The organism is Nostoc sp., from assembly GCF_036917675.1.
Classification (GTDB): Bacteria; Cyanobacteriota; Cyanobacteriia; order Cyanobacteriales; family Nostocaceae; genus Nostoc.
Genome location: NZ_JBALCT010000014.1, coordinates 170,435 through 228,105 on the forward strand (window position 1 = coordinate 170,435; position 57,671 = coordinate 228,105).

A 57,671-nucleotide genomic window follows, 5' to 3' on the forward strand; every position below is an offset into this window, starting at 1 on the left:
GGTAATTTTTTTGTAGATTACAGCTATCACATCGCACCGATAGCTAGCCAGCATATCGACGAAATACCTCTATTATTTGAAGAACATGGTATATCTTCGTTTAAAATCTTCATGTTTTATGGCGGCTATGGGTTGCATGGTTTGTCAGACCAGCAAAACCTCTTTTTGATGATTAATAAAGAGGAACGGTATGATTTCGCCCATTTTGAATTTATTATGCGTGGTCTAACTCGCTTGATGGAAAAACATCCAGAAGCGCGAGATACTATTAGCTTGAGTTTGCACTGCGAAGTTGCAGAAATTCTCAACGCTTATACCAAAATAGTTGAAAACGATTCTAGTCTTAGTGGACTGCACGCTTACAGTGCAGCGCGTCCACCTCATTCCGAAGGGTTAGCAATTTGCATTGCTTCTTATTTGGCACATGAGACTAACTGTGCAAATATCAATTTATTGCACCTGAGTTCGCGTAAAGCAATGGAAGCAGCTTTGACTATGCAAACTGCTTTTCCCCATATCAATTTTCGGCGAGAAGTTACTGTCGGACATTTGTTATTAGATGTCGATACTCCCAATACAATTTGGGCAAAAGTCAACCCTCCTATTCGTCCCCGTGCCGATGTGGAATACTTATGGCAAGCAGTACTCAACAATCAGGTAGATTGGATAGTTAGTGACCACGCTTGCTGTTCTGCTGAACAAAAAAGAAGTGCTAAAGACCCGAATAATATTTGGTTAGCAAAGTCTGGTTTTGGCGGTACAGAATATTTGCTTTCTGGTGTATTTAGTGAAGGTAGCAAGCGGGGGATGTCTTACAACCAGATGGCTAAATTACTATCTTGGAACCCATCGCGGCGCTTTGGTTTGTTAGAAAAAGGTGATATTGCTGTTGGCTATGATGCTGATTTGGTGTTAGTAGACCCCAATGAAAGTTTTGTGGTACGTGCGGCTGAGTCGGAGTCACAACAAGGTTATACACCCTTTGAAGGAGTAGAGTTAACTGGGCGGGTGAAGAGTACTTTTTTGCGCGGAAATCTGATTTACAACAATGGACAGATTTTGGGTTCTCCTACTGGGCGCTATTTAAAAAGATGTTTAAAGTAGTCTCCACGGAAATATTGTTATTTAAAATCCCTATTCATTAATATGTCCATATGAACAAACTGTTCCAAGCTGGGATACATCCCTATCAACTCTCACAAAAAATAACCCTCCATCAACAGTTCTGTGTCTGGGAAAAGTATCATAGCTGGGACAATAGCCTAAGTGATATTTTGCAAAACGGTAATTTCCGATATCACAATAGCCAGCTAAAGCATATGCTTCTTCATTATAGGATTGAATCATTCCATAGTGAGCGTCATAATGTGGCAAGATGGCAAGCAGCCATGTTCCACCGCCGTTGTTATGTTTCCTTAAAAACTTCTTTTTTGCTACTTCAAATTGAACTGTCTGTGTCTGACCCCAAGGCAACAATTTGCTATCCAATACAGGTATAAATTCACTCAATCTAGCATCAGAAAAGCCATTTCGTGTATTAATATACTTTAATGGAACTGGGCCATTTTCCATCCACAGGATTTCCGCTTGTTCTTCACCTAAAACTTTCCAAGATTCTACTTTTACCCCTGCGGGAATAAAGGAGTAAGAATGTTTATCTAGTCGCCATTCACCGATTTGAATTTCACCAGCAAGAATAAAAATTTCCAAATCAGCTGTAAAAATACCAGATGGCGCTTCAAATCCGGGCGGTAGCATTACTCTGGAAGTAGATGCGCCACAGTCATGCCAAGTTAGCAATCTTCGTCTTCCTGCTAGTACTTCGTCTGGCATTCCACTGATTCGCCATCCTTGTTCTTCACACACAGCATTTGTGTTGAAAAATTGATACTGGCGAGGCAAGTATTCTTTGGATATTGCCGTGCGTCTTCCCGATAGGTTCAAGCGTCCTCTACCATCTCCGCCCCAATCTTCTTTTAAAGGCGCTACATACAAAAAATCATCAGCTTGGTCTTCTGCTGCGGAATTAAAATTTTTATTCTCTTCGCCCACAATCTCTAATTCTCCTGCTTCTATCCTTCTTCTTACGCAGCCAATCATAATATTATATTTACTGAATTTTGTCTAGAAATTCAATTGCTACCTTTGATATTTCTTCAGGTATCTGGTTCATCATGCATATTGTTCCGCCTTCGATATCAATCATCTTTGCATGAGGAATTGCTGTTAAAATAAACTCTCTATTGTCTGCGTTAGCAAAACCTAGTCTTTCTAATTGTCTTACGTCCTCTGTACCAGACAATATTAGAGTTGGAGACTGAATTAAACGAAATCTTGCTTCCATTCTTTGGCAGTAGTCCATAACAGCCAAAGGTGCATACCAAGGATAGCCAAAACCTTTTAAATCGTCCAAAACCCAACGGTGATTTAATTCAGGAGAACCTATATAGCTTGCTCTCGCTGACCATCTTTGCATCAGATGGGAGCCGTCTACTTGGATATTAAGATTTTCAAATTTATTGGATAAAGCTGCTTTTCCCTCTTCGTTAAAGTTATCTATGTTGCATAATATAATTTTTTCAACTCGTTGAGAATAAGCTGCTGCTACTTCTGCTGCTACACAAGCGCCTGTATGGTTCCCAAGAATACTTGTGGTTTTTATTCCTAATTCGTCTAGCAGTAAAATAACAGTTTTTGCATAATCTTCAATTGAATACATTCTTGGTGGTTTATCAGAATCTCCTAATCCCAAAAAGTCCATAGCAATAACTAGTCTTTTCTGAGCAAATATTGGGATCAACTCACGAAATTCGTCACCACTTCTGAAGTTTTGATGAAGTAAAACAAGAGGTTTTCCCTCGCCACCAATACGGTAAAGAATCTGCCCATCTTCAGTATCTAAAAATGCTCGTTTGATTGGTTTATTCATATCATACCGATCAAGTTTAGCGGTTCTTAATTGGTTGTAATACAGGCTGTTCGTAAGGGTACGACAATGTTCATTGGTGTCAACTTAACGTTAAAAGGGCGGTTAGAAACCGCGTCTACACGAAACTTTACCCACCGACCTGGGTTCCAGACAAGGGGCTTAAGTTGACACGGATGAACAATGTTATGCCTCTACTGCGTATTGCTATTTGATCTTTTTTATTTTTGATTACGGCAACAAAGAGTTATGAGTAATTTTTTACTTTTTACCTTTTTTGTGCTATGGTTTGTAACCATTCAATCAGGGGTCTTAAGGTTCCTGGCAATGCTGCCTCGCTGACAGTCACCGTATGCTGTCTACCGTTATCTTCTACTGTTAACTTATACTGAAAGCGATCGCTCTCTTGATTTGGCGAAGTAATTAGTTCAGGTAGCCTAAATAAATCAGCAACTTCCACCAGTCGGGGAAGTGTCGCAGCTTCATTTGGCGGGAGAGTGTCTGTATCAACGGTAGTCTTCTTGCTGATTCCGGCAAAGCCGCCCGTGCGTTCAAATGATACCCGCATTTTTTTGCTCTCCGTTGTGTTATTTAGTTGGGATAAATACAAAGACTGGGAGATGATAGTTTTCACCTCCCAGTTTAGCAATAACAAACAATACATCTAAAAAGTTATAAGTTAAGAAAAAACAGACGCGATTAATCCGTCTCTCCTGTACAGACGCGATTAATCGCGTCTCTAAATAACTCCTACCTTTTGCCAAGCATTCTGCACAGCTTTCTGCTCATTACTGCCATTACCGTAGAGTTCGCCAGCAATTTGAATAGTGACGCTGGCAGCTTGTTTAAAATCTGCTTTGGCACGCAAGCGATCGCGTAAAGCTATATACCAGATTTTACCAGTTTTTTCCCAGGCATAGCCTCCAATCTCAACAGCCGCCAGATAAAAGGCATAGTTAGGAATTCCTGAGTTGATATGCACCCCGCCGTTATCATCAGTACCAGTGTATTTATCTTTTACATGGGCTGGTTGAGGATCTTTGCCCAATACTGGATCATCGTATGCTGTTCCCGGTGCTTTCATGGAACGGAGGGCAACACCTTTGACAGTCGGTACCAAAAGACCTTCGCCAATCAGCCAGTCTGCCTCTTGTGCAGTCTGATTTTTGAACTTTTGTTTCACCAAGGAACCGAAAACATCAGAAAACGATTCATTCAGTGCCCCTGGTTCGCCAAAATACTGTAAACCAGCTTGATACTGGGTTACACCATGAGTTAGCTCATGCCCAATCACATCAATTGACTTCGTGAAGCGTTGAAACAGTTCTCCGTCGCCATCACCATAAACCATCTGGTCGCCGTTCCAAAAGGCATTGTCATATTTAGCGCCATAATGCACGGTGGAATCTAAACGTAGTCCTTTGTCGTCAATCGAATTGCGATCGAATATCTCATGAAACAAGTCATAAGTAGCACCAGCAGCATCGTAGGCTTCATTAACTGCTACATCACTGCTGGCAGGATCTCCCTCAGCACGCACCAGCGTACCAGGGAGTTGCTGCCCATTTTTGGCATCGTATATGGTGCGGCGCTTTTCACCAGGAGAAGGCGCAAACGAGATATTACCTACGACGTTTCTCCGTCCCAGAAATTGTGCTGAAATATTTAATGTATGAAAAGCCCAAGTACGCTGCTGCGGATTGCCATTCACCACAACATTTTTTAGCATATGGGGCGGGATAATACAACAAATAGGGCATCTAGAGTCAAGTAGATGCTCATACTTGAATCGGGCTGATTTCTTTTTATTTCGAGTCATCCAAGATATTCTCCTTTTGAAACTAAGTGATGGCAAACAAAGGAGCAGAAAAACGAATCGAAATCGTGTGTCCCTGGTTTGTTTTCTGAAGGAAATTTTCTACTCTGTATTTTCGGATAGGTCTGTGGAGGATGCATAGTACCCTCATGGGGTACTTTTGATGTGGAAATATTACCTAAAAACACAAGGAGAGCTTAATTACCGCAAGTCTGGGCCAAAATTCTTGCGTGAGTTAGCAAGACCTCTTTTACAGACCTAATGCGTTTATATTTTAGTTCTTATCAAGGAAAATAATGTTATTTATTGCTGTTTTGTAACTATCAAGCTGTTAATGCTATAAATACCCATTGGAGGGAAGCATCTCAGTTTTGTTTTGTAAATATACCAGATAAGAAACAAGATTCTTGCTCCCTCTACTTACCAAGGAGAGGGTTGGGGTGAGGTTTGACAAGGCTTTTTACGAAAGTGAGATACTCCCCATAAGAGACAGGTAAATCCTAAATCTAGGCATCCAAAACCTAAAATTTTCACAGACAGCCACCAAACACCGCCAGACTATAATATTTCCAAGGTACTGCAACTGTCTTAAATCCAGCTTTGCTCAACATTTGTAAATGAGCATCTAAGCTAGCTAGCTGGTCTTGACTGGAGTAACCTTGGGTACTGCTCGCGCCACGTTTAGCGCTATTCATCAAGCTGATGACACAACTGTTATACAGCATTTTACCCTTGAAGATGGGGCAGTGATGCTTGATCCTGATGTATGTGAGTATTTTCCTAATGCAGAAGCTGTTAATCAGGCTTTACGCAGATTGATTAGTCTGTTTCCGAAAAATAGCGAATCGATTACACCTGAATCTGTTGAATAATCTGCATCGTCTCTACACTAACTGTGCAGACTCTTTGTAGTAAATCTATTACCTGTTCTTTGTAATCTGCAAATCGATATGTATTGAATTTTTCAGCAATTGTCGGGTCTTTAGGTTTCTTTTCTTTGTATTGATCTAAAATCCATTCTAAAGCACAACGATTACCAAGGCGATATTCCCAAGCAATTTTGGGGACACCTTCTAAAGTTGTGACATCATCTAAAATAATGGTTCCATTAGCTATATTAGCTTTCAGTTTTGCTTTTGGTATTCTGTTATTATCTTTAGCCAAAGGTAAATCAATTCGTTTTAAAGGATAGGGTTGGACAGTTTCATAATTGATGTGTAAATCCATCAACTGTTTACCCCAGCTAACCCATTGCTGAAAGTCTTCGTAGAAGGGTATTCGGGGAAATTCTCGTTTCAGATTGAGTTCGTATTTGGTGCGATAGGCGGGATTATGTAAGACGGCGTAAGTGTAGTGGAAAATATCTAATTTGGTAATTATCGAGTCGTTGTAATGATTTTGGAATTGGGATAATCCCCAGTCGGTGATATTGTCGATGCAGTTCCCGTCTTTGTCGTAGCGATAGATGGGAAGACATTGCACCATATCTAATGAATATATTGCATAGTCAGGCAAGATTTTTGAAGCAATAGCTGCAAAATCTAATCTACTTCCAGCAGTAAACAAAATTGCTTTATTATCAACATTTTGACCGAATATTTGGCTCTGCTGATATTGTATTTCATTTAAATTCTTATTAAAATAAAGTTTCCTTTTTACAAATGGTCTGTATAAAGCATCTATAAAACAACTTTCTTTAAAGCTATATTTTTCACCTTTTATCAAATCTTTCTTAACTGCTCTGCTCCACTTAATACTGGAATCCAGAGCTACTGTTGTATACTGATTTAGTTTCCCATAATATTTATCAACATCTTGATTATAAACCTGAATTAAATATTGTATTTTTTTCTCCAGATTTTCAAAGGAATCGTCATAAACCCACTCATCTCTTGCAGTAACAACACCCAACGAAAATAACTTAAAAACTGTATGCTCATCTTTCTTGCTTTTACCAAGTTTAGTTTCCTTATTAGCTAATGATAGCAAGCTATCAAAATCATTATCAGTAAGGTTTATCCAGTTGTTACTTTTATCTGGTGTAATGTGTTCAAAATTAATTTGAGATAATTTACTTTCTGCCAGAAACCTTAGCTTATCCTCTGCTGTTTCAAATTCTGATCTATGACTGAAAAAAATTTTACACGAGCCGCTACTGTTCTCCTTTTTTTTCACCATAAAGCTAACAGCAACCCCAGTTTGAATACCAAAAACATTATGCTTAGTTCCTGAAATTTTAGGATTAGCTCTTATATCTCCACCCAAATCTATGATATAAATCTCACTAAAATCGTCACTAACAGCTTTTATAAAACCGTCAAATGTTCTCGCATTGATAAAAGATGAGTTGGTAATAAAAGCTAAAATACCGTTGTCATTTAACTTGTTTGTTGCCCAACGAAAGAAACGGAAATACATATCATAAACTTTAGTTTTCTGGGCAATACTATATTTAACGTAACTATCTTTAATTAACTTGTCTATTTCTGGATATAGGCGGTTTTTATTATTATCATTCTCATTTGCTTGATTTGCATTGTAAGGTGGATTACCAATAATTACTGATATTTTACTTTCATTCTGTCGTTTAATTCTCTCTGTATTTTCTACACTCAGCGAAAGCAAATTCATTTGTTTACCTTCAAAAGATGTATGCTCCAGCGTATCGACAAAACAGATATTTTTAAACTCCTCATACACACCCATTTTTTGTTTATAGGTGTATTCAATATTCAAGTTAGCTATGTAATAAGGCAAAATGGCCACTTCATTACAATGAATCTCATGCTTATACTTATATTCCAGACTATTCTTAGGTAAATAATCAATTAATTCAGTAATAAAAGTGCCTGTTCCCCTAGCCGGATCTAAAATTTCGACATCTTTATCAGCTAGCAGCTTACCAAAATTTTTATGAACTAAATAATCCACACTTTCAATCATGAAGCGGACAATTTCATTCGGCGTATATACGATTCCTAGCCTGTCCGCCGCTTTCGGATTATATGCTTTGTAGAAATTCTCATAAAGCACTTTTAAAAACTTCTGCTTTTCATGATGATTGTAAATATTCGCAGCAGTTCTTCTAATGACACCATAATAACGCTCAATAGTTCCAAGAGTATTTTTTTTAGTGCTACCTGTAAAAAATGTATCGATGATAGTTTTTAATTCACGAGCAATATTATTTTCTCGATGAAACTGAGATTCATTGAAGATGCTGATAAAGATATCTTCAGTTAAAATATGCTGAATCATCATTTCTCTAATATCTAGCAAAGTGATTTCAGGATTAATTGATTCTTTGCAGATACCCCAAAATTTAGCCCTCGCTGTTTGAAAAGCTGCGTTTGTTTCGATTTGACTATCAATTAAGTCACGCAAAGCATTTAAAACACTCGGTAAGTCTTCCTTAAAAGTTTCAATCGCCTCACGAAAATCTTTAACTTCTGGGCGAACATAGTTAATAAAAGATGTAATTATTCCATCCAGCGCGTCAGCATCTTTCATCAGGACGCGCCTAGTTTCATGTCCACCCTGAATTAAAACGGCTTTTTTCGAGTCTTCAAACAGAATGTTACTATCTGGGTAGCCTTTTATCAGCTTTTTTTCAATTTATTGGTCTAAATTGTCATATTCATCTTTACTTTCCCAATAGCCCCAATCCAAACGCAAAGCATCTTTAACAGTGCCATCTGGATAAACAAGTTTGCCGCTAGCTGTTTTATAATCTAGTTCGGGAATAAGTCTAAATTCTCTAGGTTTACAATATTCATTGACTAAGTTTTGAAATGCAACCCGAATCGATGTTTCTTTACGTGAACCGCCATACTGGATAATTCTTTCTACTTCTGTGTGATATTGACTAACCAGAAGTTTGGACATACTTTATCAAACTTTTATACTTTTAAAGTATGTCCAAACTAGCTTTAGTTATTACTAACTAACACCAGTGATATCCACAGCTAAAATATGAAGATTAAATAAACCTTCAAGTTAAATGTTAGGTAAAAAGAGGTGAATTTCCAAATAACATCACGTCTGAACAGAGGTTATGACAGACGAAGCCTAGTAAAGATGTAAAATATACTGCCGTTGATTTTGAATTATCGAATATAATACAATTATTTAAGTAAAAACACGGGATACTGATCTCCTCTTCTCTTGCTGCGTCTAGAACGGTTGTTCCAAGAATAAGTCGGACATCGCGTTATTTAGTTGTTAGTCATTAGTATTAGACAAAGGACAAATATGATCAAAATCCTCCACCTCTCCGACATCCACATGGGAAGCGGCTTCTCCCACGGGCGAATTAATCCTGCAACTGGATTAAATACACGGCTAGAAGATTTTGTCAATACACTATCTAAATGTATTGACCGAGCGCTGACAGATGCTGTTGATATGGTGATATTTGGTGGCGATGCTTTCCCGGATGCTACACCACCACCTTATGTACAACAAGCTTTTGCTAGCCAGTTTCGCCGTCTCATGGATGCCAATATTCCCACAGTGCTGTTGGTAGGAAACCACGACCAACACTCCCAAGGACAGGGAGGAGCAAGTTTAAATATTTACCGCACCTTGGGAGTACCAGGATTTGTTGTCGGTGATACATTAACTACTCACTGCATCGAAACCCGTAATGGTAAAGTGCAAGTAATCACCCTCCCTTGGCTGACCCGTTCTACCCTGATGACTCGCCAAGAGACTGAAGGTTTGTCTTTGGCGGAAGTCAACCAATTGTTAACGGAACGTCTGCGAGTTGTTTTAGAAGGGGAAATTCGTCGTCTTGACCCCGATGTACCAACTGTCCTTCTAGCTCACTTGATGTCTGACAATGCTACCTTGGGCGCAGAACGCTTTTTGGCAGTAGGTAAAGGCTTTACTCTACCCCTATCTTTGCTGACGCGACCTTGTTTTGATTATGTAGCGTTGGGACACGTCCACCGCCACCAAAATCTGAATAAATCTAACAACCCGCCGGTGATTTATCCAGGGAGTATTGAGCGGGTAGATTTTAGCGAAGAAAAAGAAGACAAAGGCTATGTAATGCTGGAACTTGAGCGGGGGAGCGCTGAATGGGAATTTTGTCCCTTAACAGTTCGGACTTTCCGCACCATTGAAGTGGATGTCTCGAAAGCAGATGATCCGCAAGCGGTATTAATGAAAGCGATCGCCAAGTATGATATTGAAGATGCTGTAGTGCGGCTAATTTACAAACTCCGCTCCGAACAGATGGATTTAATTGACAGTTCCTCTCTACATACTGCTTTAAGTCCCGCTCATACCTACACCATTCAAGCAGAATTAGTCAGTCAATTGGCTCGACCCCGCATTCCTGAATTGAGTGCAAGTAGCAGCATCGACCCAATGGAAGCCTTGAAAACTTACTTGAACAATCGTGAAGACCTCAAAGATATCGCAGCATCAATGCTGGATGCTGCACAGAAGTTGCTAGCAGATGATGTCCAAGTCTGGCTGGAAGCAGCAACTAGTGAGTAAGATAGATGCCAATTATTTTCAGACAAGCTGCCAGAACCCTTTGATGCATTGTCCAATACAGGTTAGGATAATCCATCAATTAGCGGAAAAACTTCAAGCACGCTTAATCGCGCTGTAACATGACAATCACCCAAATTTGTATTTGGGCAGATTTTTGAGGAGTTTGCTACTCTACTATCAATTATGCTTTTCTTCTACCCAGAGGAAATTTTGAATTCAGTAAATTAAGTTATCGAGCCTTGAATAAGCTACTCTTGACAGGTAAATATTTTCGTTTTATGGCTTTTTTCCTACCGCTAATCATTTGGTGGGGATATAAAGAAGTACAAAACCAATTTGTACAGCCAGAAGCAGTTGTAGTGTTGGGTGGTTCAACCAGACGTTTAGAGCGAGAGAAGTTTACGGCTGAATTTGTCACCCAGCATCCAAATATACCAATTTGGATTAGTGGGGGTAGTCCACCTAGATCCACCCAACGAGTGTTTATTAAAGCTGGTGTTGATCCCAAACGTTTACACTTGGATTATGAAGCCGTAGATACAGTTACTAATTTTACTACGTTGGTGGATGATTTGCAAGCTCGCGGCATCAAAAGCGTTTATTTGATTACTTCAGATTTCCACATGCGTCGAGCTTGTGTCATTGGCGAAATTATTTTGGGTAGTCGAGGTATTTATTTAAAACCAGTGCCAGTTCCTTCAGGAAAACCACCGGAATCTATCGAAAAATCTATCCGTGATGGAGCTAGAGCGATACTTTGGTTAGCGACTGGTTACACGGGTGTGGATGTAGCTAAAAATAAATAATAAATCAAACCAATTTTAGATTTTGAAATTGAAAATATTCAGATTCAGAGGCTTTATCAATTTGAAACAAAAGAAACTATTCTAAAAGGATGTTTGAAAAGTCGTAAAGTATACCAAAAACCCCGCTTCCATTCCCCTCCCCGAAGCGGAGAGAGGCTTTGAAACCCCCATTCCCTTGTAGGGAAGGGGGCTAGGGGGTTAGGTTACTGATACTTTGATGTTACAAAAAATAGTTTTTAAACATTCTCTAAGTTGGGATCATTTATGGTAATTTGCATGATATTAACCTAAGTCAATACAGGCAAATCAAGAGAATTAATAGCAATAATCCTGACATTAACTAAGTAAGAACAGACACATGAAACTACAATTATCGAAAAGCTAGCGCCACGCCAACTTTCAAATAACACAATATAAAAACAAATTAACAATTTTTGCTCATTTGGTTGCTTGGTGAATACTTTGCGTCTATCAAAGTTTCGAGCAATGGCTTGGGTAACTCGAATTTATCTATGTAGTTTCGGGAAAAAAACGTCCCAATCCCCTCCACAATTTGATACCCTAGCTTAAACAGATTTGAGAAAAATTAAAGCGTGGAAATTCAACTTGGGCGGGGGAAAACAGCTCGCAGAGCTTACGGAATAGATGAAATTGCTCTAGTCCCCGGTAACAGAACACTAGACCCCAGTTTGGCAGAGACTAAGTGGCGGATTGGCAATATTGAGCGAGAAATCCCGATAATTGCCAGTGCGATGGATGGCGTTGTAGATGTTCGGATGGCTGTACGTTTGTCACAGTTAGGAGCATTAGGTGTCCTCAATTTAGAGGGAATTCAAACTCGCTATGCTGACCCAGAGCCAATATTAGATCGGATTACTTCTGTGGGTAAAGATGAATTTGTTGCCCTGATGCAAGAACTCTATGCCGAACCAATAAAGCCGGAATTAATTGAACTACGTATTCAGCAAATTAAACAACAAGGTGGCATTGCGGCGGTGAGTGCAACTCCAGCCGGTGCAAGTAAATATGGTGAGGCGGTGGCAAAAGCTGGGGCAGATTTATTTTTTATCCAGGCTACGGTAGTTTCTACTGCACATCTGTCACCAGAGTCTTTAATACCACTTGATTTAGCAGAATTTTGCCGTTCCATGCCCATACCCGTGGTGTTGGGTAATTGCGTGACTTACGAAGTTACTTTGAATTTGTTGAAAGCTGGGGCGGCTGGGGTACTGGTGGGAATTGGTCCTGGTGCGGCTTGTACTTCTCGTGGGGTGTTGGGTGTGGGTGTGCCACAGGCGACTGCGATCGCAGATTGTGCTGCGGCACGAGATGATTACTACAAGGAAACTGGTAACTATATCCCGATTATTGCTGATGGCGGTTTAATCACCGGTGGCGATATTTGTAAATGCATCGCCTGCGGTGCCGATGGTGTGATGATTGGTTCCCCCTTTGCCAGAGCCGCCGAAGCCCCAGGACGAGGTTATCATTGGGGTATGGCGACTCCCAGCCCAGTTTTGCCTCGTGGCACCCGGATTCGCGTTGGTACCACTGGTAGCCTAGAGCAAATCCTCATTGGCCCAGCAGGACTAGATGACGGCACTCACAATCTTTTAGGAGCCTTAAAGACGAGCATGGGCACCTTGGGAGTTAAAAATATTAAAGAAATGCAGCAAGTGGAAGTTGTAATTGCGCCTTCCTTATTAACCGAGGGTAAAGTTTACCAAAAAGCTCAACAATTGGGTATGGGGAAATAGAGGGAGTAGGGAGTAGGGAGTAGGGAATAGGGAAGGATGAGGGAGATAGCAAAGATGCCGGAGAAATAATTAATGCCCACTCCCCAATCCCCATTACCCCTTATCCCCAGAGGAAACCCCACCTTCCCCACTCCCCAATTCTGAAATAAATTTTTCCAGCCCCCTAAACAATTGCTGGAAAAATTCGATATGTCGCCTACAATAGAGATAGCGGAGACGCATGTTTCCGTTCACTCCTCACACCACACTCCGCCCGGACTACTGTTCGGGCGGTTCCTTATGTTTGTAAATAAAATAAGAGAGCTTCTTTGCAAATATACATCCTCTACTCCCAAGCCGAAGTTTTTGCTATGGTAGAATTTTCACCAAGCTCAGATATTATTGGCGAAGGTTTTAGGCATGTCAAAGGCCGCACAAGTTACCGATTCTAGTTTCAAGCAAGAAGTACTCGACAGCGATGTACCTGTTTTAGTTGACTTTTGGGCACCCTGGTGCGGACCATGCCGTATGGTAGCTCCTGTTGTCGAGGAAATCTCCGAACAGTACGAAGGTCAAATAAAGGTTGTAAAAGTCAACACAGATGAAAATCCTCAGGTTGCAAGCCAGTATGGCATCCGCAGCATTCCCACATTAATGATTTTTAAGGGTGGACAAAAAGTGGATATGGTGGTAGGTGCTGTGCCTAAAACTACATTAGCTACCACTCTTGAAAAGTATCTTTGAAACTCAATCGGCAATAAAATCCTCTTGAGTTATCCATTTTGTTCTAACTTTAAGTTAATTTTTATAAACAAGTTTGAGAGGCGCAAATTTCTCGTTTCTCAAGCTTGTTTACCTTTGTATACAATTTCCGAATATTTTTAGGAGTTTTCTACCTCAAAAACAACTCCCTAATTCCCGCACTACCAATTTCTACCGCTATAGCATGGCCAACAGAAAACCCAAAAGCTGAGTCACGTCGCTTCTCTACTAGACGCTGACACATTTCTAATTAAGTGCCACAGGTGTTGAAGTAGCGATATATTTGATAATCTATCTTCCATAAATCAACTGTTGGTTGTTGAATCTATGAAGTCTTATTTAGCCGCCGCTATTCAATTGACCAGTGTGCCCAATCTACACAAAAATTTGGCACAGGCAGAAGAATTAATCGAGCTTGCCGTGCGTCAAGGTGCCGAATTGGTAGGTTTGCCAGAAAACTTTTCTTATATGGGAGAAGAAAAAGACAAACTCGCGCAAGGCGATGCGATCGCTCTTGAAAGTGAAAATTTTCTCAAAAAAATGGCTCAACGCTTTCAAATTACGATCTTGGGCGGCAGCTTTCCACTTCCGGTAGACAATACAGGCAAAGTTTATAACACCACTCTACTCATCGACTCAAACGGTCAAGAACTTGCCCGCTACTATAAAGTACATTTATTTGATGTTGATGTCCCTGACGGCAACACCTATCGGGAATCCAGCACCGTTGTGGCTGGTACGCAACTACCCCCCGTTTATTTCTCAGAAAAACTTGGCAATTTAGGACTTTCTATTTGTTATGATGTTCGCTTCCCTGAACTGTATCGTCATCTGGCAGATAAGGGAGCTGATGTTATGTTTATTCCCGCCGCCTTTACCGCCTTTACTGGCAAAGATCACTGGCAAGTACTACTACAAGCCAGAGCCATCGAAAATACCGCCTACGTCATTGCTCCTGCCCAAACAGGTAACAACTACGCCCGCCGTCTAACCCACGGACACGCCGTTATTATCGACCCTTGGGGCGTAATTTTAGCCGATGCTGGGGAAAAACCGGGAATTGCGATCGCCCAAATCAACCCCACTAGGCTTGAACAAGTCCGCCGTCAAATGCCCTCCTTACAACATCGAGTATTCTAGGCGCTGGGGATGAGGGAGCAGGGGAAGAAAGAATTTTAGATTTTAGATTTTGGATTTTAGATTGAAATTTAATCCAAAATTTCAAATCCAAAATCCAAAATTGAATTGCCCCATGCCTAGTCCTTATGAATAAAACAAAAAACCGGGTGTTTACCCGGTTTCTGACGACATTCAAATTCTCAGTTTTTTAGGAGCATAGCAGCACTATGCCCCTATTTATTTGTTGTCAAAATTAAACTTTAGCGGCTGCTTTGCTAACAACGTTGAGTTCACCCTTAGCATACTTAGCAGCAAAATCTTCCAAAGAAACTTGCTTGATCTTGCTTGCATTGCCAGCCGTACCAAATTGCTGATAGCGTTCAGCACAAACCTTCTGCATATATGTAATGGAAGGCTTGAGGAAGTGACGGGGGTCAAACTCCTCTGGTTTTTTAGCTAAAGCTTCACGTACAGCAGCAGTAATTGCCAAACGGTTGTCGGTGTCGATGTTTACTTTACGTACACCACTCTTGATGCCTTTTTGGATTTCTTCTACAGGTACGCCGTAGGTTTCAGGAATTGCACCACCATACTGGTTAATTATGGCCAGCAAATCTTCAGGTACAGAAGAAGAACCATGCATTACCAAGTGGGTGTTGGGCAGACGGCGGTGAATTTCTTCAATGCGGCTGATTGCCAAAATTTCCCCAGTCGGCTTGCGGGTAAACTTGTAAGCACCGTGGCTTGTGCCAATGGCAACAGCCAAAGCATCTACTTGGGTTGCTTCTACGAAGTCAACAGCTTCATCGGGGTCAGTTAAGAGTTGGGAGTGGTCGAGTGTACCTTCAAACCCATGACCATCTTCAGCTTCACCAGCACCAGTTTCTAGAGAACCCAAACAACCGAGTTCACCTTCAACGCTCACACCCAGAGCATGAGCTACATTTACGACTTCGCGGGTAACATTGACGTTGTACTCGAAGCTAGCGGGGGTCTTAGCATCAGCTTCTAAGGAACCATCCATCATCACGCTAGTGAAGTTGTTCTTAATTGCTGAGTAGCAGGTAGCAGGCGCATTCCCATGATCTTGGTGCATGACAATGGGAATCTGAGGATAGGTTTCTACTGCTGCCAAAATTAGGTGGCGTAGGAAGTTTTCTCCAGCATAAGCACGAGCGCCACGAGAAGCTTGCAAAATTACAGGGCTATCTGTCTCGACAGCAGCCTTCAGGATCGCCTGAATCTGCTCCAAATTGTTAACGTTGAAAGCTGGGATGCCATAACCGTTTTCAGCTGCGTGATCCAACAGCAGCCGCAGTGGTACAAGCGCCATAGATAGTCCTCCTAATGTGGTTGTCAGCTAGTCGGTGTGAGAGAAGCGTAATTATTACGCTAAATCTTAAGAGTTTTTTCAACTTATAGGAAATTATAACTAGTGTGGTGTGTCATGTTGAAAAAGATCACGCCATGTTTACTATTATAAATATGCCCTATATTTGCTCTCTAGTGCTGTACTATATTCGCTCTGTCGCATTTGCTGCTGGAATACTAGAGAACTTAGGCACAAGCGAAGAGGTATTTTCTGAGGTTTAACGATTCGAGGGAGTAGATAAGAGGTAAGGGGAGTGTCTTTGCTCAACTGCTGCACCTGATAAATTACAGCTATTTTCAGGTAAATAGACCACGCAGTAGGGGCATAGCAATGCTGTGCCCTTACGACAGGTGTGGTTCAAATACTTGAATTCTGCTGTAAAATAGCGATCGCCTGTGTGTTTATACTTGCAATCAGATTTAACTGAGTGATAATTATTCTGTAAATACCTCGACCAATAGACATCTCAGGATAGATATTATAAATCTGTGTTGCTTTGTTTGAGCAAAACTTATTTTATTTTGTGAAAATTTTATGGTTAAAGGATTGAGAGTTAGTATGTTGCTATTGGCAGTTCTGGGAAATCTGGTATGGTCATTTAGTGCCAAGGCAAATTTTAACGGTCAACTCACCATAGAAATTCATGGCTTGAAGAATAAAGAAGGACAAGTCTGTGCCAGTATATTTGCAAGCAGTGAAGGATTTCCTAGCGATCGCGATCGCGTCTTACAAAAGCAGTGTAGCAAGATTACTGACACTCCCTTAATCATTAGCTTTCAGAACTTGAAAGCAGGTATTTATGCGGTTGCTGTTTTTCACGATCAAAATAATGACTACACTCTCAATAGTAATATTTTTGGTACACCAAAGGAAGGCTTTGGATTTTCCAGCAACCCAGAAATTCGCACAAGAGCGCCCAAATTTAGCGAAGCAGCATTTTTAGTGGCAGGCCCGGACACCAATATCCAAATCGAGTTGAAATATTTTTAGACTTATTCTTGTGAATCGTTGTGTGAATCTTCAGGTAGACTCTGTTGTTCCGGCAAGCCACGCATTCGATTCATCTGAGTTAAAGCATATCGTGCTGTTGCTTGCACTTCGGCATCTGGGTCTTCTAGTGCATGGCGCAACATATGACTCATTTGATCCATCAAATCATAAACACGCGTCAGGTCACGGATCGCATTTTGTCGTACTTGTGGACTTTCATCTTGGATTGAAATTGCTAAAGCACGATTCATCGGTTTGAGTGTGCGAGTGCCAATTTCTGCCAAAGCTGCCAAAATTAAACTGCTTTCTTGAGAATCAGCATCAATCATCAGGTCAACCATTGGCTGAATTGCCCGCGAATCTCCCTGCTGACCCAAATCCCAAATAGCCTTGCGTCGCTTCGTTGGGTCAGAACTGCGTAATTCTTGAATTAATTCGTCAACGATATTGAGTTTAACCAGTCGGGAAGTTTTTTCTGGTAGCAGTAATTGTGTCGCTAATGGTGGCGTAGCTGTTTGTGGACTAGTTACAGTCTCTAGTAAGAGTGGTGTTATCGGGTCTTTCTTAGCTTGACTCAAGCTTTTAGTATTTGATATTTCGGACTTTTCCACTTGTTTTATCTGACGAAACCACCTCAGCAGGTAAATAAGTGCGCCAATACTTCCTAGAACTCCGATGGCAAATATTAACCACCAGACAAAACCTCTCTCGGTTGGCTTGGGTGTTGTAGTTGGTTTGGAAGTGGCAGCAGGAGAGGTGAATATTCGAGAGGTGATAATCTGATTTTTGGCTGCCAAAGCTGCTTGGAGTTTCCCCATAGTCGCCAGACCGATAATGCCATCTATTTTTAAACCCTTTGCTTTCTGGAATTTAGCTACAGCGATTTCCGTACTGTCGTTGTACTGTCCATCGACCACGCCACTGTAGTATCCCAACTGCTTTAATAGAGTTTGTAGTTTCTGCACATCTGACCCTTGACTACCGGGCATCAAAACAGCCGGACTAGCAGTTACTGTCGAACTAGCTTGTGCAAGTTCTAAAATTTCAGGTGCTAGGTTAGGTGTGGCTGTACTTGCGCGATTTGGGTAAAAACCCAGGCAAGAAAAACAGGTAAATATCAAGATTAAGGAAGGGCGTAGCCTCATATTGCAAGTTTCAGCCTGAACGTGCTTTTGAAGTCTTCGATACCACAATAACAATTCAAAATTCAAAATTCAAAATTGTTCGCGTGGTAACAAAGCAGACAAGGCTCACTGTGTCACCTTGTCGAAGTGCAGCGTCTCGTAGAGAAGAGACTTATATCATGTCCCGGTAATTAGTTGTGATTCCCATAGTCATTGCACCCCACACGCCAGATGCTCCACTTGGGGAGACCCCTCTGAGCGCTGGCTCCCCTAAATCCCCTCCCCGCTCTTCAGGTGGGGAGACAAAGCATAGCTTTGGCTCTTTGGGGTTCTTCGGGTTTAATAAGCAATCAAGCGGACATGATATTATTGCTTATGGCAAAATTTCTGGTTCAGATTCTCTGACTGCTAAAGTTATGGGGTTCAATTTTTTTGCAGATGCTTCTAAAACTGGTTGTGGGATGTTAGCTATTTCGCCGACGGTAACTGTATCGTTTCGCGCTGCTAAAGTATCACGTTGGTTAATCAGATAGATGCTGATTAAAGTGAGGAAAACACCGACCCACTGCAACGGACTGAGGACTTCTGAGAGAAACAGATTGCCGAATAGTAGTGCAAATATGGGTGTAAGGAAGGTGAGGGAACTAAGGCTGGTGAGACTGCCACTAGAGGCAAAGTAGAAGAATAATCCGTAGGCGATCGCACTGCCAAATACGGTAGCATAACTCAAAGCCACTAAATCAGATGTTCCTAGATTCTCCCACTGCTGGGATTCAACAACTGATGAAATTCCCCATAGTGGCAATCCACCCAAAATCATGTGCCATCCCGTAGCGCTTACTGGGTCAGCGTGTCGGCACACAAACCTTATCAACACTGTTCCCACTGCCATTGATAGGGCTGCTAACAGCATTAACCACTCGCCACTAGCAAACAAATCTTGCCAGTTGCCAATTGTAATATTTGTGCCTGAGTCGAGAAAATGTAAAATCCACTCATCAGGTAAACCAATTAAACTAATACCTGTGATTCCTAGTCCTAGCCCTAGCCATCCCCAAAAACCAATGTGTTCTTGGAATAGCCACAACGACAGCAAGGCAACGGCCAAGGGTTGCGAGTCAATCATCACAGACCCTAACCCCGCACTGGTTCTGACTAATCCCTCTGCCAAAAAGCCTTGAAACAGCGTCCCATCTACTAGAGCAAATAAGGCAATCCACAGCCATGCAGCCCAACCCTTCGGCTGGGGTTTACCCATGAATGCTGTTGCAATCAGAATTAACACCCCTGCTGGTATCAAACGCACTCCCGCCATGAATAGGGGTGTGGTGTGAGGTATAACTCCTTTCATGGCTACCATTGCCGTCCCCCATAGGAAAAAGGGGGCAATTAATAGCAGAGGGGCGAAGGGAAGTTGAGATGCACTGAGTTTCAGTTGCATGGGTTTGCTGATGCCTTTGTTTAACAAGCGCAAAAATTGCTTTACCCAATTTTACCGAATTATGTAGTTTTGCGATCGCATAGCGTCTCAAAGAGACAGTCTGACCTCTCTCCTAATAGGAGAGAGCCTTTGAATCTTACTCCCCTTCCCTACAAGGGAAGGGGCTGGGGGTTAGGTCTGTATTTGACTCAAGTGTAATTAATTTCGTCCGACTACTTATCAGGTAAAAAGCACAAACGCTTTAAATCAGGCAAATAGGCAGTAGTATTTATACGTATAAATACTACTGTAAAAGTGTGTTTTATAGCTGAGAATATAAGTGATTGATCTCTCAGACCAGTTGATTCAATTTAGGAACATCGAATGCCTGTAGGATTGCCTGAATTCGTTGAAAATCCAGAAAATCGTTGCCCTGTAATTCTCTTACTCGATACTTCTGGCTCTATGTCAGGTCAGCCTATCCAAGAGTTAAATCGAGGACTTGCTGCTTTCAAAGAAGATGTACAAAAAGATTCCCAAGCATCGCTGAGTGTGGAAGTGGCAATAATCACATTTGGCCCCATAGTTAAACTGGTGCAAGACTTTGTGACGATTGACCAATTTACACCGCCTATATTGAAAGCAAATCATTTTACCCCAATGGGTGCGGCGATTGAGTATGCTTTGGATTTTCTAGAAAACCGGAAACAGACTTATAAAGATAACGGTATTCTATATTATCGCCCTTGGGTGTTTTTGATTACAGACGGAGCGCCATCAGACTCCTGGGATTCAGCCGCGAAAAGATTGAGAGAAGCAGAAGCACAAAGCCGACTATCATTTTTTGCAGTTGGTGTAAAGGGTGCTGATATGAATATCCTCAAACAAATTTCTCCTCCTGAACGTCCACCAGTTATGCTAAACGGCTTAGATTTTCGTGAGCTGTTTGTCTGGCTTTCTGCTTCGATGAAACGGGTTTCTAGTGGCAAAGTAGGGCAGGCTGTAGCTTTACCGGCTGTGGGATGGAGTCAAATTACTAGTTAGAGGAAATTTTGTGAATTGGAAAGCTGTTCGGGGTTCTGCGATCGGAACAAGTCATCAAAACCAGGAGATACCTTGTCAAGATTATGGGGATTATCGCATCTTTGATGATGTGATTGTAGGCGCTGTTGCTGATGGTGCTGGTAGTGCTAAACATTCTGATGTTGGTTCTAAATTAGTAGTAGAAACGGTACTCAAATGCTTTTCTGATATTCATGAATCTCCTCAGAAGGAAGAAGAATTGGAGGAAGGTTTTTCTCAACCACTGTCCAAAGAAGAAGCTGAAAAACTGTTTACGAGGATTGTGAAAATAGCTATTAAAAATTTACAGAATCAAGCGGACGAAGGAGGTTATTCTGTCAATGATTTAGCTTGTACGTTGTTAGTTTTCGTGGCAACTCCTGACTGGGTTACAGCTATGCAAATCGGGGATGGATTTATTGTGCTGCGTTCCCAAGACTCAGAATATCAACTGTTGTTTCAGCCAGATAAAGGTGAGTTCATCAATGAAACAACTTTTATCACCTCAAGAAATACACTAAAAGAAATGCAGGTAGAGGTTATTTACGAAAAACAAGAGTTTATTTGCGCTTCCACTGATGGACTAGAAAAAGTAGCAATTCGCTTGAGCGACTGGGAACCTTTCTCACCTTTCTTTAAACCTTTAGAGGAATACTTGGATGAAAGTGTTGATCCAAGGCAGGATAAATATCTAACGGAATTCCTCAATTCTGAACGGCTAAATTCTCGTACTGACGATGATAAAACTTTGCTTTTATGTCTTTTTAAGAAAGAGTAAAATTCGATGACAGTTCTCACCTGTGCTAGTACGGGAAAATCGATTACTCTGCTAGGTGAACCCATAGCTAATAGTGGTGAAGGTAAGGTTTGGCGAACTAATCACAATGGTTACTTAGCAAAAATTTACCACTCGCAAACTCCTGAGCAAGTGCAAAAGTTGGCTGTGATGATAGCGCACCGACCCAAAGAGCCAAACTCTCACCTAAATCATATTTCTTTTGCTTGGCCTAAATCGCTACTGAAAGCTGCTCAGGGTGATTGTGTCGGCTTTTTGATGCCGGAAATTAAGGACGCAAAAGAACTTATCGATGTATACAATCCCAAGAAAAGAAAGGATTCAAAACTTGATGTTGATTGGCGTTTTCTGCACACAACAGCGTTGAATATCGCCTCAATTATTGAAGCAATTCACATTTCTGGCTATGTTTTGGGTGACATCAAGCAGCAAAATATTCTTGTTAACGATCGCGCCTTACCTTCAATTATTGATACTGATTCTTTTCAGGTTCGTAATCCGGTAAATGGCAAAATTTATCGTTGTCCAGTTGGTTCACCAGATTATACACCACCGGAACTGATTGATCAAGATTTTTCTAGCATTGATCAAACAGAAGTACACGATCGCTTCCGGTTAGCAGTTATTATCTATCAGTTGTTGTTTGGTGGTCAAACTCTTTTTACGGGAAACTGGATAGGCGCGGGGGAAATTCCAGAAACTAATGAACTTATCCGTCAGGGTTTATGGCTGTATGCACCAAACAGTTTGATTCAACCTGTAGACAGGACAATTCCGCTTGAGATTGTTCACCCAGAGATTCAGCGATGTTTTTTGAGATGTTTTAATGATGGTTATAAAAATCCTAACTTGCGCCCAACTGCTAGGGATTGGGTACAGGCGCTCAGAATTGCTGTTAATGAGTTAACTATCTGTGGAAAGGTAGACAGCCACTATTACAGCCAAACTTATGGTAAGTGTTATTGGTGCGATCGTTCTACAAAACTTGGTATTGATATATTTCCTGGGTTTGTTAAACTAAAACAAGCTGCTGTTGTTGAATCAACATCAGAACCTAAAGCTTTTGCCGCAGATAAAATTATAGAAAATGTTGCAATAGCAGGGCAAATCCATACCTTCCAAGGGCATTCCGACTCTGTTCATTCCGTAGCTTTCAGTCCAGATGGCAGAACCATTGCCAGTGGGAGTAATGACAAGACTATTAAGCTCTGGGATGTCACAACAGGAAGAGAAATCTACACCCTTCAGGGGCATTCCGACTCTGTTCATTCCGTAGCTTTTAGTCCAGATGGCAAAACCCTTGCCAGTGGGAGTCATGACAAGATTATCAAACTATGGGATGTCACAACAGGAGGGCAAATCCGCACTATCCAAGCGCATTCCGACTGGGTTACTTCGGTTGCCTTCAGCCCAGATGGCAAAATCCTTGCCAGTGGGAATTTTGACAGGACTATCAAACTGTGGGATGTGACAACAGGACGGCAAATCCGCACTATCCAAGCGCATTCCTACTCGGTTCATTCAGTTGCCTTCAGCCCAGATGGTAAAACTCTTGCCAGTGGAAGTGATGACAACACTATCAAACTGTGGGATGTGACAACAGGACGGCAAATCCGCACTATCCAAGCGCATTATTCCTTGGTTCATTCAGTTGTTTTCAGTCCAGATGGCAAAATCCTTGCCAGTGGTAGTTCTGACAGGACTATCAAACTGTGGGATGTGACAACAGGAGGGCAAATCTGCACTATCCAAGCGCATTCCAACTTTGTTACTTCGGTTGCCTTCAGTCCAGATGGCAAAACCCTTGCCAGTGGGAGTCATGACAAGACTATCAAACTGTGGGATGTAAGCACGGCAAGAGAAATCTACATCCTTAAGGGGCATTCCTCCTGTGTTAATTGCGTAGCTTTCAGTCCAGATGGAAAAATCCTTGCCAGTGCCAGCCATGACAACACTATCAAGATTTGGCAGGTTGCATCATCAAGCAATACAGCTACTTCATACCCAGTCCAGCCAACTCAATCTCAAGTTTCGCAAACTAATAAGTCTGCAAATTCACCATCATCTAATAACTATAGTAAACAAACTATTTTTCAAAGCGCTATTGCCCAAAATACTTTTTCATCAGTAAATCCTACTTCTGCAAAAAACGAGACAAGTAATAAAGCGGTAAACAATACATCTCAAAAATCATCCACCACAAGCCCATTTATTGCTATTTTTTCAACGATTTTTTCAATGTTAGGTTCAGCAGTGTTAGGTTATCTTATTCCTTCTGATTTAATTTGGTGGGTTTTAGGAGCCTTTTTTATTATATTTATAATAGGAATAATTATCACATATATAAAGAAATAAGCGCTGTTCAGAAAGTAGCAAGGCTAGGAAAAGATGAATGTATTACTAATTTAACATGGTGTCCGGCTGAGAGATATGTCATATTGTATGACCATGCTGATATCTTTGCTCAAGCTGAACCTATACAGTACCAAATAGCATTGGATATTTTAAATTCAGCCAAAGAATACTGGGAAGCTAATAATATTACTCTGAAGTTTTTAACTATAAATAAATAAGTCAATTTAGCCTTAAGAAAAATTAAGATATAGTCCAATACGGTTCAGTTAAGCATTTCTTCCTTCTGTTCCTTTGCGTCCTTTACGTTTCCTTAAAAAAGTTTGCTTTGGCAATAGAGTTTTAGCCTTAACTAAATCGTATTGAGATATAGTCCAATCTTCTAAACGCAAATTAGGCACTTTCTCAAAATCATTGCGGTTGCGAGTAACCAAAATCCCATTCACTGACAGTGTAATTGCCGCAATGCGTAAATCTTGTGTGCCAACGCGGATTTTTTGCTTAACTAACTCAGCGTAAACTTTGCCAGCATCGTCACTAAATGCCAGCACATTGAGATTATTTAAGTCTTCTAATGTATCTTTTAATCTGGCATAAGCAAAGACTAAATCATTTGATGAAGTAGCCCTGTTAATAACATTGAGTCGTCCCACCAGTTGTTCTGTTGCTGTAATAATAGTGATACCAATATTTTGAGGATTAAATTTATTTAATCGCTGGATGATAAATGGATTACCTCTTTGCATCAATGATAGGTGATCCGTGTCTAGAATCCTTAAATCATTCAACTCTGAATTTACCTCGCTTCATTGTCTGCATCCAATTCACGTCGATATTCTTCTATATATTCCAGCATCTCATCAAATTGCGGATCATCTTTATATTTACCAGCTATTTTCATCCAAGGGTTTTCTACTTTGGGTGCTTCAATTTCTAAAGTCACAATCTTGGCTGTTTCTAACCGAGTTTGCAAACTTTGACTGAGTTGTTCTATTGCTTCAGTTTCCGTATTTCCTAAGCCTTGACAGTCTGGTAAACCTAACAATATTGCTTTGACTGTACCATCTTGTTGATTTTCAATCAGCACATCATAAGTTAACTTAGGTACAGTTGTTGGAGAAGTAGTTTTTACAGCTAAATTCATAATATTTTTATCTTTCAAGTTTTATATTGATTATAACATTACCGTTTTTATCGATGGTTTTGGCGATTTTCATAGCTAAAAAGTTCTGATTTTAATTGGAGTCGGAACTTTCATAGCGATTTGTATGTGCTTCTCAAACCTTTTTACCAACCCAACATAGCGTTGATTTTTTCGTGCGCCTAAAAATCTATTTTGAAAATTAGTGCGGGGTAAACTGCAATGCCTCATAAATAGCTTGAGGATTGACAGCAATAACCTTGAGGTAAGCCTGTGCGGTTTGGTCGGGTTCAGTGCGTCCCTGCTCCCAATCACGCAAAGTGCCAAGCGGAATATGATAACGCGCCGAAAATTCCTCCTGCGTCAATTTCAAGGCGCGCCGCATGGTTTTAACACGGGGAACACGTCTGGCGTTGCGTAATTCAGCTTCTGTCATAGGGCGGGCATCAGGGTCGCTAATAGCCGCAGCGTGAATTTCTTCTTCTGTCATGGGACGCATGGGCTGCTCTGGAAAGGGCCTTTCACTACCGTCAGGCAACACTTCAACCGCCGTTCCATCCTTGTGCATTCTCGCGGTAATAATCGTTTCTTTCATGCTTTTCTGCTTTTCTGGCTGATATTAAACGGATACGCTCTCCCCGTTCGGTATAGGTTACATGAAGTAGTACCCCGTCACACATACCCATCAGGTTGATGCGCTCTTCCCCATAATTTTCACGATCATCAAAACGTTCTACCGCAAAAGGGTCGTCAAACGCTTTGATTGCCTGATGGAAGCTGACACCATGCTTTTGAGAGTTAGCAATTGCCTTGTCATTATCCCATTCAAAATTATCCCCATCCTTCATAAGGTACGGAATACCAGTAGTTTTGTCAACTCTTTACTGTAAATCAAAGCATGGCACAACGGATTATTTCTGAATGAGAAACACGGGGGGCTGGCTGGTAATAGTCATAAGGTTTAATTAACCTGAATAGACTAACTTGGCAAGGTATTTTTGATAAATTAGGTTGAAACCCATGAATCAAAACAATCTATTGGCAATTTTAAGAGAAAATCGCTTGATGCAAACTCAACAGCAAGTTACCAACTTTGAAAATGCTTTAGCTGAAATAGCTGATAATCCTGATGAGCGAAATTTATCTGCATATCATCTTGTTTTAGATGATCAATGTCAACAGCCAGAAGTGATGTTCAGCTTAATTAATTTTCTCGAATCTTTTGATATAGAAGAACAAATTGCGGCTTTTATTAAAGTTGTACCCCAATTAATGATCAATGCACCTGAATGGACAAGAATCATTCATGACAGGATTTTAAATGATGATTCAGCTTGCCAAGTTTATCAAAAACTTTTACACTCAGCTAATTTGAACACACCTCGTTTTCTCTATCATCTCTTGGAAGAAAATATTGTAAATAAACTAAAAATTCAAGCAAGTCTGTCCAGTATAATATCATGTCCACCAAATTACCCATAATAAAAGAACCCCACCCCCAATCCCTCCCCGCAGGCGGGGAGGGGAGACAAGGCGTAGCTTTGGCGGGGTGGGGTTCTTCAGGTTTAATGAGTAATCAAGCGGACATGATATAACTCAATAAATATTAAACTACTTTGGCGATCAAACTCAGATGAAATTCTGAGGAGTACTAGATGACGCAGTTTTTTAGTTTATAAATTTTAAGATATAGTCCAATCTTCTAAACGCCAATTAGGCAGTTTTTCAAAATCTTTGCGGTTGCGAGTAACCAAAATCCCATTCATTGACAGCGTAATTGAGGCAATGCGTAAATCTTGTGTGCCAATGCGGATTCTTTGACGAATCAAGTCTTCGTAATAATTAATAGCATACTGGTCAAATCCTAGCGATACCTACGGTGGGCTTTGCCAACGCACATTTTTGAAAAACTCTAAAGTAGCTTGTCATCAAGTTGCTGATAGGGATATAAAATTTTTTATACCGACAACAAGACTTTTCAAACATCCTCTCAAAGCTGAGGAATTCTCACAATCAATATATGCAAGCTATATGCTCAAGCCGGAGTATTCTCCAGTGCAGAAAACTGAGCTATTTAGCCTGCTTTAGTAAAATTTTATATAAGGATATCTAAGTTTTCCCAGCTTAGATATCCAATAGCAACATAACCTATTATTAAATAGACTATTAACGATGCTCTAATTATAATTCTAACTTTTGTTTTTAAACTACCTTCTTTGGGTAGTTTATCAATTCATCCTTAAGTAGGATGAAAAAGTATACATATATAAGAATTTAACTTGAATTTTGAAAGCATAGGTGTAAATCACAGATAATTTGTAGTGGCGCATATATGTGCGCTTGCACTTTATTCAGCAGGTGCGTTACACAGCATTAACGCACCCTAGTTACTTGTTTCTAGGAGAAGTTAGCAACGCTGGACTTTTCTAAAGTCGCTACTAATTTCACTCCAAATTCTTCCTCAAATACTCCTTTTTTATAATCTAAACTCCAGAGTTCTAAAGCACAATCATCATCAGATTCAGATGCAAAAATTAGCAAGTTTACCTGCTGAAATTGTGGATAATATTCACATTGCACTTGAGCGATCGCACCAATTTGTCGTCTATCTAATGCCACTGCTAATCTTAAAATTGCACTCAATTGACTGACCATTTGACGCTGGTGTTTAGTCAGCAAACTCTGGTAAATTTCATGTTTTTTCTTGGGCGGCGATTTGCGATGATAACGCGCTAAATTGGCAATGATTTCAATCTCGGTTTCTGTATAACCGAGTAATTCACCATTGCGAATTAGATAGTAAGAGTGCTTGTGGTGAGACGAATGACTGACATAATGACCGCAATTATGTAATATTGCAGCTACCCACAGCAGTTGTCGCTCGTCAGATCCCCAGTGGTGTAGGGTACCTTGAGTTTGATCAAATAAACTCTCGGCAAATTTTGCGACGCGATCGCTATATTCTAAATTAACGTGGTACTTATTAGCGAGTTTTAGAACATTCCTTTCCCGAACTGAACTTTGGTAGCGTAGCTTATCTTCAATTAAACCGTGGGTTAGCATCCAGTCTACGATTACGCCTTCCCTCAAAGAACGCTCACAAACCGTTACCGATTCACTACCCAAAAGGGTCATTACTTCCTCTAATATTACTGCGCCAGCCAGTATAACTTCCGCCCGCTTATCTGGCATCCCAGGTATGGCAGCCGTTTCGGAGTTACTCAGTTTCCGCAAGCGATTTACCAACTCTTGCAAGTCTTTAAGACTGAACTGGTAGCCATTGAGAGTGGAAGGAATAACACCCGACTTTTCCCGTGCATGAATCATCGCCAGGGTTTCAATTGTGCCAGATGTACCCACCAAACGGGGAGATTCCCCAGCTTGGAGGTTTGCTAGCACCTCATCCACGGAACGTTCTAACATCCCGCGTGCATAGGCTTGCAGCTGCTGAAACTCAGTGTTGCTAATGGGGTCAGTGGTGATTAACTCGCTAGTGAGTCGCACTGCGCCGACTTTGGTACTAGTGAGAGTACGCGGTTCGTTACTATCACCCAAAATTACCTCTGTGGAACCACCGCCAATATCAACAATCATATGGGGCTGGTTGTTAAATTCCATCCCCGACAGCACACCAAGATAGATTCGTCGCGCTTCTTCTTGACCAGAAATCAAGTCAACACTTAAACCCAACTCTGTTTCTATTCTGTGCAAAAAATCTTTACCATTGGGGGCTTCCCGCACGGCACTAGTTGCCACAGCTATGATTGTTTCAGCGTTGATCGTTTTGGCAACTTCTTGGAAGCGTCCTAAAGCAGCGATCGCCTTTTGAATTATCTCCGGTTTGAGTTCCCCTGTAGTAAGATTGCGATCGCCAAGTCTTACGGTTTCTTTTTCTCTAGCGATAATGCTAAAAGCTGGTAGTGTGGGGTCAATTTTGACTACTACCATGTGTAGAGAATTTGTTCCCAGATCAATGGCAGCAATAATCCGATGTTGCTTAAGTGGTTGAGTTGGAACACTCTCCCAGCTAGCCGAAGCTACTAAATTCAGCATCTAGTTTTCTCTCTTTATAAGAAATGATGGCAAACGGTGGTATGTCGGGGTAGCTGGCACTGATATTTGTTGCAACATACTTGCTCAGATTAAGTGGTGAGTAAATTAAAAAATACTCAGCACTCTTCATCTTTGGTCAAGGGAAACTGAGCTAAGTATATTCACCCTGCTGTTTCTAACCTAGTGACTATTTAAAGGTATTTAAAGTTGCCACTTGAGGTTATGTTTTTACAAATAACAAATAACGTTATTCTATAGATGTAAAGATGTGTGAATTAAAGAATAGGGCATAGGGCATGGGGCATAAGAGGAAAGAAGCAAGGGGAGAAATAACTAATTCCCAATGCCCAATTCCCAATTCCCAATCCCAATGCCCAATGCCCAATTCCCAATTCCCAATTCCCAATTCCCAATCCTATGTTAACAACGCCAGAACGCCCCCAGTTACCAATTTGGCTTGTAATTATCCGCCTTTTGCGCTGGCATAAACCAGAAGGGCGGTTAATTTTAATGATTCCTGCCCTTTGGGCTGTGTTTTTGGCAGCTTCTGGGAAACCGCCTTTAGCTCTGGTTGGTGTGATTATATTGGGTACTCTGGCCACGAGCGCGGCTGGGTGTGTTGTCAATGATTTGTGGGATCGGGATATTGATCCAAAAGTGGAGAGAACACGCGATCGCCCTCTCGCTTCTCGCGCCCTGTCTGTGAAAGTTGGGATTGTAGTTGCGATCGTATCGCTAGCATGTGCAGCAGTCCTGGCCTTTTATCTTAATCCCCTGAGTTTTTGGTTATGTGTGGCAGCAGTACCTGTAATTCTGCTTTATCCAGGCGCAAAGCGGGTGTTTCCCGTACCGCAACTGGTGCTTTCCATCGCTTGGGGGTTTGGCGTATTAATTAGCTGGAGTGCAGTCACACAAACTATCTCCCAACCAACTTGGTTACTTTGGGGCGCGACTGTATTGTGGACATTGGGATTTGATACAGTTTATGCTATGAGCGATCGTGAAGACGATCGCCGCATTGGTGTTAATTCTAGCGCCTTATTCTTTGGTGATTATGCCCCTGTAGCTATTGGAATTTTTTTTGCTGGCACAATCTTGTTATTGGCTTGGTTAGGTATACTCATATATCTGCACTTAGCCTTCTGGATTAGCCTTGCAGTTGCTACTATTGGATGGGTTTGGCAGTCTCTGCGATTAAGAAAGCAAGACTTACCTAATCCTGTTTATGGTGAGATGTTCCGGCAAAACGTGTGGATTGGTTTTATTTTACTTGCTGGGATGATTCTTGGATCTTTTTAACAAGTAAAAAGTAATGTATAGAATCCCCTTGAAGAAGTATTTAATAATTTTTGTATGGGTACATTCTTTGATTGTTTCAGTCCCTTATTTCAATATCTGCGTACTTGGACAGCAATAGGTTTGCTATGTTTGGTTGTCACCTGGTCATTTCCTGCACAAGCTGCCAGCAAGATTGATCCGCAGTTGGAACAGCAAGTATTACAAATTCTCCGAGAACACCCAGAAGTAATTATTGAGTCTGTTCAAGCCTATCAGCAGCAACAACAACAGAAGGTAAACCAAGTTTGGGAAGGATTTTTACAGAATTTAAAGACCAATCCTCAAATAGTGATTAGTGATTCTCCCACCATAGGTTCAACTCAATCAAAAACTTTGCTAATAGAATTTTCAGATTTTCAATGTCCCTATTGTGCTGAGGCGCATAAAACCTTGAAACAATTGTTAGCAAACTATCCAGATAAACTAAGATTAGTTTACAAGAATTTCCCCCTGAGTTCAATTCATGCTGAAGCATTACCAGCTGCAACAGCAGCTTGGGCAGCATATCAGCAGGGCAAATTTTGGGAATACCATGATGCGCTATTTACTAATCAAAAGCAACTGGGTCAGGCGTTATATTTAGATATTGCTAAAAAACTGAATCTGGACTTGGGTAAATTTAAACGCGACCTGACTCTTGCAAGTTCCGCAATTAAGAAAGATATCCAGCTAGCTGAAAAATTGGCTGTTTCTGGTACACCTTTCTTTGTAATTAATAGTCCAACTTTTTCAGGAGTGGTGCAGCTAGCAGATATCGAAAGTATATTGACTGGTGCTAAGTAAATTGGTGTATTTGAAAATAGCCTCTCACTGTTTAACTAGTTAGGCATAAATAAATTCAAGTTTGTAGTAAGGACTTTAGTCCTGATAAACCTTTCTATGAGTTTTAAAAGCCCTGGCGACTAGAAGTCGCACGCCAGTTGCTCATGGGGGAAACCCCCAAGATCGCACTGGCTTGGCTACACAGGCAAAACCCACCGACCTGGGTTAAAAACCTTGATTTTTTCTTATTAATCCACGGAGGAAGATGAAAGTCTGTGTAGTGGCGTTCGCGTTAGCGTGCCAGAGGCTCTATTCTATTCGCCCAATACTTTTTGACCCTCGAAATATTTCTTTTGTAATTCCTCTGGAATAGGAATAGGACGACTATTTTGTAAACTGACAAAAGCACCCTTTTGGCTAGCTACTGCTGCTAACTCATTGTTAGATAAAATTTCAGCTTGCACAGTCCACTTCAACCTTCCTAAATTACTCAGCCATAAACGTCCAATTACTTGATCAATAATTTTTATCGGACGTTTATATTCAATTTCAGTTCCAGCTATAACAGGTGCATATCCTTGCTCAATTTGTTGATTGAGTTGCCAATGTTCATCTAAAAACTTTAAACGTAAATCCTCTAGCCATCTGATATACACAATATTGCTCACGATTCCCATAAAGTCAATATCGTATGTTCTTACAGGAATTTCTAATACTACTTCTAATGGTCTGTGCAAATTGTTATTTACTAGCATTATTTCTCTATATCTTGATTTGTGCCATACATTCTAAGGTGAGTCTCTAAATATTGATTCAGGTGCTTAATTACCCTGTGCATATGGATTGAATCTCCATAAAGCTTGCTCATCATTATCGCTCCTTCCAACGTTGCAATTATGATGGTAGCGATTTCATCAGCACTCACTTCCGGGCGAATTTCACCCTTTTCAATTCCCGTTTCAATAATTCGACGAATCAGATGCAGCCAAGAGTTCATCGCCTGTTGAGTACGTTCTCGCAACGCCGGATGAGCATCATCGCTCTCCACAGCAGTATTCAGCAGTGGACACCCTCCCTTGATAGGTGGATTTTCTGCGAAGCTACTAAATACGCCAATGATTGCTTGCAGGCGTTCTACTGCGTGGCGTTTGCTTCGTAATGCAAATCTAGTATGCTGTTTGATGCGAGCGATCGCAAAGTCAAAAGCCTGTAGCGCCAGATCATCTTTGCTTTGGAAATGATTATAAATTCCTCCTTTCTGCAATCCAGTTACACGCATGATGTCTGACATCGATGAGCCTGCATACCCCTGTTGGTTAAATAGTTCGGCTGCTTGGTGGAGAATTCTGTTTTTTGTTTCTTCGCCTTTGGACATTACAGCGATTTATTTGAGTAGGGAGAGACGCGATTAATCGCGTCTGTACAGGAGAGACGCGATTAATCGCGTCTGTACAGGAGTAGGGAGTGGTGTAGTTTATTGAATTGAAAATTGCTATAAATTAAATATTACCGACCGAACGGTTTGATTATTTTTAGCATGATAGATGCTTGCGAGTCAAGCATTTTTCAGCGCCGAGTTCTGAAGTAAGCATTGGTAAAACTTTTCCCACTTCTCACAGGAATGGTATTTAGTCCAACACCGTAGTCAGACAAGCGAGTGCATACACATACTATAAGAGTTTTTGCCATTTGCGATCGCGTTTAATTGTCAGGGTGTTAGGTATAGGACTCATATTTGATTGCGTGAAAAAACTCAGTACAACTCAAAGAGGCTTCTTCCCTACTCCCCACTCCCAGCCTATGCAAATAATTTCAGAAATCAAATCGGATTGCTATAGCACATTCAATTATCCCTATGGTTATTAGCTTGTAGGTAATTTTTTTAGCAAGCAGTCCTCAGAAGTTTAACCGGCTGCGGTGTATTATCCAGATAATTTAGCGATATACAACACGAATACGCTGGACGTTTGATCGTGCTTACAAGTAAAATACGGTAAGTGCATCGCCTTACGTGCTTTTATATGTAAAACCGCAGAAAAACCAGTTATAAGTTCAGTTTAGCAGAGCAACTGACTCATAAGGAGTTATCAAAGTCTGTTTCAGCTAAATGCCAGTTGTCATGCTTTCAAAAACTTCCAGACAGGTTTATAAGTTGTCCAGGAATCCTCTGCCCTAACCTTTAGCTGGATAACCTTTGTGTCACTCATCCCTTGAGAAACACAATAACTTGCCATTATTAGCTCCGTCTACCACTGGGCTATAGTTTGGCTGCTGCTCGAGAGCAGTGAAGCTTTAGCTAACTTTCGGTTCTAACTGCTCGTAGTTAAGTCAGTGAACAGTTATCAAGGCTTCGTTTGGCGATTTAAACCCTAACCGACGCTGCTCACTTATAGAAATGGGAGACTCAACAGGACTCTGATAACTGATACCTGATAACTCATTGTTCAAACACCCGAAGAGTATGCACTATTTATTACTACCGCTCTTAAGCTTTTTTGTTGGCATCATCGTTGGTTTGACAGGAATTGGCGGGGCTTCTCTCATCACCCCAATGTTGATTTTTGTTTTTCAGGTTCCGCCTTCCATCGCTGTGAGTTCTGATGTTGTGGCTGCCACATTGATGAAGATTGTTGGTAGCGTCAAACATTGGGAACAGAAAACTCTTGACACAGAAGTTGTCAAATGGCTGGCATTCGGGAGTGTTCCAGGCTCACTGTTTGGGGTGGGGATTTTGCACTTCCTTAAACGTACAGGTGAGTATAATCTGGATAACATCTTGCTCCGTTTGCTTGGCGGGATGATTTTGCTAGTCACAGTGTTAGCACTAGTGCAATTGTTGTTATTAACTTTTTTCCCAAAATTTAATTTACCCGAACTGCCAAAGTTAGATTTAGAAACTAATTTTGGCCGCTTCCTAACAATCACTTTGGGAGCAATTTTAGGTTGTTTCGTTGGTCTAACAAGCGTCTCTTCAGGTTCAATGTTTGCCCTAGTGCTGATTGGGTTTTTCCGCCTTGATGCACGGAAGTTAGTGGGTACAGATATTTCACACGCAGCAATTTTACTGCTGTTTACAGCCCTTGGTCATCTCAGCCTGGGAACAGTTGATTGGAGTCTGGTACTGCCTATATGGCTAGGCTCTGTGCCAGGGGTGTTACTAGGCGCTAAAGTCTGCCAGGTAGCTCCACAACGCCCACTACGGTTTATCATTTACGCCATCTTGATGATGGTAAGTTGGAAATTAGTTCATCAGGTGTGACACCAAATCTTACTTTGTAGTAGAAGCTTTTTGACAGTTTTCTAATTGGTGAAAAACCTTTAACTGCCAACGAAAAGCAACCAAGAGAGTATCGAGCGTTATCCAAAATAGTATGGACACAAGCAGCTTCAATATATAGACGACCTAATTTGCTTGGTCAAAATAGAACAAAATCAAATAATTGATGCGCCATTTCTAATTTAGAACAAGGTGCGATCGCTAGCTGATTTCCTTGACTATCTAAAAATATCCCTTGATTATTGTCACTCCCAAAACCACTATTAGGTTGATCGATGGGATTAGCAACAATAGCATCTAGTTTTTTATTCTGTAATTTTTCTAATGCAGGATTGACAATATCCCCAGTTTGTGCAGCAAAGCCAATTAAAAGCTGATGGGGCTGTTTATGTTGTGCTAATTGGGCGACGATATCTGGTATTGGTTCTAGGGGTAAAGCTTGGGGAAGCGATCGCTTGGGCAATTTCTCTGTACTATAATCTCTTGGTTTGACATCTGCTACGGCTGCTGACATGACAATTAGATCAGCGTTGGGTAAACATTCCAGCATGACGTGCTGCATTTGTTCGGCACTAACAACAGGAATTGCTTGCACTCCCAATGGTACGTTCCAATTCGCTGTCCCATGTACCAGGGTGACACTTGCGCCTCGGTGAAGTGCAGCTTGTGCTAAAGCCAATCCCATTTTACCTGTTGAAGGATTACCAATAAACCTCACTGGGTCAAGATACTCTCGCGTTCCCCCAGCACTAATTAACACTCGTTTACCTAGTAAATCTCGTTTGCCTTGAGTGTGTAACAACGATTGGATGTAAGCCAAAATTTCTGGCGGTTCTGCTAATCTACCAGCACCGATGCGATCGCACGCTAATAAACCTGATGCTGTACTCATTCCATGATATCGGCTATCTGTCAATAGCTGTTGCCAATTTCGCTGCACTGATAACTGTTCCCACATATCTGTATTCATTGCGGGTGCTAACAGCACAGGACAAGTAGAAGCCAGCAGGGTATTTGTCAGCAAATTATCAGCCATCCCATAGGCTAACTTTGCTAATGTATTAGCTGTCAAGGGGGCAATTACCATGACATTTGCCCATTCACCCAATTCAATATGCAACGGACGAGAGTGAGTTGGTTGCCAAAAATCATCATCTGTGTAGGCGGGATGACGAGATAGGGTGGCTATTGTTAGAGGCGTGATAAATTGTTGCGCCGAACGGGTGAGGATGACTCGGACTTCCACCCCAGTTTTAAACAGCGTCGAAACCAATTCACAGATTTTGTAGGCGGCGATACCGCCACCTACACCTATTAAAACCCTGTTCAATTTTGGATTAGTCATGGTAAAAAGTTAGGAGTAAGTAGTTACGAATCTTAATTTCCAACTCCTGTACAGACGCGATGTTCCTCGCGTCTCTCCTAACTCCTGTACAGACGCGAGGAACATCGCGTCTCTCAACTACGCTTCATCGTAGGGTTCCAAGTCTAAGAGGTAGATATAGGGTTCAACTAACTCTGGACGCTGAAATGCGATCGCTCGCAATAGATGCCAATCATTTAAACCCTCAAAAGCATTGCTATAATTATCCAGTTCCAGACGTGTAGCCAGTTCTTCTACTTCTGCCGCAGTCATGGCAGCAATTTCTTTTTGGGAAATGCTTAGAGTTGTCATAATGCTTGCCCCTCCCTTATGCAGCACTTGCCTTCAGCATGGGTTAAGTTGCGCCAAACGCAGCCACCCAATATATATTACTCATTAGAGGCCATTAATTTCGTAAAAATTGTCAGAATTTGTACCAGAATTTATAAAAAATTCGTAATGCTGACTAGCCAATTGTATTTACAACAAAATTCCGTAGCACCTCTAACGTTTGTGGATTTATTTCATGCCCCATGTCAAATTCGTGGTATTCTAGCGCCACTCCTAGAGACTTGAGAGTTTCTCGTGCCTTCAAAGCGGCTTGCAGGGGCACAACTTCATCATATCTACCGTGGGTGATTAAAGTCGGCGGAATCCCGCTTTTACCTGCTGTTATTGCGTCTGGATGTAAATACCCGCTCATCACAACTAAACCTGCTAGGGGCAATTTTGAGCCGACATCTAAAGTCATTGCTCCGCCTTGAGAAAATCCACTTAAAATGGTGCGTGACAAAGGTACGCCAGTGCTACTTTCTAAAGATTCCAAAAAATCTATTAGTAGTTGCCGACTTTCTGGCAACCCTTGATACATATTCTCCACCCGCAGGTCATACCATGCCCTCCCCACAGGGGAATAGGGATAAGGAAAAGGTGCATTAGGCAATATAAACTCGTAATCGGGTAAGTTGATCAAGGGTAACAAAGATGCTACATCCTCAGCATTAGCACCCCAACCATGCAAAGTAACAATTAAGCCTGCGGGGGGTTGAGAAGTTGCTCTCTTAACGGTGATAGCTTGTAAAGACAGAGGTTTACTCCTAAAATTATACTCTTCTAGTAGATCCTATCTCTTCAAGCAGACTTAGTATTTAGCAGCATTTGCTGCTTGCCCAAAGAATGGCTATATCATCACCAAACCGCCAGAAAAATCATAGCGATCGCAAACAATCACCCACCGAGAATTTTGAGAACGTTTAAACCAAGCAGTGAGAAGATCAATAATTCCGTGGATAATCCGAAATGCTCGGTCTGCTGGGTAGTTGCGGATTTGCTCTTTTTGAGCAGCTATGTCTGTTAAGCTGGGATATCGCACAGATATAGTTCGCCGCAAGGCTGGTAAAACTCTGGTTAACTCATAATTGTGTTTGATAATCAAATCCGCTGCTTGCGCCTGAACTTGGGGAAGTATAGCGGTTAATAAATCCTTCAACCCAGCATGCTTTTGAGCTAAAAATACCAGGATGAGGATAGCAGCAGATACCATGTCTAGCAACGTTCCGGCTAAGAATGGCAGATAGCGTTGGTTGCGAGGGACACCCCAAATACCAGTCATATCGGTTTCCGCCACCAACATCCACATACGATTGCTGATACCCATGCGGCAGGAAACACCAAGGGCGCGAGCCGCTACTAAGTGAGCCATTTCATGTAAAAAAAGTATTACGCAATCGAGGACAGTCAGTACCAAAATCATCAACGTGGTATTTTCTGGGAAAAAGTAAGCTTCCCAACTAGGAATAAGTGCAGGGTCGAAAGCGATCGCCAAGAGGGCTAAACTAATTAAAACGGCACAGCCAAGCAAAACAGGGCGACTAAATAATTTTTGGGCAAGCGATTGCGGGAAGTTTGCAAAGTTATACCGTACCTTTGCAACTTTGGTAGTCGGGGGTGCAAAGGTAGCCTGAATGACAGCATAGGAGCGATTTGCTTGGTTTGGGAGCAGAGGTTTAACAAATCCCTTACCCTCAAGAATGTCGAGCAAATCCTCAATATCAGGAAGTTCACCATACTTTTCCTGATAGATTAACTGAGTCTCGCCTATCCTCTTTCCTAAGGCCAGGTAATCTAGTATTTCTACGGCATCAGATGGTAACACTAAGAACAAATCTGTTTCAGGGTGTCCAATGACAACTTCCTCACCCTCTCAAAAATCTAACTGTTCAGGGGAGCCAGCGCGGTCTTGGGGTCTCCCCAAGTAGAGCGACTGGCGTGGGTTAGGGGGGATCAAAGTGCCTAAAATCACAGCCAAATACTTGTTCATTCATCCTCTAATGGTCTTGAAGTTAACCAAGGCTTATGCAAAACTTGAGATCCTTCGCTTGCAGCCCACTTTTAAGGAATTGATCAATGGCGCGTCTAGCCCTGCTGAGTGTATCTAATAAAACTGGTTTAATTGACCTAGCCCGTAGCTTGGTTGAAGAATTTGACTTTGATTTAATCAGCAGTGGGGGAACAGCCCAAGCCCTCAAAGATGCGGGACTCCCTGTTACTAAAGTTGCAGATTACACAGGTTCTCCAGAAATTTTAGGTGGCCGAGTCAAAACACTACATCCGCGAATTCACGGCGGGATTTTGGCGCGGCGAGATGTTCCCCAAGATATTACAGATTTAGAAAATAACCAAATTCGCCCGATTGATTTAGTGGTGGTGAATCTTTATCCTTTTGAGGAAACGATCGCTAAAGCAGGGGTGACATTATCCCAAGCTGTTGAGCAAATTGATATCGGTGGTCCTGCTATGCTACGGGCATCATCGAAAAACTTCGCCCATCTCGCTGTATTATGCGATCCAGCACAATATGAGGAGTATTTGGAGGAATTGCGCCAAAATAACGGCGCAGCATCCCTAGAGTTTCGGCAAAAGGCAGCTTTAAAAGGATTTTTACACACTGCTAGTTATGATCAAGCGATCGCATCTTACCTCGCCGGAACAGAAAATTACAATCTTAGCGGTACACAATTGCAATCTCTGCGTTACGGTGAGAATCCCCATCAACCCGCCGCCTGGTATCAAACTGGTACAACCCCAACGGGATGGACAGCCTCGACGAAACTCCAAGGCAAAGAACTTAGTTACAATAACTTAGTTGATTTAGAAGCCGCACGCCGAATTATTGCTGAATTCACTGATACCCCAGCAGCAACGATTATCAAACATACAAATCCCTGTGGTACGGCACTGGGAAGTAGTATTTTTGAAGCGTATCAAAAAGCTTTCAACGCTGATTCTGTTTCTGCCTTTGGTGGTATTGTCGCACTCAACCGCCCAATTGATGCGGCTACAGCCAGTGAGTTAACCAAAACATTTTTAGAATGTGTGGTTGCACCAAGTTGTGATGCCGAAGCTGAAGAAATCCTGGCCAAAAAATCCAACGTGCGGATTTTGACTCTAGCTGATTTGAGCAGTGGCCCTAAGGATACAGTGAAAGCGATCGCAGGTGGTTTCCTTGTCCAAGCTAGCGATGACGTGATTGCTGACGCCAGTCAATGGCAAATAGTCACCGAACGTCAACCCACCGCTAGCGAATTAGCCGAATTGCTGTTTGCTTGGAAAGTTTGCAAACACGTTAAATCCAATGCCATTGTTGTGACGAGCGATCGCACTACACTAGGAGTAGGTGCTGGTCAAATGAATCGTGTCGGCTCAGTTAAAATTGCCCTAGAACAAGCTGGAGAAAAAACCAAAGGCGCTATTCTCGCCAGCGATGGATTCTTCCCCTTCGATGATTCAGTCAGAACAGCCGCAACAGCCGGAATTACAGCCATTGTCCAACCTGGGGGAAGTTTGCGCGATAAAGATTCAATCAAAGCTGCTAACGAACTGGGTTTAGTTATGGTCTTAACTGGTGTACGTCATTTTTTACACTAAAATTCTTTGACGTCAGGTGTGCAGTTTTGAAAGTGTCACTCAATATACTTGCCCTTGGATAGAAGCGTGATATTCTGCATTTGTGTGTGAGGAGCAAGTTAAAAATAAAGAGCGCCTGGGGTGGAAACACGGCAACACTCCCAAGCGCTTTTTAATTTGTCAGAAATTGGATTACTTGTGCAGTTTTGAAAGTGTCACTCACCATACTGCCCTTTTGATGGAAGTAGTGATACTATTTATTTGTGTGAGGAGCAAGTTAAGAATAAGAAATGCCTGGGGTGGAAACACGGCAACACTCCCAGGCATTTTTTAATTTGCATATAGAAATATAAATTGGCGGTACAGTTCTGAAAGTGTCACTCACCATACTGGCCTTTTGATAGAAGTGGTGATACTATTTATTTGTGTGAGGAGCAAGTTAAAAATAAAAAGCGTTTGGGGTGGAAACACGGCAACACTCCCAGGCGTTTTTTAATTTGTATGTAGAAAAAAGTACTTGCAGATTCGCTATAATTTTTGAGATAATCACATAGATTAGAAGATCCAGTCAAAGAAGAGGAAAAGGGGCAGTTCTTGCAGGGAGCAAGGGGGAGAACCCCATAAATAAATAAATTTAGTTTCTCTGAAAACGGACGTATTATTTCTCGTGCTATGCATCTCAAAATAAATATTTTTGCTTTTGGGCATAAATAAATTTAGCTACTCTGAAACCCTTGATTACAGGGGAATTCGGTGAATCTTTCTCCCCCTGCCCCCTGCTCCCCTGCCTCTTTGGTCAACCACACCCACAATCAGAAACTCAGGTGCAAATCAATCGGCTGACTCAACAAATTCAGTTCATCATCGAGATTGATCAATTGAAACAGGTGATGCGCCAAACCCTTCTTATTGATGGATCACGCCGGGAAAATAGTGCAGAACACTCTTGGCATTTAGCAGTGATGGCGATCGCACTGGCAGAATATGCCCCAGAAGGTGTTGATATATTCCATGCGATCAAAATGCTGCTAATTCACGATTTGGTAGAAATTGATGCAGGTGACACCTTCTGTTACGATGTGCAGGGTAATGATAGCAAGGCAGCAAGAGAAGCACAAGCAGCGTTGCGTTTATTCGGGCTTTTGCCAGCAGATCAAGGTAGTGAGTTGCGTTTACTCTGGGATGAGTTTGAAGCAGGAGAAACACCCACTGCTAAGTTTGCCGTAGCCCTAGACCGTATACAACCCTTGCTGCACAATCAGCAAACTCAGGGCGGAAGTTGGCGGATTCATGGCATTAGGCGCGATCAGGTGATGAAACGGGTAGCGCCAGTAGAAATAGGTGCGCCGGAACTTTGGCCGTTTGTTCTACAACTGATTGATGATTGTGTGACAGCAGGGTATCTAAAAGAGACTTCTACCCTCAAGATTTAGGGCTGATGCGCCAAGATTGCTTCCCATTCGGACTCTGAGAGGGGTTGCACCTCGATTTGGATATGAAAACGATCGCTAGCTGCAATGACTAAAGCTGCAATAATCTTTTCAATACTCAGACTTTGAGGCAGTTGTACATCCGTAAAAGATTGTGCACCAAATACCTGAGTGAACAGTTCAGCATCGGGTTGCAAACGGATGGAACCATGTTGCAAAATCGCCCCACCACGTCGTAGTTGAGCGCTACCAATGAGTTTGCCACCATCTGGCAAAACTAAATCTGCACTGGTAGCGATGCCAAAACAGTTAGGGTTGTGGATGTAACCTCGCCCAGCCGTACCATAATGTAATTCTACGCCAAGCGATCGCCAGCCTTGAATTAAAAACTCACAAATTGTTTCGTACACCTGGAGGCGATTACCCGTCAGGCCAGATGTGACTACAGCGTAAGTTAAATCACCTTGATGTAGCACCGCCCGTCCACCAGTTGGACGCGGCACTAAATCCAGTTTTTGCCCTTGCCAAGTTAAATGTTGCCAATATTCCGGGTATTGGCGTTGATGATAGCCGAGAGAAATAGCAGGTGGCGACCAGGTATAAAAGCGCAGAGTTGACGGATGCTTTCCAGACTGATGCTGTTTTAGCAACCAGAGGTCAATCGCCATCTGCACATTGCCAGCCGCCTCTAGCAAAGGAATTAGTCGCCAAATCTGATTGCTAGGCATCCGATGCAGCAACAGCCCAATCTAAAATCCCAAATTCCTTAAGTCGCACCATATTCAGATTGTAAAACTTCATCGTTATTATCAGCGATCGTTGCCACAACAGTAATTAGCCGAGACACTTCGCCAGGAGATAACTCCGCTAAGGTGCGTGTCGATATTACAACCACTCGGTTTTCAATAATACCGAAACGCGCTTCAAAAGTACTAGAGCAGTTTAACTCCAAAAGATACCGCATCAACTTAGGTTCATTTTTGGCAGGTAAATTTAGCACCGTAGACCAAACCGTTATGGTGTCTTCATCGGTTGTCCCGTTGAGTTGGACAAATACTTCCACACTTCCGTACTTAAACTTCCAGAGATAACCACTCTCTGGAGTGCGGCTAACCATTGCACTGTCGTCTTGTTCCAAGGAGTCGATGACATTTTCAATTACCTCCACATGGTTAATGCCTGTCGTTTCGGCAATTAGCTCATCAACGGATTCATTACTAGTTAGGGTTTCTTGGTAGTTTGTCATACAGATTTTTTCTCAATATACTCGCTGTTTTATCTACACATACTTTATAACTTGTGGACGCAGTTAGTTTGAGCTTTGTTTTGCGGCTACTTTCCAAATGCCCAAAGAACATGCTGTAAGGGTTTAGCATTGCTAAACCCCTACGAAAGATGTGGTGTTTGACCTTATACATATTTAGCCTTTATTGTCAAGGCTTAAAGTTTTTAAAAGCCTTTTTCTTCTCTGCTGCTTTGAGGCGATCGCTATTTTACAGAACCAAGCATTGCTCTCTAAGCTTGCTGGAGTGCGATGTCTGACGACAAGGCTAGCGCGATCGCTATTTTTTAGCTAGTTCCTGCTGAATGTTGCGATCGCTCTTTGTTCAAGCTTTTTGACTTTTATAGTGCGATCGTCAAAACCATTCCGACTTGATCAATCAGGTAAAATGAAAGTTCTAGTTGTTCCTGAGAGGTGTCCGATGACTATCCTTGACCGCCGCCGTCAACTTCAACAACAGATTGCTCAACTTCCAGATGACCAGTTGAGTCAGGTTGAGCAATATATAGCATTTCTTGTTTTTCAGAAAACAGTTCCATCTCAATCCGAAGTGACCAAATCACCTTCCACTGGAGCTTCGATTCTGGCATCTTTAGAGCAAGCACACACTCCGCCCGGTTCTCCTCTAGAGGATGAAACCCTAGCACAACCACCTGAAGATTTTGCTGCTAAGATCGCTGAAATCAAACAACGTGGCGATCGTTCTCAATCTTTTGTCCGACGAGGTTCTACAGGTCAAGACTTGCTCAAATTTGCTGGTAATTGGTAACTTCAATGTTGTGAGCCAGACGACCAAGCTTATCTTGAACGAACTTAAGAAGTTCCGCTTTATGTTTAAGTAACCATTCAGGCTTGTTATTAGGATACAAATATATATTGTAAGTGTAAGTGTACACTTCCCAATCAACTTTGTAAACTGCTTTGCAATGGTAAAAGAAATTAACTATTCTTGTTATAGTCCTTATAGCCTTTTCACTTTCTAATGTAAATGATAAATCCAGATTTTTGGGAATACTCAAATCTGTTTTGGGATCACTCAATTTTGTTTTGTTCTGCCGAAAATCAATTTCATTCCTGCCTTTATGTCTATTGCAAATAACACACAGAGTTTGTAAGTTTTCTACAAATGTTTTCCCACCCATAGAAAACGGTTTAATATGGTCAATTTGTAATTTACCTTCTGCCTTGACTCCACAACATAGGCAAGCATAACCGTCTCGATTTTTTACTTGTTCTTTTTCTTCTTCCGTAGGGTACTGATGATCCCTCGGTGGTGTAGGCGTAGGTTTAGTTTTAGGTATTTCATTGCCATACCCATCAGTCATTATTTTATTGATAACCAACTGAAGGGCTATTAGAAGACGATTTGGTGTTTTATAGAAAGTTTCCCACAACATTCCAGCTTTTGAAAACTCTTGCTTGACATAGTTGTTTAGTTGTGGATTTGAAAAATTAATTAGCTCATGAGCAATTTTATCTAAGTCATAGATTTCTCTTTCTTCAAAGGAGTGATACGGAGGTGTAGAATGTAGATTATCTTGAGCGATGTGACGAACAATCTTAATTAAATCTGAACTAAGCCTTCTGCCAATGTCATCAGTTTCATCGTCAAAATACTTATCTATCCATTCTTTAACTTTAGGCTGCATCCATTCATCATCAAGATACTCTTTAGACCATTCATCTAGTAACTTTAGTAACTTTGGGTCAGTAATAGAGCTAATAAAAGCCTCAAACTTGGATTGCGTATGTTCATAGACCATGACAAATTCAGTAAATGGCTCCATTGAGTCATTGTTATTATCAGAGTCAGCATATACAATTTCAGTTTTATACCATCCAACAGGAAATATTTTCTTGTATTCTATTGGATAAAGTCCATTATTCTCAATTGACTTCGATAATTCTTCGATTAGACGAATTGATATATATTCCAGTGGATAATTTTCTCCTTTTTCAGGCTTTCCAGGATCAGGTTTAGTATGGCCATCTTCTGGGTTAACCCAGTCAATTAAACGTTTCCAGTCATCGAAGAACAAAATAACATTTGCCTCATCACTGCTCCCTCCTGCTTTTTTCCCACGTAAAGCTCTACCAATCATTTGAGTCATTAGAATTGAGCTTGTTGTTTGGCGAGTAATAAATACAGTTTGAACATTAGGAACATCAACCCCTTCTGTTAACATTCTTACATTGATTAAAACATCAAGCTTATCACTTTTGAAATTATCTAAAATTCTTTTATTGTCATCTTCTTTACGTTTATTTCTTGCATCTGCCAAACCTGGATCAGCATCTATATGCGAATAAATGGCATCTGCTTTAATGCCTTTTTCAACAAGTTTATTCTTTATATATTCACATTGAAACCAACGGTCAGCAAAGATAATAGTTTTACCATAAGTATCTTTTTTAGACACATAACTGTTTACAATAAAATTGTTTCTATGTTTATTATCTGCAAGAACTTCGATAATTGATTCAGGAAGGTCTTTATGTTGCTTAACTAATCGGTCGTATAATTTATCATCAACTTCCATGTCTATGCCAGTTGACACTTCAATGTAATTAGGTCTAGCTAAAATACATTGTGTTATTAAAGTTTCTTTATCAGCTTGATAAATAACTCCATTATTTCCATCTGTAAATATTTTCCATAACCAACCTTTCTTAGCTTTATCTGTATAAGTTGGTGTAGCTGTTAAACCGAGTATATTTGAATTGGGTACTAACGCTCGAAGTCCTTTTTCACCAATCAATAAATTTCTGCAACCATAAGCCGGTGAATGGTGAGCTTCATCGACTACTACAAAAAGTCCTGTTTCTTTAGAATCCTCAATAAATTTTCTAAAAGCTGTCCCAACTTTATTACCCAAACCGTCTAGAGCATCAGGGTGTAAATTACTGATAGCTGTTTGTATTGTCATAATGACAATATCATCGGTTAGTAGTATAGATGATGCTTTGGCATGAGAAGGAATGCTGGAAACGCGCCTAATATTCAATGTTTTTTTAGAATGTGAAATATCCCTGGCATTTTCACAAAAAGTAGAGAATGCTTGATCCAGTAGATAAAACGAAGGAGCTAACCAAAGGATTTTAATATTTTTAGGGATTACGTGGTCACACGACCACTTAACAGCTGTAAATGTTTTGCCTGCACCTGTTGGAAGTACTAATAGTCCACTCCTCGGTTTTTTACTGTCAAGTTCAAATGTACTACTGAGTTTTTTAAACGCCTCAACTTGATGCTGAAAGGGAGGCTTAGGAGAAAAGTGACTATCTTGTTTTCTCAGTTGCTCAAGATTGAGCGATTCATACTCTGCATACTGCATAAATATTCTCTTTGTTTGGAACGCAAGTTTTTGTGGATAAATACAATTTGTACTTCAAACTTATGATTCCCAAAATTTTGTGTGATGTATCACTGTGCTGAATCGGGAAAATTGTACGCTAAAAAATTTAATAAACCTCGATCGCGTAATAAGGGTGCTAGAGAATTGCGCTCAAAACCATTATTTTCGCTTGCCTATGGGAACTAAAGTAAAAAATTTTGGGGCTTATTTTCTTATGGTTCCCATTTTGGCATCAGATGCGATCGCCTCTGATGAAGTCATGAGTATCTCAATCTGTAACATTTTGGCTCTTTTTTGAGCGTCTTGTACGGAACTACATCAGTGATTTTGCGAGCAGATGAGGAAACTGAAGCAGAGCTAGATTAATGGTCTACCAAAAGTGCAATGCCTGGGTTTTTGCTAGCCTATGCCAAACCGGATAATTTGGGCAGACGACAGACGACGTTATACATTAATAAGTGTATCTGCAATACCGGACTTGTTCTGGCTCAGTCTCAATAGCAAAGGTTTGGAGATGTTTACTTTATCAGAAACTTCTATCCTAGTGGCAATCCTACTGGTAGCTTTAGGCATTTTGGGCTGGGGCTTTTATCGCGCCAGACCTTTTGGTAAACTGGGAATCTTAGCCTGGTTACAGTCGGTGGTGTTGATGACTCCCTGGCTCCTGTTTTTTGGATTGTTTGCCGCAGGAATTTACATCAATATAGCGGGTATATTGTTCTTAGTGGTGACTTCCGCCGGATTGTACATCTTCTTGGGCAGACAGTTACGCGCAGCTGGGCAAGATGCTATCCTCAAGCAACGCGCCACAGAAAGACTCGCTGCTGATTCCTCACTTGCAGCAAATTCCCCACAACTAGCAGTAGCAGAACTGAAAGCGGAGATCCCGCCAATACCGGAAGATGACTTAAATACAATTAAAGGCATTTTCGGTATCGATACGTTTTTTGCCACAGAAACGATCGCTTATCAAGATGGAGCCATTTTTAAAGGCAATCTGCGAGGAGAACCAGAAGAGGTTCACAACCGTCTAACTGCAAAATTACGGCAACGCCTTGGTGATCAATATCGCCTGTTTTTAGTAGAAAATACTGATGCTAAACCAGTGGTAATTGTCCTGCCGAGCCGCAATGATCCGCGTCCGATGTTGTTATCGCAAAAAGCTTTTGCAGGTATTCTGTTGATAGCAACTATTGCCACAAATTTAGAAGCTGCGGGTTTATTGCTAAATTTTGATTTCTTTGGCAATCCAGGGCGCTTTAAAGAAGCTTTGCCCATAGGCGCTGGGATATTGACGATTTTAGTGGCTCATGAAATTGGTCATTGGATACTTGCCCAGCGTCACCAAATTCGCCTTAGCTGGCCTTTCTTTCTGCCTGCTGTGCAAATTGGCTCCTTTGGTGCAATTACCCGCTTTGAGTCTCTGTTGCCCAACCGCAAGGTATTATTTGATATTGCCTTGGCAGGGCCAGCCGCAGGTGGTATTGTCTCTTTATTAATGCTGGTGACGGGTTTGTTGCTTTCCCACCCAGGTAGTTTATTTCAGTTGCCAAATCAGTTTTTCCAAGGGTCGATTTTGGTGGGAAGTTTGGCGCGAGTTGTTCTTGGTTCGGCTTTGCAGTCATCCTTGGTAAGTGTTCATCCCCTAGTGGTGATTGGTTGGCTGGGTTTAGTAATTAACGCTTTGAACTTGATGCCCGCAGGACAACTAGATGGTGGCCGCATTGTTCAGGCGATTTATGGACGCAAAACCGCAGGACGAGCAACGATCGCAACTTTAATTTTACTGGCGCTAGTGTCTCTTGGTAATACTCTTGCCATGTACTGGGCGATCGTGATTTTCTTTTTGCAACGGGATCAAGAACGCCCCAGCTTGAATGAAATTACTGAACCTGATGATGCTAGAGCCGCTTTGGGGCTTTTGGCTCTATTCTTAATGATTACCACGCTTCTACCCCTAACTCCGGGCTTGGCTGGGCGTTTGGGAATAGGATAGTGTTTATCGAGCCTACACCCAAATAAGCAATATCTGCAATTCGGGTGTGCGCTCAACTTACCAGAGTTTATAAACGAATAGACCTTGTAAGATTAGATGAGCGCACCAGGAATGTTTACATCTTGGCGAATAATTCAATAGAAGCTGAGATAACACCAACTGGAGAAATTTTTTGGTTATGACAAAACCTAACCTTCAACAAATGACTTTAGAACAGCTAAGAGCTTATATTTTGGAGCATCGCAACGACGATGAAGCATTCCATATATACATCGACAGAAGACGCGCCCAATCTCCAAAACAGGTTCCGATGACAATTGAGGAAGCGGAGGCTGATTTACAGAGACGGTTTGGACAGCAAGCTAGTTAAATTACCATGACCGAATTTTAGATTTTAAATTTTGGATAATGGAAAAGAAGATAGTGATTGTCGGTGAGTCTGCGCGATCTTGGGGGTTTCCCCTATGAGCGACTGACGAACCCCGAAGGGGTGAATCTTCACTGAAATTAAGGAATAAGAATTAAATAACATACAGTTTATGTCCCTGGCTTACCTCACCCTCAATCCCTCTCCGATATATTGGAGAGGGAGACTAGAGACAGGATGAAGTTTTGCATTTTATTTAATCCACGTTCCTAAGTGATGTCTTCACCGACAGGTTGCTAGGAAAATTAACTGAACGGTTTCCAACCTGTTAGCAAATTCGGGTAAGCCGTTGGTGTGGGGAAAATTTTCTGAAAGCCAATTTGACGCTCTTGGGGCTTTTCTTTGCTCATATTCCAGAGGCTTTCATAGAAGAAGAAAGAAACTCCAGCAAAATTGCGATCGCGTACTTTTTGCACTTGTGTTTGAATCTGTTGCATCGGTACAGATCGGTTTTTCAACCCGGACAAAATGCCCACACTCACTGGAATATGACTTTTTGCCGCTTTCACTTCTGGATACTCTAATTCGCTGACAAAAACATTCAAGTCATCCCGATATATTTGCAAAACTAAGTCTTCAATGATTCCCAGCCGTTCCCACTTCTGCCAGTCTGCTAAAGAGAAGTCGTAGGAAAAACGTTGAGGATTAGGAGCAACGGAAACCAAGCAATTTTTTTTAGTAGCTTTGATGGTTTTGAATACCCGTTTCATAAACTCGGTAATTTTGTTAGCTCTCCAACTCACCCATTCTGGATCTTGAGAGTCTTTGGAGGGAGCTTGACCACGGTGTTCTTTTTTGTAAAGTGCCACTGTATAGGCATCGTAACCTAATTCTGATGGTAAGCCAAAATGGTCATCAAATTGAATGCCATCGATATTGTAGTTTCTCACAATTTCAATGATTAAATCTTGAATAAATTGTTGTACTTCTGGGTGGAAGGGATTTAGCCAAACGCGATTATCTCTGCCATCTTTGACAATGCGAGTCCCATCACTGCGACTGGTGAGCCATTGGGGACGGTTTTTAGCTAATAGAGAATCGACTGGTGCCATGAAGCCAAATTCAAACCAGGGAATCACTGTTAAGCCTTTTTGATGTCCCACATCGACAATTTCTTTAAGGATATCTCGCCCTTTGAGTCCGGGTGTGGGATCGAGCGATCGCCCGATAACTTTGGCTGCAACTTTGCTAGGATATAATGTATATCCCCAATTCCAAACCGCCGGATATATCGTGTTAAAATTGAGTTGATCGAGACGTTGCAAAGATTCCTTGAGGCGATCGCGCTCAAATAACACATCACTATCAATATTTGTTAACCACACTCCCCTTAACTCAGATGCTGGCGTTGGCGTAGCCCACCGAAGGGATCGCGGCAGATTAATTTGAGCGTTCAGAGGGAACGATAGGATTACCGTAGCTACTACACTCAAGGTAACTATAACGGCAAACAAAAGAGACTTTCTGCTTTGGCGAATATTCCACCAAGAATGAAACTCAACACACCACTTTACAAACCTTTTCATCATTTGCTACAGAGATGATCAAATTATGAACAATCAGCATGAATAGCGATCGTTTCGATTGTAAGCGCTAAAACTTATCTAACTCTCTTGAATTTTGAATTGTTATTAGGGACTTCCAGAAAATAAATTATCCAATTTATTCAGATTATATTTTTCTTAATCCCCCTGCTCCCTGCTCCCTGCCCCCTGCCCCCTGCCCCCTTGCTTACACAATGATTGGTTATTTTTTTATTTGGAAGTCCCTTATTGTGCCCTGGCTGCAATCTGATTCCAGGCTTTGACTGCTGCTTGTAAATTCTTTGGCAGGTTATTTAGAGAAATATCGTTGTACTGAACCGTACCCTCAAGGCTAGTGAGAGTGAAGGTAATATAGTCAGCAGCACCACTGGGCGCTGGGTAACTCAGATTCTGGAATTTACTAAATTTAGAACGTTCTAAAAATCTCTGAAATTGTTGCACCTGTTGCACAGAAACACGGTGAACAGTACGCTCAGAATCATTGGCATCACCAATCCGCACGCGAATCAATCGCCCATCTTTGAGTAAAACAGTCTCGTAGGTTCTGCCAGTAATACCACCACTGGAGATTTGCCGAAATACTACATCTCTATTTAACGGTGGTGGTAACTCGCTGACTGGAATTTGTACAGGGGCTAGTGTATTTTCATTAGCTTTTTCATTCAGCCTGACTGCGGAACCTGTTTGATTGGTATGATAAACCCAGTTTTGTTTGCCATTAGATACCACAATCCGCCAACCAGGAACTAACGCTTGGGTACAGAGTTCATCAGCTTGAGGCAGTTCCAAGCAACCATTGCGCCAAGTCTGTTGATTATAATCAATAATTTTCAGTTCTTTGGTTAAAATTCCCTGTCTGCGGGCTAAATCTCGCAGTACCGCCTTAGCTACTGGACGTGGCAAGCTGTTTGGTTTAATATTGTCTTTAAGAACTTCATTGCTTGTTTCTAGCGAGAAGTTCGCAGAAGCAGCTGTAGCCGCATTGACAAGTGTTAAACCACTAGTAATAGACAAAATTCCAGTCAAAATCAAAGCAGTGAAAATTCGCGCTTGATTAGTGTTAAAGTAGTGTTTCTGCATGAGTTTCATGGTAATATAGCTATATGACTAAGAGATATTATCCAACTACAAATGGACAATATAAACCAATATGCTTGGGTTAGCGCCAAAAACCTTAAACTGTGTAGGTTGGGTTTCGTTCCTCAACCCAACCTACAATTATCCTTAACCCAAGCGTATTGCAATATAAAGTACATAATTCTAGAACTTCACGAGTAGGAATTAGTTTCTTTCTTTTGAAACAGATATAAAGACAGACGCTGATGTACTAATTGTTTGTTCCTTATACAAATTCTGAATAAAAATGCACTCAATCAAAACGCCCTCTAGTCGTACGGCAATCAATTAAGAATTCAGAAGCTCAGACTTGATTGAGTAGGTGGGTTGAATTAAATATAAAACTGCTGTAGCAACTGACTCCTCTACACCTATTCCATCTTCTAATTTGGAAAATAGCTTGCGAGGAAATCTACTAACGCTTTTTACCTCACCTTAGTCAGCGAGGATTCAATAAAAGTAATTTTAGAAAATAATCAGAGAGAAGCGTAGCTTAGATTTTGTCATCTCAGCCAATATTAAGCCCTCATGGCTTGTTGTTCAGATTCAACGAACTGATTTTGAGGTACATCAAATCTAATGGTACTAGCTGCCCAGTCTTTGAAATCGGGTGCTAGCCAGACTAGCTTGCGTAGAATTTCATCATTTACCCACAACACCAAGGGAAACCGAAACTGTTTCCGAAACTCATCTCGCATGATGTTGGTACTGATGATTAGTTGGTTAATTGCCACTACAGATTCTAAACCCCGTATCATCAAGGCTTCGGGTTGAGTAGTACCAATTGCAGTTGTAATAGCTGTATATAATGTGTTAGCCGCAGGTGGGAGTGAGACTTCGTGGATATGTGCTGATGAAAATTCTGTTAACAAATTCAGCACTTGGTGCTGCCTTTGAATAGAGTTACAACAGGCTAATAACAGTGAAAACTCTCCACCCGAAACCATCATCGCCCTTACCAGCCTCTTAGTGGCTGCTGTGCTGCTAGCTGTGCCGTTTTCCGAATTACTTAAGCTGATCATTTAAAAATCCTGCTTCTAATTTTCAAAATGTCTGAGTGATATTCAGTTATTCTACTCTATTAATTTTTACTCAAAAGTGTTGATAGGTTAATTTGGATGAGGTTTTCTCTATAACACTAAGTATTACATAACGAACAAGATATGGTGTATTATATTATGTTTACAATTAAGTGATAATGTAAAGATAGTATCAACACAATCTAAGTAAAAGGGTATAGGCGAAGAATTAGCAATTTAATTATTACTGTATTCTCATAGATTTTCACATCTCCCAGCAATTAAGTAGTGTTTTCTTAGCATACAGTAAAAAAATAGCTCAGTAAAAGCTTAACAACAAACATTGGGAAATGGGAGAAAACTTAACTGGCTAGTAGTTTACTATCACCTACGATCGCTAGCTGGCTACAAATCATTTTCCTTTGCCAAACCACTTCGGGGCGCGTGTAGAGTGTGGAATAGTAAAATGGTATCAGCCCAAGATGCGAAAATCTCCCTCCATTAAAATTAACTAAAATTAACGCTTCTTTACCACCTACTATGCTATTTGGCTGGATTATTATCCAGAACAGACTTCTTTACGAAAATGACTTAGGGAGGCAACAACCTAATCATTAGCAATAATAGGTACTGAAAACCCAAATTAACTCATCCATTTGATAGAATTATAGATTCAAGATGTTGCCTCGTTAGGAATTATGTTTTGATTGAGCCTATGAAACACTCGGCATCGCAGAACGAATTGCACTAATAAAATTTTGGGCATAATTCTGCGTTGAGAAATCGAGGGCGCGTTGTCTGGCAGCCATTCCCGCACTCTGGGCAAATTCTTGCTCGTCAAGATAGCGGAGAATTGCGATCGCTAATTTATCTGCATCGCCGTAAGGTGTTAATAGTCCATTCATGCCATCGGTAATAATCTCTGTCGGACCGCCTGCACTGCCAGCAATTACAGGTTTACCCAGCGCCATCGCCTCAATAATCACAATCCCAAACGGCTCTTTATCTGAGGCATGAACAAATACATCCATCGCCTGTACCCACTCAGGGATATTACGCTGTAGCCCAGCCATAATTACCTGCTCTTTCAAACCGAATGCGGCGATTTCTGCTTTTAAGAAGTCCTGATAATCCGGTTCCAAATCGTGCTTACCGCCAACCACTACACAATGAGCATCAGGATACTTCTGTAAAATTTTGGGCATCGCCTGTACCAGTACGTGCATTCCTTTCCATCGTTGCAATCGTCCAACAATTCCAATCAACGGACCGTGTAAAGGTAAGCCCAACTTCCGCCGTGCTTCTTCAGGAGAAGGTAAAGCATTAGGTTCAAATCGATCTAGTGCTACACCAGGATAAACCAAAGGTGTTGGTCTGTGAGGCCAAATTTCTGCCTGTGCTTGCTTGCCATCTTGAGAAAGGGTGATAATTGCGCGGGCTGGTATTAAAGTTGCAATTCGCACCAACCAAGTTTTGTCACTAGGTACTTCTAGTTGATACCACACAGCAGGCAATCCCGCCAGCATTGCCGCCAAACCTCCAGATATATGCGTTATCCACATCCAATTGACAATTATATCTGCACCTTCGCGGCGGGCGATCGCAGCTATCCGAAAAACAGCGCCAATAAAACGGTGGATTTGGCGTAAACGTCCACTTTCTACAACTCGCGCATCAATACCCAGGGACTTTACTTGTTCTACCATCGGGCCGTCTTCTAAAAATATCACCAGCCACTCAACACCAGCATTACGTCCCTGCTGTACCAAATCCCAAAGCATCATTTCACCGCCGCCTCGTTGCTCGGCTAGTGGCATTACAATAATTACTTTCATAATCTATAAGAGTCCTATTTATGTTGTAAGATTTATCAGAACCTCGACTTATTAGAAAAGTCAGGGTTTTGAGGATTGGTATAGTACTTATGTCCTGCCATAGCCATAGCTAAAAATCCCCAAAGAATCATCCCTGCTACGCTTAACATCCCGCTACCAATAACTAACTGTGTAGCAGAACTGATGCCAATGGCGCGGGCAGCACTAACAAAACTATCGAAACGACCTTCACCATAGCTGCTAACACTAATAATCAATAAGATTAATCCACCCATATAAAAGATGGCTCCAAACCAACCAAGGGTGAAAAACATATCTAATATGCCACTATCAATCACCACCACTTCAATTTGACCAGTTTTTTCGTTGACTTTCCAGATATTTCCTAAGCCGTTACCTAGACCATTAGAAAGGGCTAAACCCAGGTTTTTGTCATAACTTCCCGATCTATCTTTAAAACTGTTATCTTCTTCAAGATTAGAAAAAGTTTGCAAACGGGCTGCTACAACCCCAGAAATTGGCTCGATAGTTGTCAATGGTACAACACAAATTGCCATCACTACAATTATGGTAATTAAGCGCATTTGAATCCGCGCTTTAACTGAACCCATAATCATAATTATTCCAAATAACCAGCCTCCCCAATTAGTACGTGCCTGTGTTAACAGGAAGGATAAGTAACCAACAGCTGAAGCCGGAAAAATTAAATTTCCTGAACTTGTAAATAATAACAGCAATCCAGCTTGCATGACGGAACCAAAGGGACCGACTGAGTGCAATGTACTCCAGACGCGCATCCCGAAAGGTACAGGCTTTCCAGAACTCATGAATAGCTTTGATTGGATAAGCCAGTATCTATCCCACTCAGGAGCCACCACGAATTGATATACGCCATAAGTTCCTAAAATCAACACACACCAGAGGAATGTTCGCTGAAAGTTCTGGCGATAGCTGGGATAATCTCGCCAGTTTATAAATAAGTGAAAAGCGAAGATGATCGGACTGAGCCAATCCATCAATCCGCGTGCTACAGGGATAGGTGGATTGTAAATCAGACCGATTAGAAAGCCATAGAACACTCCGATAAAAGCCAAAACAAACGGTAAGCCCCCTTGAGCAGAGGCGCGGGGAAAGTGTCGTAAGAATGTTGCTATGGTGACAAATACCACTAAATAGGGTGCTATGAGCATTTGACGGGTAGCATCCCAGCCCACCCGATAGTCAACTAAGCGAGTAGCTAAGGGCGTGAGAAACCAGATCCACCAGGTAAAGCTGATGTAGAGAATGGGATGCCGCAAGTATAAAAATACGCCTACTGCTAAAGCTGTCACCGGGTAAATTAGGCGCAATGCAGCAGTAGCACCAGCAAAATAACAAACTACAGTTAGTAATACAAAGGCTGCGATCGCCATCCAACCCTGTTGCGATCGCTCCTCAGGAGAATAGCTTTCTTGTAAAAAACTATTGAAAAGTATCTGCTTAGAAGTCATTCAATTTTAGATTTTTGATTTTAGATTTTGGATTACTGGCTCTCTGGAGACAGCAACCCACCCGTCGGGAGCATCTCAATGAGTGTAAAAAGCCTTGTAAAACCTCACCCCAACCCTCTCCTTGGTAAGGAGAGGGAGCAAGAATCTTGTTTCTCATCTGGTATATTTGCAAAACTGAGATGCTCCCCCACCCGTCTTAATTTCCTGGTAGAATCTGGGAACTAGAGCTAAGAAGAAATTGAATTCATTTTGAATTTTGAATTTTGAATTTTGAATTGCTTATATCCTTGCCAACGTCCACGCCAAGATGCCAGCAACTTCTTACCCGCCAACTGCTTTTGGCTAGGTAAAAATCTCAGCCATTGTACGAAACCCAAACTATCGCACGTACCCACGAATACTGCCCAGAACAAAAATACAATCCGGCGGATAAATGGCAAATGCTCTAATAAAACTAAAGTTTCATTATGGACTAAATTAATAAAGGCAATGTCATTAAAGTTATTTCGCTGATCTTCATCAAAACGTTGTGCAGGATAGTGATCTACAGCAACATTAGGATCATAAATTATCTTCCAACCACTCCGCTTTAATGTCAGAGTGAACGCCATTTCAAAGTGTACCTGCGCTCCTGTACCACGCATCCGCTCATCAAAGCGTAATTGCCCGATTGCTAGGGTACGAAAACTCATGTTTACGCCCTTGAGAATATCGACTTCGCGGGGTTTTCCCACTCCCAGGTGATGGTTGCCAATCACTCGCCCAAACCACTGCAACTGTCCAACTACTAAGCGGGATTCGTCTTCTAATTTGCTGCCGTGGTGTATCCAATCACGCCCACCAAGACCACCAATGCAACTATCACTGATAAAGTGAGCGGCGATGCGCTCTAACCAATCTGGGTGGGGTGCGGCATCATCATCAGTAATGGAAACAATATCGCCCTCCACTGCTGCTAGTCCGGCATTGAGAGCTGCTACTACCCCCGGTTGTGTCACTTTCACGGTATGCAATGGCAGATTGTGCGCGTTTAATTGCGTTAGAAATTGCCAAGTTTCTGCATCCGTATCGCGGACAACCACTATCACCTGATCAACGGGTTTAGTTTGCTCCTGTAGCGCCAAAAGGCAGCGTGAGAGGTCTTGTGGACGGCGATAAGTCGGTATGAGAACGGTGTTCCGCATTCTTGCTTAACTCCTCGAATAGATCCACATAAGTTTGTGCCATAGTAATCCAGCTATGTTGTTCTGCCACACAGCGAGCTGCTTCACCCATCTGTTGTATGAGGGCGCGATCGCTCACCAAAGACATCAACGCCACAGCTAAAGCATCGATATCATCTGAGTCGGGTAAGACGATGCCACATTCTGGTGTCACCAACTCTGCACCTCCGGTAGCTGTGGCAGTAATTACTGGCAGTCCTGAAGAAAGTGCTTCTAACAATACGAGGCTACAAGCTTCGTATCGGGAAGGAAAAATAAATAAATCGACTGCTCGCATAATTTCGGGGATATCACGGCGATATCCGACAAAATGCACGCGTTCGCTTAACCCCAAGAAAGCCGCGAGTTGAGGGAAGGGACTACCTTCGATATGACCAACCACCGCCAGATGTAAATCGGGAACTTCCGCCAAGGCGTGCAACACTGTATCTAAATTCTTTCTGGGTGTGCGGATGTCTCCAGCGAACAATGCTAGGGTGACATTCTCTGCTAAACCTAATTTTTGGCGATTGCTTTCACCAGGGGCAAATTCTTCTAAGTCAACGCCATTGACAATTACCCGAATGTGAGAACGGGGTACACCAATGTTGACTAATTCCTGGGCTACCTTTTGGGATACAGCTACAACAACCTGGGCTTTTTGGAAAGCCTGTTTTTCCCAACGGGCATTAAAAGCCGTAAACAACCACTGGTAAAAACCATATAAGTCTCGACGATTGCGGGAAATATGAACAGGCGATCGCAACCATGAACTGTGGACAAAATGTACAGCATTCACATCAGCCGCAGCCAGATTAATTGCTCCATTGACTTTAACTAAATCAATGCCAGAGCGATGTTTACCCAACCAATCTGCACTTTTTTGGGCAAATATGAAATTACGAAGGAATTCTGTGGGATAGCTTTTAACTGGAATTCTAATCCAATTAACTTGACTATTATCTTCTAGTTCTGGTGCGACTTCACTAGCTAATAATGTCAAGTGATGACCACGACGAATTGCTTCATTAGCAACTTCATAGTTTACCCGTCCCTGACCATCGCCTTTTTTGATTTTATGGGTAACAATACAAAGTTTCATACACTACCTTATTTAGTAAAAGAACTTATGCAAATGCTCAAACAAAGAGTTGAAAACAATCCTATTTATTTCTATTCTCTCTGTGTCCTCTGCGATCCCCTGCGGGAAGCAGCTTTGCGTCCAGGGCTATTTAGTTCTAGGCATAAACCGCCCAGAACTAAAGTTCACAGGCTTTTAGCTAAAGTCCGTTAAAACGGACTATATAAGCTTTTCTTAGTCGTCTAAAGACGACTTTCGCTATTAGAC

At 41.6% G+C, this 57,671-nt stretch carries 56 protein-coding genes and 1 pseudogene (1 of these 57 cut by a window edge); 25 read left to right on the top strand and 32 right to left on the bottom strand.

Going from position 1 to position 57,671, the window contains the following annotated elements; all coding sequences use genetic code 11:
• A protein-coding gene (locus V7K31_RS04615; protein WP_335092846.1) for an amidohydrolase family protein crosses the window boundary here: on the top strand, positions 1–1,104 show its 3' portion. It extends 372 nt beyond the left edge of the window; the window shows 1,104 of its 1,476 coding nt (coding positions 373–1,476); its start codon lies beyond the left edge, outside the window; its stop codon occupies positions 1,102–1,104.
• 30 nt (positions 1,105–1,134) lie between these two features.
• Here V7K31_RS04615 and V7K31_RS04620 read toward each other — a convergent pair whose 3' ends face one another.
• From V7K31_RS04620 to V7K31_RS04640, 5 genes and pseudogenes are all read right to left on the bottom strand, one after another.
• A complete protein-coding gene (locus V7K31_RS04620; RefSeq protein WP_335092848.1) occupies positions 1,135–2,100 on the bottom strand; it encodes a DUF4437 domain-containing protein in 966 nt (321 codons plus the stop codon).
• 10 nt (positions 2,101–2,110) lie between these two features.
• Entirely contained in the window at positions 2,111–2,929 is an 819-nt protein-coding gene (locus tag V7K31_RS04625) for an alpha/beta fold hydrolase (protein WP_335092849.1), read from the bottom strand.
• Positions 2,930–3,194: 265 nt separating this feature from the next.
• The gene (locus V7K31_RS04630) at positions 3,195–3,494 is read right to left on the bottom strand and encodes a protealysin inhibitor emfourin (protein WP_335092850.1); all 300 of its coding nucleotides are present in this window, start codon (positions 3,492–3,494) and stop codon (positions 3,195–3,197) included.
• Positions 3,495–3,665: 171 nt separating this feature from the next.
• Entirely contained in the window at positions 3,666–4,745 is a 1,080-nt protein-coding gene (locus V7K31_RS04635) for a M4 family metallopeptidase (RefSeq protein WP_335092852.1), read from the bottom strand.
• Positions 4,746–5,272: 527 nt separating this feature from the next.
• A pseudogene (locus tag V7K31_RS04640) lies at positions 5,273–5,428 on the bottom strand (class I SAM-dependent methyltransferase); the annotation flags it as partial.
• Here V7K31_RS04640 and V7K31_RS04645 point away from each other — a divergent pair.
• Positions 5,387–5,614: a hypothetical protein gene (locus tag V7K31_RS04645; RefSeq protein WP_335092963.1), complete on the top strand. Its 228-nt coding sequence runs from the start codon at positions 5,387–5,389 to the stop codon at positions 5,612–5,614. The pseudogene V7K31_RS04640 and the gene V7K31_RS04645 overlap by 42 nt on opposite strands.
• On the opposite strand, the gene V7K31_RS04650 is transcribed toward V7K31_RS04645, so the two are convergent.
• Together V7K31_RS04650 and V7K31_RS04655 are read right to left on the bottom strand one after the other, a co-directional pair.
• Positions 5,592–8,252, bottom strand: coding sequence for a type ISP restriction/modification enzyme (locus V7K31_RS04650; RefSeq protein ID WP_335092853.1), 2,661 nt, complete (start codon positions 8,250–8,252; stop codon positions 5,592–5,594). The genes V7K31_RS04645 and V7K31_RS04650 overlap by 23 nt on opposite strands.
• Positions 8,253–8,357: 105 nt before the next feature.
• The gene (locus V7K31_RS04655) at positions 8,358–8,627 is read right to left on the bottom strand and encodes a hypothetical protein (protein WP_335092855.1); all 270 of its coding nucleotides are present in this window, start codon (positions 8,625–8,627) and stop codon (positions 8,358–8,360) included.
• Between the two features lie 366 nt (positions 8,628–8,993).
• Here V7K31_RS04655 and V7K31_RS04660 point away from each other — a divergent pair, with 366 nt between their 5' ends.
• From V7K31_RS04660 to V7K31_RS04680, 5 genes are all read left to right on the top strand, one after another.
• A complete protein-coding gene (locus V7K31_RS04660) occupies positions 8,994–10,247 on the top strand; it encodes an exonuclease SbcCD subunit D (RefSeq protein WP_335092857.1) in 1,254 nt (417 codons plus the stop codon).
• Positions 10,248–10,525: 278 nt separating this feature from the next.
• Complete coding sequence (locus tag V7K31_RS04665) at positions 10,526–11,053, top strand: YdcF family protein (protein ID WP_334825164.1); 528 nt, start codon at positions 10,526–10,528, stop codon at positions 11,051–11,053.
• Positions 11,054–11,646: 593 nt separating this feature from the next.
• On the top strand, positions 11,647–12,810 hold the full coding sequence (locus V7K31_RS04670) for a GuaB3 family IMP dehydrogenase-related protein (protein WP_335092859.1): 1,164 nt from the start codon (positions 11,647–11,649) through the stop codon (positions 12,808–12,810).
• Positions 12,811–13,209: 399 nt separating this feature from the next.
• Complete coding sequence (gene trxA, locus V7K31_RS04675; protein WP_335092861.1) at positions 13,210–13,533, top strand: thioredoxin; 324 nt, start codon at positions 13,210–13,212, stop codon at positions 13,531–13,533.
• A gap of 345 nt (positions 13,534–13,878) precedes the next feature.
• Positions 13,879–14,691 (top strand): carbon-nitrogen hydrolase family protein, encoded by an 813-nt coding sequence (locus V7K31_RS04680; protein ID WP_335092863.1) that lies wholly within the window; start codon positions 13,879–13,881, stop codon positions 14,689–14,691.
• Positions 14,692–14,923: 232 nt separating this feature from the next.
• Here the strand turns inward: V7K31_RS04680 and fba are convergent, their stop codons facing one another.
• Positions 14,924–16,003 (bottom strand): class II fructose-bisphosphate aldolase, encoded by a 1,080-nt coding sequence (gene fba, locus V7K31_RS04685; RefSeq protein WP_334824096.1) that lies wholly within the window; start codon positions 16,001–16,003, stop codon positions 14,924–14,926.
• A gap of 573 nt (positions 16,004–16,576) precedes the next feature.
• On the opposite strand from fba, the gene V7K31_RS04690 reads away from it, so the two are divergent.
• Positions 16,577–17,032, top strand: a complete 456-nt coding sequence (locus V7K31_RS04690) for a DUF2141 domain-containing protein (protein WP_335092865.1) — start codon at positions 16,577–16,579, stop codon at positions 17,030–17,032.
• Between the two features lie 2 nt (positions 17,033–17,034).
• On the opposite strand, the gene V7K31_RS04695 is transcribed toward V7K31_RS04690, so the two are convergent.
• Both V7K31_RS04695 and V7K31_RS04700 read right to left on the bottom strand, forming a co-directional pair.
• On the bottom strand, positions 17,035–18,177 hold the full coding sequence (locus tag V7K31_RS04695) for a peptidoglycan-binding protein (RefSeq protein WP_335092866.1): 1,143 nt from the start codon (positions 18,175–18,177) through the stop codon (positions 17,035–17,037).
• Positions 18,178–18,529: 352 nt separating this feature from the next.
• Positions 18,530–19,597, bottom strand: coding sequence for a DMT family transporter (locus tag V7K31_RS04700; protein ID WP_335092867.1), 1,068 nt, complete (start codon positions 19,595–19,597; stop codon positions 18,530–18,532).
• 363 nt (positions 19,598–19,960) lie between these two features.
• On the opposite strand from V7K31_RS04700, the gene V7K31_RS04705 reads away from it, so the two are divergent.
• Genes V7K31_RS04705 through V7K31_RS04720 form a run of 4 tightly spaced genes read left to right on the top strand, consistent with a single transcriptional unit; the run spans position 19,961 to position 24,007 of the window.
• Positions 19,961–20,620: a vWA domain-containing protein gene (locus V7K31_RS04705; RefSeq protein WP_335092869.1), complete on the top strand. Its 660-nt coding sequence runs from the start codon at positions 19,961–19,963 to the stop codon at positions 20,618–20,620.
• Between the two features lie 10 nt (positions 20,621–20,630).
• Positions 20,631–21,416 carry a PP2C family serine/threonine-protein phosphatase gene (locus V7K31_RS04710; protein WP_335092871.1) on the top strand — a complete coding sequence of 262 codons (786 nt, stop codon included), beginning with the start codon at positions 20,631–20,633 and terminating at the stop codon, positions 21,414–21,416.
• A gap of 6 nt (positions 21,417–21,422) precedes the next feature.
• Positions 21,423–23,789: an eIF2A-related protein gene (locus V7K31_RS04715; RefSeq protein ID WP_335092872.1), complete on the top strand. Its 2,367-nt coding sequence runs from the start codon at positions 21,423–21,425 to the stop codon at positions 23,787–23,789.
• Positions 23,723–24,007 (top strand): barstar family protein, encoded by a 285-nt coding sequence (locus V7K31_RS04720; RefSeq protein WP_335092874.1) that lies wholly within the window; start codon positions 23,723–23,725, stop codon positions 24,005–24,007. The genes V7K31_RS04715 and V7K31_RS04720 overlap by 67 nt, the downstream gene beginning before the upstream one ends.
• Positions 24,008–24,055: 48 nt before the next feature.
• On the opposite strand, the gene V7K31_RS04725 is transcribed toward V7K31_RS04720, so the two are convergent.
• The 4 genes from V7K31_RS04725 to V7K31_RS04740 form a co-directional block, all read right to left on the bottom strand.
• Entirely contained in the window at positions 24,056–24,532 is a 477-nt protein-coding gene (locus tag V7K31_RS04725; protein WP_335092876.1) for a type II toxin-antitoxin system VapC family toxin, read from the bottom strand.
• 50 nt (positions 24,533–24,582) lie between these two features.
• Positions 24,583–24,930, bottom strand: coding sequence for a hypothetical protein (locus V7K31_RS04730; protein ID WP_335092878.1), 348 nt, complete (start codon positions 24,928–24,930; stop codon positions 24,583–24,585).
• Positions 24,931–25,129: 199 nt separating this feature from the next.
• On the bottom strand, positions 25,130–25,426 hold the full coding sequence (locus V7K31_RS04735; RefSeq protein ID WP_335092879.1) for a helix-turn-helix domain-containing protein: 297 nt from the start codon (positions 25,424–25,426) through the stop codon (positions 25,130–25,132).
• Positions 25,427–25,469: 43 nt separating this feature from the next.
• Entirely contained in the window at positions 25,470–25,775 is a 306-nt protein-coding gene (locus tag V7K31_RS04740) for a BrnT family toxin (protein ID WP_334996154.1), read from the bottom strand.
• Positions 25,776–25,947: 172 nt separating this feature from the next.
• Between V7K31_RS04740 and V7K31_RS04745 the strand changes: the two genes are divergently transcribed.
• Positions 25,948–26,409, top strand: a complete 462-nt coding sequence (locus tag V7K31_RS04745) for an Imm30 family immunity protein (RefSeq protein WP_335092880.1) — start codon at positions 25,948–25,950, stop codon at positions 26,407–26,409.
• Positions 26,410–26,609: 200 nt separating this feature from the next.
• Here the strand turns inward: V7K31_RS04745 and V7K31_RS04750 are convergent, their stop codons facing one another.
• Together V7K31_RS04750 and V7K31_RS04755 are read right to left on the bottom strand one after the other, a co-directional pair.
• A complete protein-coding gene (locus tag V7K31_RS04750) occupies positions 26,610–26,756 on the bottom strand; it encodes a type II toxin-antitoxin system VapC family toxin (RefSeq protein ID WP_335092881.1) in 147 nt (48 codons plus the stop codon).
• A 568-nt stretch (positions 26,757–27,324) separates the two neighbouring features.
• Positions 27,325–28,980 (bottom strand): Ppx/GppA phosphatase family protein, encoded by a 1,656-nt coding sequence (locus V7K31_RS04755; protein WP_335092882.1) that lies wholly within the window; start codon positions 28,978–28,980, stop codon positions 27,325–27,327.
• Positions 28,981–29,276: 296 nt separating this feature from the next.
• Here V7K31_RS04755 and V7K31_RS04760 point away from each other — a divergent pair, with 296 nt between their 5' ends.
• The 3 genes from V7K31_RS04760 to V7K31_RS04770 are packed head-to-tail and all read left to right on the top strand — an operon-like array spanning position 29,277 to position 31,101.
• Positions 29,277–29,468, top strand: a complete 192-nt coding sequence (locus V7K31_RS04760; protein WP_335092884.1) for a hypothetical protein — start codon at positions 29,277–29,279, stop codon at positions 29,466–29,468.
• On the top strand, positions 29,398–30,279 hold the full coding sequence (locus V7K31_RS04765) for a 4-hydroxybenzoate solanesyltransferase (RefSeq protein WP_335092885.1): 882 nt from the start codon (positions 29,398–29,400) through the stop codon (positions 30,277–30,279). Before V7K31_RS04760 ends, V7K31_RS04765 begins: the two co-directional genes overlap by 71 nt.
• Positions 30,280–30,333: 54 nt before the next feature.
• Positions 30,334–31,101: a DsbA family protein gene (locus V7K31_RS04770; protein WP_335092886.1), complete on the top strand. Its 768-nt coding sequence runs from the start codon at positions 30,334–30,336 to the stop codon at positions 31,099–31,101.
• A 293-nt stretch (positions 31,102–31,394) separates the two neighbouring features.
• Here V7K31_RS04770 and V7K31_RS04775 read toward each other — a convergent pair whose 3' ends face one another.
• Positions 31,395–31,835 (bottom strand): acyl-CoA thioesterase, encoded by a 441-nt coding sequence (locus V7K31_RS04775; RefSeq protein WP_335092888.1) that lies wholly within the window; start codon positions 31,833–31,835, stop codon positions 31,395–31,397.
• Positions 31,835–32,455, bottom strand: a complete 621-nt coding sequence (locus V7K31_RS04780; protein ID WP_335092889.1) for a TetR/AcrR family transcriptional regulator — start codon at positions 32,453–32,455, stop codon at positions 31,835–31,837. The genes V7K31_RS04775 and V7K31_RS04780 overlap by 1 nt, the downstream gene beginning before the upstream one ends.
• Positions 32,456–33,541: 1,086 nt before the next feature.
• Between V7K31_RS04780 and V7K31_RS04785 the strand changes: the two genes are divergently transcribed.
• Positions 33,542–34,339 carry a sulfite exporter TauE/SafE family protein gene (locus V7K31_RS04785; protein WP_334940586.1) on the top strand — a complete coding sequence of 266 codons (798 nt, stop codon included), beginning with the start codon at positions 33,542–33,544 and terminating at the stop codon, positions 34,337–34,339.
• A 157-nt stretch (positions 34,340–34,496) separates the two neighbouring features.
• Here V7K31_RS04785 and coaBC read toward each other — a convergent pair whose 3' ends face one another.
• The 4 genes from coaBC to V7K31_RS04805 all read right to left on the bottom strand — a co-directional run bounded on the left by coaBC (position 34,497) and on the right by V7K31_RS04805 (position 37,884).
• On the bottom strand, positions 34,497–35,702 hold the full coding sequence (gene coaBC, locus V7K31_RS04790; RefSeq protein WP_335092890.1) for a bifunctional phosphopantothenoylcysteine decarboxylase/phosphopantothenate--cysteine ligase CoaBC: 1,206 nt from the start codon (positions 35,700–35,702) through the stop codon (positions 34,497–34,499).
• Between the two features lie 117 nt (positions 35,703–35,819).
• Positions 35,820–36,032, bottom strand: a complete 213-nt coding sequence (isiD, locus tag V7K31_RS04795; protein ID WP_292761436.1) for a protein IsiD — start codon at positions 36,030–36,032, stop codon at positions 35,820–35,822.
• Between the two features lie 154 nt (positions 36,033–36,186).
• The gene (locus V7K31_RS04800; protein ID WP_442941212.1) at positions 36,187–36,792 is read right to left on the bottom strand and encodes an alpha/beta hydrolase; all 606 of its coding nucleotides are present in this window, start codon (positions 36,790–36,792) and stop codon (positions 36,187–36,189) included.
• Between the two features lie 108 nt (positions 36,793–36,900).
• Positions 36,901–37,884, bottom strand: coding sequence for a hypothetical protein (locus tag V7K31_RS04805; protein ID WP_335092891.1), 984 nt, complete (start codon positions 37,882–37,884; stop codon positions 36,901–36,903).
• 242 nt (positions 37,885–38,126) lie between these two features.
• On the opposite strand from V7K31_RS04805, the gene purH reads away from it, so the two are divergent.
• Together purH and V7K31_RS04815 are read left to right on the top strand one after the other, a co-directional pair.
• Complete coding sequence (gene purH, locus V7K31_RS04810; RefSeq protein ID WP_335092892.1) at positions 38,127–39,647, top strand: bifunctional phosphoribosylaminoimidazolecarboxamide formyltransferase/IMP cyclohydrolase; 1,521 nt, start codon at positions 38,127–38,129, stop codon at positions 39,645–39,647.
• An 803-nt stretch (positions 39,648–40,450) separates the two neighbouring features.
• A complete protein-coding gene (locus V7K31_RS04815; protein ID WP_335092893.1) occupies positions 40,451–41,059 on the top strand; it encodes an HD domain-containing protein in 609 nt (202 codons plus the stop codon).
• Here the strand turns inward: V7K31_RS04815 and V7K31_RS04820 are convergent.
• Together V7K31_RS04820 and V7K31_RS04825 are read right to left on the bottom strand one after the other, a co-directional pair.
• Positions 41,056–41,784, bottom strand: a complete 729-nt coding sequence (locus V7K31_RS04820) for a lipoate--protein ligase family protein (protein WP_335092894.1) — start codon at positions 41,782–41,784, stop codon at positions 41,056–41,058. The genes V7K31_RS04815 and V7K31_RS04820 overlap by 4 nt on opposite strands.
• Before the next feature lie 38 nt (positions 41,785–41,822).
• Positions 41,823–42,302: a YbjN domain-containing protein gene (locus V7K31_RS04825; protein WP_335092896.1), complete on the bottom strand. Its 480-nt coding sequence runs from the start codon at positions 42,300–42,302 to the stop codon at positions 41,823–41,825.
• Positions 42,303–42,486: 184 nt separating this feature from the next.
• Between V7K31_RS04825 and V7K31_RS04830 the strand changes: the two genes are divergently transcribed.
• Both V7K31_RS04830 and V7K31_RS04835 read left to right on the top strand, forming a co-directional pair.
• Positions 42,487–42,633 (top strand): hypothetical protein, encoded by a 147-nt coding sequence (locus tag V7K31_RS04830; protein ID WP_335092898.1) that lies wholly within the window; start codon positions 42,487–42,489, stop codon positions 42,631–42,633.
• Positions 42,634–42,726: 93 nt separating this feature from the next.
• Complete coding sequence (locus V7K31_RS04835) at positions 42,727–43,107, top strand: hypothetical protein (RefSeq protein ID WP_335092900.1); 381 nt, start codon at positions 42,727–42,729, stop codon at positions 43,105–43,107.
• Here V7K31_RS04835 and V7K31_RS04840 read toward each other — a convergent pair.
• The gene (locus tag V7K31_RS04840; protein ID WP_335092901.1) at positions 43,085–45,673 is read right to left on the bottom strand and encodes a DEAD/DEAH box helicase family protein; all 2,589 of its coding nucleotides are present in this window, start codon (positions 45,671–45,673) and stop codon (positions 43,085–43,087) included. The genes V7K31_RS04835 and V7K31_RS04840 overlap by 23 nt on opposite strands.
• A 196-nt stretch (positions 45,674–45,869) precedes the next feature.
• Here V7K31_RS04840 and V7K31_RS04845 point away from each other — a divergent pair, with 196 nt between their 5' ends.
• From V7K31_RS04845 to V7K31_RS04855, 4 genes are all read left to right on the top strand, one after another.
• On the top strand, positions 45,870–45,992 hold the full coding sequence (locus tag V7K31_RS04845; protein ID WP_335092902.1) for a hypothetical protein: 123 nt from the start codon (positions 45,870–45,872) through the stop codon (positions 45,990–45,992).
• Between the two features lie 216 nt (positions 45,993–46,208).
• On the top strand, positions 46,209–47,690 hold the full coding sequence (locus tag V7K31_RS04850) for a site-2 protease family protein (RefSeq protein WP_335092961.1): 1,482 nt from the start codon (positions 46,209–46,211) through the stop codon (positions 47,688–47,690).
• 38 nt (positions 47,691–47,728) lie between these two features.
• Positions 47,729–47,872, top strand: a complete 144-nt coding sequence (locus V7K31_RS31795; protein ID WP_442941213.1) for a DUF6888 family protein — start codon at positions 47,729–47,731, stop codon at positions 47,870–47,872.
• The gene (locus tag V7K31_RS04855) at positions 47,869–48,060 is read left to right on the top strand and encodes a DUF6887 family protein (protein WP_334942701.1); all 192 of its coding nucleotides are present in this window, start codon (positions 47,869–47,871) and stop codon (positions 48,058–48,060) included. The genes V7K31_RS31795 and V7K31_RS04855 overlap by 4 nt, the downstream gene beginning before the upstream one ends.
• A 302-nt stretch (positions 48,061–48,362) precedes the next feature.
• Here V7K31_RS04855 and V7K31_RS04860 read toward each other — a convergent pair whose 3' ends face one another.
• From V7K31_RS04860 to V7K31_RS04890, 7 genes are all read right to left on the bottom strand, one after another.
• Positions 48,363–49,643, bottom strand: coding sequence for a glycoside hydrolase family 10 protein (locus V7K31_RS04860; protein WP_335092962.1), 1,281 nt, complete (start codon positions 49,641–49,643; stop codon positions 48,363–48,365).
• Between the two features lie 243 nt (positions 49,644–49,886).
• On the bottom strand, positions 49,887–50,750 hold the full coding sequence (locus V7K31_RS04865) for a hypothetical protein (protein WP_335092904.1): 864 nt from the start codon (positions 50,748–50,750) through the stop codon (positions 49,887–49,889).
• Positions 50,751–51,295: 545 nt separating this feature from the next.
• Positions 51,296–51,799 (bottom strand): hypothetical protein, encoded by a 504-nt coding sequence (locus V7K31_RS04870; RefSeq protein WP_335092906.1) that lies wholly within the window; start codon positions 51,797–51,799, stop codon positions 51,296–51,298.
• 710 nt (positions 51,800–52,509) lie between these two features.
• On the bottom strand, positions 52,510–53,631 hold the full coding sequence (locus V7K31_RS04875) for a glycosyltransferase family 4 protein (RefSeq protein WP_335092907.1): 1,122 nt from the start codon (positions 53,629–53,631) through the stop codon (positions 52,510–52,512).
• A gap of 35 nt (positions 53,632–53,666) precedes the next feature.
• Positions 53,667–55,121 carry an O-antigen ligase domain-containing protein gene (locus V7K31_RS04880; RefSeq protein ID WP_335092909.1) on the bottom strand — a complete coding sequence of 485 codons (1,455 nt, stop codon included), beginning with the start codon at positions 55,119–55,121 and terminating at the stop codon, positions 53,667–53,669.
• Positions 55,122–55,348: 227 nt separating this feature from the next.
• Positions 55,349–56,305, bottom strand: coding sequence for a glycosyltransferase family 2 protein (locus V7K31_RS04885; protein ID WP_335092911.1), 957 nt, complete (start codon positions 56,303–56,305; stop codon positions 55,349–55,351).
• The gene (locus tag V7K31_RS04890) at positions 56,223–57,425 is read right to left on the bottom strand and encodes a glycosyltransferase family 4 protein (RefSeq protein WP_335092912.1); all 1,203 of its coding nucleotides are present in this window, start codon (positions 57,423–57,425) and stop codon (positions 56,223–56,225) included. The genes V7K31_RS04885 and V7K31_RS04890 overlap by 83 nt, the downstream gene beginning before the upstream one ends.
• Positions 57,426–57,671 lie beyond the last annotated feature (246 nt).

Bases quoted from the DNA above. Each gene is read 5' to 3' on its own strand.
- V7K31_RS04880 (WP_335092909.1), bottom strand. From the start codon at position 55,121: ATGACTTCTAAGCAGATACTTTTCAATAGTTTTTTACAAGAAAGCTAT.
- V7K31_RS04630 (WP_335092850.1), bottom strand. From the start codon at position 3,494: ATGCGGGTATCATTTGAACGCACGGGCGGCTTTGCCGGAATCAGCAAG.
- V7K31_RS04700 (WP_335092867.1), bottom strand. From the start codon at position 19,597: ATGCAACTGAAACTCAGTGCATCTCAACTTCCCTTCGCCCCTCTGCTA.
- V7K31_RS04840 (WP_335092901.1), bottom strand. From the start codon at position 45,673: ATGCAGTATGCAGAGTATGAATCGCTCAATCTTGAGCAACTGAGAAAA.
- V7K31_RS04780 (WP_335092889.1), bottom strand. From the start codon at position 32,455: ATGTCCAAAGGCGAAGAAACAAAAAACAGAATTCTCCACCAAGCAGCC.
- V7K31_RS04705 (WP_335092869.1), top strand. From the start codon at position 19,961: ATGCCTGTAGGATTGCCTGAATTCGTTGAAAATCCAGAAAATCGTTGC.
- V7K31_RS04745 (WP_335092880.1), top strand. From the start codon at position 25,948: ATGAATCAAAACAATCTATTGGCAATTTTAAGAGAAAATCGCTTGATG.
- V7K31_RS04725 (WP_335092876.1), bottom strand. From the start codon at position 24,532: ATGCAAAGAGGTAATCCATTTATCATCCAGCGATTAAATAAATTTAAT.
- trxA (WP_335092861.1), top strand. From the start codon at position 13,210: ATGTCAAAGGCCGCACAAGTTACCGATTCTAGTTTCAAGCAAGAAGTA.
- V7K31_RS04690 (WP_335092865.1), top strand. From the start codon at position 16,577: ATGGTTAAAGGATTGAGAGTTAGTATGTTGCTATTGGCAGTTCTGGGA.
- V7K31_RS04825 (WP_335092896.1), bottom strand. From the start codon at position 42,302: ATGACAAACTACCAAGAAACCCTAACTAGTAATGAATCCGTTGATGAG.
- V7K31_RS04655 (WP_335092855.1), bottom strand. From the start codon at position 8,627: ATGTCCAAACTTCTGGTTAGTCAATATCACACAGAAGTAGAAAGAATT.
- V7K31_RS04855 (WP_334942701.1), top strand. From the start codon at position 47,869: ATGACAAAACCTAACCTTCAACAAATGACTTTAGAACAGCTAAGAGCT.
- fba (WP_334824096.1), bottom strand. From the start codon at position 16,003: ATGGCGCTTGTACCACTGCGGCTGCTGTTGGATCACGCAGCTGAAAAC.
- V7K31_RS04760 (WP_335092884.1), top strand. From the start codon at position 29,277: ATGGGGCATAAGAGGAAAGAAGCAAGGGGAGAAATAACTAATTCCCAA.
- V7K31_RS04765 (WP_335092885.1), top strand. From the start codon at position 29,398: ATGTTAACAACGCCAGAACGCCCCCAGTTACCAATTTGGCTTGTAATT.
- V7K31_RS04850 (WP_335092961.1), top strand. From the start codon at position 46,209: ATGTTTACTTTATCAGAAACTTCTATCCTAGTGGCAATCCTACTGGTA.
- V7K31_RS04650 (WP_335092853.1), bottom strand. From the start codon at position 8,252: ATGAAAGATGCTGACGCGCTGGATGGAATAATTACATCTTTTATTAAC.
- V7K31_RS04715 (WP_335092872.1), top strand. From the start codon at position 21,423: ATGACAGTTCTCACCTGTGCTAGTACGGGAAAATCGATTACTCTGCTA.
- isiD (WP_292761436.1), bottom strand. From the start codon at position 36,032: ATGACAACTCTAAGCATTTCCCAAAAAGAAATTGCTGCCATGACTGCG.
- V7K31_RS04735 (WP_335092879.1), bottom strand. From the start codon at position 25,426: ATGCGTCCCATGACAGAAGAAGAAATTCACGCTGCGGCTATTAGCGAC.
- V7K31_RS04665 (WP_334825164.1), top strand. From the start codon at position 10,526: ATGGCTTTTTTCCTACCGCTAATCATTTGGTGGGGATATAAAGAAGTA.
- coaBC (WP_335092890.1), bottom strand. From the start codon at position 35,702: ATGACTAATCCAAAATTGAACAGGGTTTTAATAGGTGTAGGTGGCGGT.
- V7K31_RS04625 (WP_335092849.1), bottom strand. From the start codon at position 2,929: ATGAATAAACCAATCAAACGAGCATTTTTAGATACTGAAGATGGGCAG.
- V7K31_RS04635 (WP_335092852.1), bottom strand. From the start codon at position 4,745: ATGACTCGAAATAAAAAGAAATCAGCCCGATTCAAGTATGAGCATCTA.
- V7K31_RS04695 (WP_335092866.1), bottom strand. From the start codon at position 18,177: ATGAGGCTACGCCCTTCCTTAATCTTGATATTTACCTGTTTTTCTTGC.
- V7K31_RS04775 (WP_335092888.1), bottom strand. From the start codon at position 31,835: ATGCTAGTAAATAACAATTTGCACAGACCATTAGAAGTAGTATTAGAA.
- V7K31_RS04870 (WP_335092906.1), bottom strand. From the start codon at position 51,799: ATGATCAGCTTAAGTAATTCGGAAAACGGCACAGCTAGCAGCACAGCA.
- V7K31_RS04660 (WP_335092857.1), top strand. From the start codon at position 8,994: ATGATCAAAATCCTCCACCTCTCCGACATCCACATGGGAAGCGGCTTC.
- V7K31_RS04730 (WP_335092878.1), bottom strand. From the start codon at position 24,930: ATGAATTTAGCTGTAAAAACTACTTCTCCAACAACTGTACCTAAGTTA.
- V7K31_RS04875 (WP_335092907.1), bottom strand. From the start codon at position 53,631: ATGAAAGTAATTATTGTAATGCCACTAGCCGAGCAACGAGGCGGCGGT.
- V7K31_RS04820 (WP_335092894.1), bottom strand. From the start codon at position 41,784: ATGCCTAGCAATCAGATTTGGCGACTAATTCCTTTGCTAGAGGCGGCT.
- V7K31_RS04770 (WP_335092886.1), top strand. From the start codon at position 30,334: ATGGGTACATTCTTTGATTGTTTCAGTCCCTTATTTCAATATCTGCGT.
- V7K31_RS04845 (WP_335092902.1), top strand. From the start codon at position 45,870: ATGGGAACTAAAGTAAAAAATTTTGGGGCTTATTTTCTTATGGTTCCC.
- V7K31_RS04755 (WP_335092882.1), bottom strand. From the start codon at position 28,980: ATGCTGAATTTAGTAGCTTCGGCTAGCTGGGAGAGTGTTCCAACTCAA.
- V7K31_RS04785 (WP_334940586.1), top strand. From the start codon at position 33,542: ATGCACTATTTATTACTACCGCTCTTAAGCTTTTTTGTTGGCATCATC.
- V7K31_RS04865 (WP_335092904.1), bottom strand. From the start codon at position 50,750: ATGAAACTCATGCAGAAACACTACTTTAACACTAATCAAGCGCGAATT.
- V7K31_RS04740 (WP_334996154.1), bottom strand. From the start codon at position 25,775: ATGAAGGATGGGGATAATTTTGAATGGGATAATGACAAGGCAATTGCT.
- V7K31_RS04885 (WP_335092911.1), bottom strand. From the start codon at position 56,305: ATGCGGAACACCGTTCTCATACCGACTTATCGCCGTCCACAAGACCTC.
- V7K31_RS04890 (WP_335092912.1), bottom strand. From the start codon at position 57,425: ATGAAACTTTGTATTGTTACCCATAAAATCAAAAAAGGCGATGGTCAG.
- V7K31_RS04860 (WP_335092962.1), bottom strand. From the start codon at position 49,643: ATGAAAAGGTTTGTAAAGTGGTGTGTTGAGTTTCATTCTTGGTGGAAT.
- purH (WP_335092892.1), top strand. From the start codon at position 38,127: ATGGCGCGTCTAGCCCTGCTGAGTGTATCTAATAAAACTGGTTTAATT.
- V7K31_RS04835 (WP_335092900.1), top strand. From the start codon at position 42,727: ATGAAAGTTCTAGTTGTTCCTGAGAGGTGTCCGATGACTATCCTTGAC.
- V7K31_RS04620 (WP_335092848.1), bottom strand. From the start codon at position 2,100: ATGATTGGCTGCGTAAGAAGAAGGATAGAAGCAGGAGAATTAGAGATT.
- V7K31_RS04680 (WP_335092863.1), top strand. From the start codon at position 13,879: ATGAAGTCTTATTTAGCCGCCGCTATTCAATTGACCAGTGTGCCCAAT.